This window comes from Agromyces sp. NPDC055520, from assembly GCF_053619715.1.
Genome location: NZ_JBSHJY010000023.1, coordinates 1 through 50,906, shown reverse-complemented (window position 1 = coordinate 50,906; position 50,906 = coordinate 1). Strand labels below are relative to the sequence as shown.

Here is a 50,906-nt window from a genome sequence, read left to right as displayed (position 1 = left end):
GGTCGCCGTCGCACCGCCGGGCGCCGCCGGGCCGGCATGGCTCATGGCAGCGTTCGCGATCGGCTACCTCGGTGCGCGGGCGGTGACGCTCGGGCTCAGGGCGCGTGGCGCGGCATGGATGGTCGTGGGCACGGGGCGCTGAGGGCGCCGGCCACGCCGGCGATCAGGCGCCGGGCCCGCCGAGCCACTCCCGCGCTGCGGCGACGAGCGCGTCGACCCCGACGCCGAGCGTCGGCTCGATGAGCGGCGCGAAGTGCGGCGAGTGGTTCGAGGGGATGTCGTCCGGCATGCGTCCGGTCGCGAGCGCGTCGCCGAAGAGCGAGGGGTCGGAGCCGCCGAGGAACCAGTACACGAGCGGCACGCCGGCCGCGGTCGCGAGCACGCCGACGTCTTCGCTGCCCGAGATCACGCCGGGGTCGATGACGCGCTGCTCGCCGAGCACCCCGCGCAGCGCCGCCGCGGTGCGCTCGGTCGCAGCCGGCTCGTTCACCGTGACCGGGAAGCGCTCCTCGTAGTCGAACTCGGGCTCGCGCGGCGCCCCCGAGGCCGCGGCCTCTGCGCGGGCGATGCGCTCGATCGCCGCGAGCACCTTCGTGCGCACGGTCTCGTCGAAGGTGCGCACGCTGAGTCCGAGGGTCGCCTCCGCCGGGATGATGTTGTTCTTCAGACCCGCGTGGATCTGGCCGACCGTCACCACCGCGGCATCCGTCGCCGCCAGCTCGCGCGCGACGATGCCCTGCAGTCGCACGACCGTCGACGCCGCGAGGTAGGCGGGGTCGACCGTCGTCTCGGGGCGGGAACCGTGCCCGCCGGTGCCGTGCAGCCGAATCGTGAGCGAGTCGGCGCCGGCCATCGCCACACCGCCGCGAACCGCGGCGAACCCGGCGGGGAACGGGGCGACGTGCTGGCCGAGCACGACGTCGGGCTTCGGAATCCGCTCGTAGAGCCCGTCGGCGATCATCTCCTCGGCGCCGCCGCCCCACTCCTCGGCGGGCTGGAAGAGCGAGACGAGGGTGCCCGACCATGCGGCGCGATCGGCGACGAGGCGTTCGGTGGCACCGAGCAGGCACGTGACGTGCACGTCGTGGCCGCACGCGTGCATGACCGGAACATCGTTGCCGTCGGGGTCGGTGCCCCGAGCGGTGCTCGCGTACGGCAGGCCGGTCGACTCGAGCACGGGCAGGCCGTCCATGTCGGCGCGGAGCAGCACGACCGGGCCGTCGCCGTTCTCGAGCACGCCGACGACGCCGGTTCGCCCGATGCCCGTCGTCACCGTCAGCCCGAGCGCTTCGAGCGTCTCGGCGACGATGCCCGCGGTGCGGTGCTCCTGGAACGAGAGCTCGGGATTGGCGTGCAGGTCGCGGTAGACGGCGGCGAGGTCGAGGGTCATGCCGTCAGCCTAGGGGCGGAGAGCGGGCAGGCTCACGCCCCGCGCTCGGCGCGCCACTCGACGAGCAGCTCGGGCATGCGGCGCTGGATGAACGCGAAGAAGTCGCTCATCTCGGCGATGCGCTGCGAGGCGAGCGAGTCGGGGTCGTCGATCGCCTCGACGGCCTTGGACGCGAGCGCCTCGAGGTGGTCGTAGAGCGGGTTCTTGCCCATCGTGACGGTGTACCAGGCGTGCTCGGGCAGCTCGTAGAGCACCCGCCGCGACCCGCGCTGCGAGACCGACCGCACCATGCGCAGCGTCTGCAGGTAGCGCACCGCCCCCGAGATCGCGGCGGCGCTCGCGACGAGCTGGTCGCCGAGCTCGCGCGCCGTGAGACCGGGCGACTCTGCGGCGGTGAGCGCCATGAGCACGCGCGCCGGCATGCGCGGGAAGCCCGCCTCGGCCATCGCCGCGGCGGACTGCTCGACGAACTCGTGCATCGCCTGTTCGTCTCGCGCCATGCTCCCCATCCTCACAGAACGAGCGGGGCGAGAGCGGATGCCCCGCGCCCGCCTTCATCCGCCGAGGGCCAGATCCCGCCGCCGCACGAGGGCCGTCGCCCCCGCCGCCACGACGACCGCGATGCCCGCCATCACCCACGCCGCCGACCAGTCGATCGTCTCGGCGGTGACGATCGGCGTGTGGCTGAACGGCGAGATGTCGCGCATCCACTCGGGCAGCCCGAAGAGCCCGCCGAACTGACCGAGCACGATCGCGATGAGCAGCACCGCCCAGCCGAGGGCGATCGAGGCCCGCGGAACCAGTGCGAACACGAGGGCGGCGACCGCGACGATCACGAGGCAGGCCGGCAGCTGAGCGAGACCGGCTTCGGCGACGGTCGACATGCGCGCAGAGGCATCCGTCGACCCGATGAGCCCGAGGAACGCGCCGAGCACCGCGAAGGCGAGCACGGCGGCGACCGAGACCGCGCCGATCAGCAGGTACGCCGAGAACCAGCGGAACCGCGAGACGGGCGCGGCGAGCACGAGCTCTGCGGTGCCGCCCGCTTCGTCCTGCCTGGCTCGCATGATCGCCTGCACGCCCGCGACGGCGGCGAGCACGCCGACGAGGCCGAACAGCCCCGTCGTGAAGAGGTCGATCAGGCCGCCCTCCGCATCGGGGCCGGCGAGCGAGGCGAGGGTCTCGCTGATCGCCTGACCGGCCTGCTGCCCGTCGGGTGTGTTCACGAGGTCGACGACGGTCTGCCCGACCGCGCCGAGCACGACGCCGAAGAGCGCGCCGCCGATCGTCCAGCCGATGATGGGGTTGCGCAGCGTGCGCCAGACCAGCCCGATCGGGCCCGAGAGGCTCAGCGGCGCATGCAAGCGCCCGGCTCGCTCGGGGATGATGCTCGAGTCGAGGTCGCGGCTCGACTGCAGCCAGGCCGAGACGCCGAAGAGCGCCGCGCCCAGGCCGACGCACAGCGCGAGCGGCCAGACGAGCTGGTGCGTGTAGGGTGCGACGGCCTGCCCCCAGCCGATGGGGCTCAGCCAGCTCCACCATCCGGCCTCCATGCTGAGGCCGTCGGGCTGCACGGTGCCCGTCGCGTCGCCCATCGCGCGCAGGGCGTAGCCGAGGGTGACGATCGCGGCCGCGAGGCCGTTGGCGCCGCGCGAGGTGCGCATGAGCTGCGCGCACACCAGACCGACGCCGAGATAGGCGATGCCCACGGCCGACATGGATGCCGCGTACAACAGTGCGCCCGAGGCATCCGCCCCGTACGCCCAGGCCACGCCGCCCATGACCGCGCCGACCGCGATGCTCAGGATGACGCCCTCGAGCGCCGTCGCGAGGAGCGGCGCGATGCGACCCGCCGGCGTCGAGCCGACGAGCTCGGCGCGACCGGCCTCTTCATCGCCGCGCGTGTGCCGCACGGCGAGGAACGTCATCATCAGGCCGATCATGAGCCCGAGGAACCCGAACAGCAGGAAGAACTGGAACGCGTCGGCCGCGGTGCCCTGCGGGGTGCCGCGCAGCATCAGGATCGCCGGGCTCATGATGACGAGCTTGATGACGCTCGCGCGCTCTGCCGCGGTGCCGTAGGTCTCGGTGACGGCGGCGCGGCCGACGACCTCGAGCAGCGCGAAGAGCGCGATCCACACGATGATCTGCCACCGGTCGCGGCGGAACCGCGCGAGCAGCAGGGTCGGCAGCGTGTTCATCGCACGCCCTCGAGGCTCGGGGCCGCGGACTGCGGCTCGGCGATCTCGTCGTGGTAGTGCCGCATGAAGAGCTCTTCGAGCGACGGCGGGTTCACGGTGACGCCCGTGGCGCGAAGACGGCCGAGAGCGGCGAGCACCTCGGGCATGGCGTCGGAGTCGGCGGTGAAGCGCACCCTGGCGCCGTCGACCACGAGGTCGTGCGCGCCCGGGATGGCCGCGAAGCCGGCGGGGTCGAGCCCTTCGCCCGCGAACGAGATCTCGGTGCGCGTGAGGTGGCGGAGCTCGGCGAGCGTTCCCGTCTCGACGGTGCGCCCGGCGCGGATGATGCTCACCCGGTCGCACAGGTGCTCGACCTCGGAGAGGATGTGGCTCGAGAGCAGCACGGTCGCGCCGTCGCCGAGGAGCGCCGTGATCTCCTGCCGGAAGACCGCCTCCATGAGCGGGTCGAGGCCCGAGGTGGGCTCGTCGAGGATGTAGAGGTCGGCTGGGGTTGCGAGGGCGGCGATGAGGGCGACCTTCTGCCGGTTTCCCTTCGAGTAGGTGCGGCCCTTCTTCGACGGGTCGAACTGGAAGACCTCGGCGAGGTGCTCGCGCCGCGCCGAGTAGGCGCGCTTGTCGGTCGTGCCGCCGCGCAGGCGCGTGAGCAGGTCGATCGACTCGCCGCCCGAGAGGTTCGACCAGAGGTTCACGTCGCCGGGCACGTAGGCGATGCGGCGGTGCAGCTCGACGGCGTCGCGCCAGGGGTCGCGGCCGAAGAGCGTCGCGTGGCCGCCGCTGGCCCGGATCAGGCCGAGCAGCACGCGAATCGTGGTGGACTTCCCCGCGCCGTTCGGGCCCAGGAACCCGTGCACCTCGCCGGCCTCGACGCTGAGGTCGAGCCCGTCGAGTGCACGCACGCGGCCGAAGCGCTTCTCGAGGCCACGTGTTTCGATGACGGTGTTCATGGCGCCGACATTACGCCAGATTCACAAATTTGTGAATCTTCCTAACGGAACCCTAATGCCCTCGCCCAGCCGCCCGTCTCGCCCAGCCGCCCACTCCGACCTCCCTCCCGCGAACGGGCAGTCGATGCCGCCCCAACCGACGGGAGGCGACATCAAGTGCCCGCTCGGCGACCTGTGCCCAGGTCAGCGCGCGGCGGGCCGGGGCGGCGCCGTCGTGTCGCCGACGTGCAGCGTGCTCGTGAAGCAGCGCGACTGGGGCGGTTCGCCCGCGAGCATCTGCACGACGGCCTCGCCCGCCGCCCTCCCCTTGGCGACCGAGGGCTGCGCGAGCGTCGTGAGATCGTGCTGCAGTCCGTCGACGCGGATGCCGTCGAATCCGAGCACGCTCAGGTCGTCGGGCACGCGCAGACCGGCCTCTTCGGCAGCCTGGATGACCCCCGCGGCGAGCAGGTCGCTCTGCGCGATGACGGCGGTCGGTCGGCGAGCAGGGTCGGCGAGCAGCGCCCGGCCGGCCTCGAGGCCCTCTTCGATCGAGCTCGCACCCGCGACGCGACCCGTCGCCTCGGGGAAGACCGCGCGGGCCCCTGCGAGACGCTGGCTCGCGGTCGCCGCGGTGCTCGACCGGAGCACCTCGTCGGTGATCGGGCCACGGGTGCGCCCGGCGTCGAAGGGCAGGGTCACGATCGCGACATCCGCATGGCCCAGTTCTCGCAGGTATTCGGCGCCGCGGCGCGTCGCCTGGTGGTTGTCGATCGAGATCTCGGGGATGTCTTCCCCGGTCTCGCCCTCGATCGCGACCGCCGGGATGCCGCGTCGTCGCAGCGCCTCGATCGACACCGCCAGGCGCGGGCTGCAGCCGATGAGCACGACCGCATCGACCGGCGCGCTCTCGATGCTGACCGCACCCTCGCCCGCCTCACCGGTGTCGGTCAGCAGCAGCAGGCCCGCACCGAGGGGCGCGATGCCCTCGGAGATGCCGTCGAGCATCTGGATCTTCACGGGGTCGAGGAACGCCGCCCGCACGCGCTCTTCGAGCACGACGCCGACGATGCCCGAGCGCCCGCGGCGCAGCGATCGGGCGCGCGGGTCGGGGCCCGCATAGCCGAGGTCGGATGCCGCGGCGAGCACCCGCTCTTTCGTGGCGGCCGACACGGGGCCCGAGCCGCTGAACGCGAGCGAGGCCGTCGACGGCGAGACGCCGGCGCGTGCCGCGACATCGGCGAGCGTCGGGCGTGGAACAGCATCGGACTGCATGCGCCCGAGTCTAGGCCGAATCGAGTCCGAGCCGAATCGATTCGATCGACACCTTCGGCTTCGAGGCCGCGCCCGTGGCGTCGCCATCGCCTAAGCTCGCGGGCATGTCGAGAACCGCCCTCATCACCGGCGCGAGCTCCGGCCTCGGCGCCGAGTTCGCCCGCCAGCTCGCCGCCACCGGCGCCGATCTCGTGCTCGTGGCCCGCGACCGCGCCGCCCTCGACGAGCTCGCCGAGCGGATCCGCAGCAAGCACGGCGTCGAGGTCGAGGTGCTGCGCGCCGACCTGCTGAAGCCGCGTCATCTCAAGCTCGTCGTCGAGCGGCTCTCCGACCCCGAGCGGCCGATCGACCTGCTCGTGAACAACGCGGGCTTCGGCCTTCCGCTCGACTTCGCGGCCAACGACATCGACGACGAGGTGCGCCACCTCGAACTGCACGTCGAGGTGCCGATGCGCCTCAGCCACGCTGCGCTTCGCGCGATGCTCCCTCGCAAGCGCGGCCGCATCATCAACGTCGCGTCGGTCGCCGCGTTCATCCCGCGATCGACGTACGGCGCGTGCAAGGGATGGCTCGTCACGTTCAGCGAGTGGGCGAATGGGAAGTACGGGCCCAAGGGGGTCACGATGACCGCCGTGTGCCCGGGCTACACGCACACGAACTTCCACGAGCGGCTGGGCCTGCCGCCGGGGCAGGAGGGCATTCCGAGTTGGATGTGGCTCGACGCCCGGACGGTCGTCGCCGAGGGCCTTCGCGATGCCGCACGCGGCAAGGCCGTCTCGGTGCCGTCGCTTCGGTATCGACTGCTCGTGGGCCTCGCACGGCTCGCACCGAGCTCGCTCGGCGCCCGGATCGGGGCGCGCGGGCGCTGACGCGGGCGTTCGGGTTCCGAGACGGCGCCCGGCGCCCGGCGCGCGCTCGAGTCTCGAAGGGGCGCCGGCGCGGCTGCTCAACCCACGGTGTCGCTCGCGCCCACCTCGTCGCGGGCCGCCACGAAGGCGGCCACGCAGCGCCGGATCTCCTCCTCGGAGTGCGCCGCCGACAGCTGCACACGGATGCGCGCCGCCCCGCGCGGCACGACCGGGAAGCTGAACGCCGTGACGTACACCCCGTGCCGCAGCAACGCGTCGGCCAGACGCGCGGTGAGCGCGGCGTCGCCGAACATCACGGGCACGATGGGGTGTTCGCCGGGCAGCAGCTCGAACGAGGCATCCGTCATCAATGAACGGAACAGCGCCGAGTTCGCACGCAACCGCGACCGCAACTCGCCCGACCCCGCGACGAGCGACAGCGCCTCGATCGTGCCCGCCACGATCGCCGGGGCGAGCGTGTTCGAGAAGAGGTAGGGGCGCGCGCGCTGGCGCAGCAGGTCGACGACCTCTTGACGAGCCGCGACATAGCCGCCGGATGCCCCGCCGAGCGCCTTGCCGAAGGTGCCGGTCGTGATGTCGACCCGGCCCTCGACGCCGCAGTACTCGGGCGTGCCGCGCCCGTGCTCGCCGACGAACCCGACGGCGTGCGAGTCGTCGACGAAGACGAGCGCGTCGTACTTCTCGGCGAGGTCGCAGATCTCGGCGAGGGGGGCGATGTAGCCGTCCATCGAGAAGACGCCGTCGGTCACGATCACCCGGCGTCGGGCATCGGATGCCGCCACCAGCTGCGCTTCGAGGTCGGCCATGTCGCGATTGCGATACCGGAACCGCCGCGCCTTCGAGAGGCGGATGCCGTCGATGATCGAGGCGTGGTTCAGCTCGTCGCTGATGATCGCGTCGTCGGCCCCGAAGAGCACCTCGAAGACGCCGCCGTTCGCGTCGAAGCACGACGAGAAGAGAATCGTGTCGTCGTATCCCAGGAACGACGACACTCGCTTCTCGAGCTCGAGGTGCAGCTCTTGCGTGCCGCAGATGAACCGCACGCTCGCGAGCCCGTAGCCCCAGTCGTCGAGGCCGGCGTGCGCCGCCGCGACGATGCGCGGGTCGTTCGCGAGCCCGAGGTAGTTGTTGGCGCAGAAGTTCAGCACCTCGCGGCCGGCGACCTCGATCTCGGAGGACTGCGGGCCGTGGATGCCGCGCTCGCGCTTCGTGAGGCCGGCGGCCTCGATCTCGTCGAGCTCGGCCCGCAGCTGGTCTCTCACCGTTCCGTACATGTTCAGAGCTCCGTCCAGTCGAGGATGACCTTGCCGACGCCGCCCGAGGCGGCCGCGTCGAATGCCGCACGCCACTCGCGCGCCGGGTAGCGGTCGCTGATGATGGATGCCACGCGCTCGCGCAGTGTGGCACTCGTCTGCAGCATCGCGCTCATCGAGTTCCAGGTCTCGAACATCTCGCGCCCGTAGATGCCCTTGAGCGTCAGCATGTGCGTGACGACCTTGCCCCAGTCGATCGCGTAGGGCTCGCTCGGCAGACCCAGCATCGCGATGCGCCCGCCGTGGTTCATGTTCTCGATCATCTCGGGCAGCGCCTTCGGCGACCCCGACATCTCGAATCCGACGTCGAAGCCCTCGCGCATGCCGAGGCGCTCCTGCGCCGCGCGCACCCGCTCCTTCGAGACGTCGACGACAGCGTCGGCGCCCATCTCGAGCGCGAGCGACAGACGTGCGGGCGAGACATCCGTCGCGACGATGAATCGTGCGCCGACGTGACGCGCCACGGCGATAGACATGAGCCCGATCGGCCCGCTGCCCGTGACGAGCACGTCTTCGCCGACCACCGAGAAGGCGAGCGCCGTGTGCACGGCGTTGCCGAAGGGGTCGAAGATCGCGCCCACCTCGGGGTCGACGTCGGCGTGGTGCACCCAGACGTTCTGGCCGGGGATGACGATGTACTCGGCGAACGCGCCGTCGCGATGCAGGCCCACGCCCTTCGTGCGGATGCACATCTGGCGGCGCCCGGCGCGGCAGTTGCGGCACATGCCGCACACGATGTGCCCCTCGCCCGAGACGCGGTCGCCGACGGCGACGTCGTGCACGAGCGGCCCCACCTCGACGACCTCGCCGTAGAACTCGTGGCCGGGAATCAGCGGGGCGGCGATCGTCGATGCGGCCCAGTCGTCCCACTGCTCGATGTGCAGGTCGGTGCCGCAGATGCCGGTGCGCAGCACCCGGATCTTCACGTCGGCCGGGCCCGTCACGGGTTCTGGCCGCTCGACGTACTCGAGGCCGGCGCCGGGGGCGGGTTTGTAGAGGGCCTTCATCGAAACTCCGTTGTTCAGAACATGAGCCACTGGGTGCGGCGGCCCATGCGAGTGGTCCGGTTGGTGCGCCGGATGACGCATCAATCGTATCCGCGATGAGTGGATGCCTCGTGGCGCGTATCGGCGATGAGTGGATGCCTCGTGGCCCGCGTCGCCCCGATCCCCCACCCCCGCGCCCCACCTCCGCCCCACGCCCCACGCCCGCCCTCACTCGCCCCCCTCACCTCTCTCTCCAGCGCCGAACGGGCAGTAGATGCCGCCTCCCCGCGGAATCGGCGGCATCTACTGCCCGCTCGGCGGCTTGCTCACCTGCTCGGTGGCTTGCTCGGCGGCTTGTCGCCCGCCTTGCGGGTGCGTGGGCCGGCGGTTAGTGTGATCGAGCCGATCGAATCGATTCGATCCGCGATCGTGGAGGAGAGACAGGCAGCATGACAACCCCCGGCCACACGGCGCAGACGACACGCGCCGGCCGCGAACTCGTCGCATGGCGCAACGCGATCTTCGCGATCTTCTTCCTCTCGGGGCTCAGCCTCGCGAGCTGGGTCGCCCGGCTGCCCGAAGTGCGCGACGCGACCGGACTCAGCACGCAGGGCGTCGGCCTCGTCATCCTCGCCGGATCGATCGCCGCGGTGCTCGGCCTCATCGCCGCGCCGCCGCTCATGGCCCGCTTCGGCGCGCGAGCGGGCATGGCCGGCGCGCTCGTGGCCGTCTCGCTCGGGCTCGTGTTCATCGGTTTCGGCGGCTCGTTGCTGCCGTCGATCCCGCTCATCGTGATCGGCCTCGCGTTCGCCGGCTTCGGCAACGGCGCGGTCGACGTCATGATGAACGTCGAGGGCGCCGAGGCCGAGCGCGAGCTCGGCAAGACCGTGATGCCGCTCATGCATGCCTTCTTCTCGTTCGGCACGGTCGCCGGCGCCGGCATGGCGGCCGCGGCCGCGGCCCTCGGCGTGCCCGTCGCCCTGCACCTCTCGATGATCGCCGCGATCATCGCGGTCGGCGCGATCGTGTCGGTGCGATTCGTGCCCAAGCGCAGCGAGCTCGGCGACCCGGCGGCCGCCGATGAGGGTGCCGGCGCGGCATCCACTCGCCCATGGACCGAGCGATTCCGCGACGGCCTCAAGGTCTGGGGCGACGTGCGACTGCTGCTCATCGGCGTGATCATGCTCGGCATGTCGTTCGCCGAGGGGTCGGCGAACGACTGGCTCACGCTCGCGGCGGTCGACGGCCACGGCTTCGACCCGGCCGTGGGGGCCGCGATCTTCACCGTCTTCGCGGTGTCGATGACGACCGCCCGGGTGCTCGGCGGCCCGCTCATCGACCGCTTCGGCCGCGTGCTGACGCTGCAGGTGCTCGCCGGCACCGGCGTGGTCGGGCTCAGCCTCTTCATCTTCGGCGGCGAGGTGTGGATGATCGTGGTCGGCACGATCCTCTGGGGCATCGGCGCCTCGATGGGCTTCCCGGTCGGCATGTCGGCGGCCGCCGATGTGCCCGACCGCGCCCAGGCCGCCGCGCGGGTGAGCGCCGTGGCGATCATCGGCTATTGCGCCTTCCTCGTCGGCCCGCCGTTCATCGGGTTCCTCGGCGAGCACTTCGGGTTGCTGAACGCCCTGCTCGTCATCCTCGTGCTCATGGTCATGGCGGGCCTCGCCGCCCCCGCCGCCCGCGAGCGCTCCCGCGAGCGCGCCCGCTGACCCGTTCATGGGGAGGGGAGCGTAAGCTCGACGGGTGCGTCTCGTCATCGCCCGCTGCTCCGTCGACTATGCGGGGCGCCTCGCGGCCCACCTCCCGCTCGCCACGCGCCTGCTCATGGTCAAGGGCGACGGCAGCCTGCTCGTGCACTCCGACGGCGGCAGCTACAAGCCGCTCAACTGGATGAGCCCACCCTGCACCCTTACGGTGCTCGAACCCGACGACGATCAGCGCGAGGCCGGCATCGTCGAGCTGTGGAAGGTCGTGCACCAGAAGACCGCCGACCAGCTCATCGTCTCGATCCACGAACTGCTGCACGACTCGAACCACGAGCTCGGCATCGACCCGGGCCTGCAGAAGGACGGCGTCGAGGCGCACTTGCAGAAGCTGCTCGCCGAGCAGATCGAACTGCTCGGCGACGGCCATCGGCTCGTTCGCCGCGAATACATGACGGCCATCGGGCCGGTCGACATCCTGGCGACGGATGCCTCGGGCAGAAGCGTCGCCGTCGAGCTCAAGCGCCGCGGCGACATCGACGGCGTCGAGCAGCTCACCCGCTACCTCGAGCTCATGAACCGCGATCCCCGGCTCGCGCCCGTCACCGGAGTGTTCGCCGCGCAAGAGATCAAGCCGCAGGCCCGCACGCTCGCCGAAGACCGCGGCATCCGCTGCGTCGTGCTCGACTACGACGCGATGCGCGGCGTCGACGACGGGCATTCGCGGCTGTTCTGAGGCGGTTTCGAGACGGCGGCGGCGCGCCACGCCGATCCGCACGAGGTCAAACCTGAGTGTCACTCGGATTTTCGCGGCCTAAGCTGTCACGATGACCACCGAGACCCTGACCACACCGACAGCGCCCGCAGCGACGCGCACCTGGTCGGCCGTGCTGTTCGACCTCGACGGCACGATCGTCGACTCGGCCTCCGACATCACCGCCTCGCTCGCCCACATGTTCACCGAGTTCGGCCTGCCCGTGCCGAGCGACGAGGTGCTGCGCAGCTACGTCGGCCCGCCGCTGCTCGACACCCTGCGCATGACCGCGGGGTTCAACGACGCCGAGGCCTGGGAGGCACTGAACGTCTACCGCGACCACTACGGCCAGCACGTGCTCCGCTCCCCCGTCTTCCCCGGTGTCGCGGGGGTGCTCGAGCGGCTGCACGCGGCGGGCGTGCCGATCGCGCTGGCCACCTCGAAGCCCGAGTCGATGGCCCGCAAGGTGCTCGATCACACCGGTCTGAGCCGCTACTTCACGGTCATCGCCGGCGCGAGCGAAGACGAGGAGCGCAGCACGAAGGCCGACGTCGTCGCCGATGCGCTGCGCCGACTGAAGGCCGCGGGTGTCGACACCGAGCACGCCGTGATGGTCGGCGACCGCGGCTACGACACGCTCGGCGCCCTCGCCAACGGCGTGCCGACGATCCTCGTCGAGTGGGGCTACGGCTCGCCCGCCGAGGCGGCCGACGCCATGGCCGTCGTGCATTCGGCCGACCAGTTGCGCAACCTGCTGCTCGGCTGAGTCGGGCGGCGCACTGACGACAGCGCAGGCGCGCAGCCGCCCGCACAGGCGCCGGCCGACGCGTCAGTAGCCGGATGTCGCGGGCGTGACCTCGACCGTGAACGAGACCGTGTCACCGGTCTCACCGTTGTCGAGCGTGACCCCGGTCGACCCGACGGCGGTCGCCGTGAGCCCGGGGTTGAACTGCGCACTGCCGTCGTCGCGCCCCGCGGTGGACTCGACGATCGCGGGGTCGTCGACCTCCGCCGGTCGCTGCGGCGACGAGCAGCCTGCGAGCCATCGGGCGGCGCGCGCCACGCGGCATCCGCTCGCCTGCCTTCGATCGGTCGACCATCTCGGCACCTCCACGGCCATGCGGTGCCGGGCACCGCCGTCACTGCAGCGTAGGCCGAGCGGATGTCGCGTGGCGCCCCATTCGGGACGCCCTGCGTCACTCGACTCGCGCGAGCGGTTCCTCCTCGTCGGCGGTCTCCTCTGGCAGCGGCGGCGCCCAGAACCTGAAGTACAGGTAGATCGCGACGCAGACGACGGCGAACGCGCCGACGACCGAGATCCAGAGCCAGAGCGAGCCGCCGAGCTCTCGCCAGTGCCCCTCCCACGCGACGACGCCGACGATGAAGACGACCGTGACGACGAGGTAGAGGGCGCCCCACAGCAGCTTCGAGTGGGCGAACAGCACCTCGCCCGACAGCAGTCTGATCGGCAGCAGGTCGATCAGCAGCATCACGATGCCCTCGGTCGTGATCGCGACGCACGTCTCGACGAGGAGCGCCCCGAGGAAGTCGTGCGGTTCGCCGTGCACGGTCATCGCGCTGAACCCGATCCAGGCCGCGATGCCGAAGACGATGATGATCGACGAGCGGATGGCGACCGCACGCCACGCGTGCTTCTTCATCGCGGGCTCGGCCATCGAGAGGCCGAGCACGAGGCCGACGAGGAACCCCGGCGAGAACTCGAGGAAGCGGGAGACGAGCACCCCGACGAGCGTCAGGATGAGCCCGAGCGGGCGGAAGCTGATGCGCGTGATGACCGACCAGCGCACCTTGAGGATGAGCCCGGTGAGCCAACTCGACACGAACGCGACGATGAAGAGCGCGAACGCGCACGCGATGAGCAGCCGCAGCGAATGGTCGTTGAACCCGAAATGCGGGTCGGCGACGCCGAACAGCACCGAGGTGACGGTGATCAGGGCGAGGGCGGCGAGCAGCGGCTCGCGGGCCATCCAGTCGGCGACTGCGACGTACCAACGCGGCAGTCGGAACCGCGCGGCGCGGGCGCTGAACCGCTGGTACTGCTCGGTGATCGTGGCGTTCAGCAGGTGCGCGGGGGCCGCCGCGAGCACGACGAGCACGAGGCCGATCGAGAACGCCGACGCGACCGTCGCGGGGTTCGCGAGCACCTCCCCGATGCGTTGCAGTGCCCCCGTGAGGATGTTCGGCGCGACCTCGCCCTCCTCCTCGGCCGCGGGTTCGCCGTGCTCGCCCTCGGCGACCTCGGCGGGCACCTCGACCTCTGGCACCGTTTCAGCGGTCGCTTCGGGCAGGGGGGTGGATGCCGCCGGCTCCGCCGGAGTCGTCGTGCCCTCAGCCGCGACGACGGCGCTCACCGGCGCGACCGCGACCGGCACGACCGTCAGGCCGGGCACGGCGGCCGGGGGGTTGGCCGGCGGCTGGGCCGGCGGCTGGACGGGCGGTTGGGCCGGCGGGTCGACGGGCGGGCTCGTCGACGGCTCGACGATCGTGATCGCCACTTGCTTCTGGGCCGGCGTGATGCCCGCGCCCGAGAGCGTCACGACGACCGCGTGCTGCCCGAGTGCCGCGTCGAGCGGAATCGTCGCGGCGGCGCCGAAGCGCCCGTCGGCGCCGACCGTCGCCGACGCGAGGGTCACCGGGTCGGAGTGCAGTTCGACCAGCACCGTGAGGCCCGGAGGCAGGTTCGACGCCGCGATCGAGAACGACGCACCCCGGCGGATACCGGCGGGGTCGATGCCGCCGAGCGTGAACATCCAGTTCGGGTCGAGGGTCGGCGGCACGACGACGGGCGGCGCGACCGTGACGGCCGGGCTCCAGACCGAGAGTCCGCCCGCGCGATAGGTGGAGGCCGTCTCTGCGAGCGGGCGGGCGTTCCGCTCGATCGCGGTGAAGCTCGCGGTCGCGTCGGTGGGGCCGGCCACGAGGCATCCCCACTGCCCGTTCTCGTCGACCGTGACCTCGCAGACCGTCGTGCCCTCGGCGTCGGCGACCTCGATGCCGTCGCCCGCGGCGCCCGTGCCGGCGATCGCGACCGAACCGTCGGCGGCGAGCTGGGCGATGCCGATCGTCGGAGCGGCGGGGATGACGATGACGTCGTCGACGGTCGCGCCGTCGGCGGAGTGGTCGGCGTCGCCGTCATCGTCGTCGTCGCCGTCGTGGTGATCGCCCTCGTGCCAGTGGCCGTTGTGCCAGTGGCCCTCGTGGCCCTCGCCGTCCCAGTGGCCGCCGTGCCAGTTGTCGTCGTCACCCTCGTCGTCGGGGTCGGGGTCGGGGTCGGGGTCGCTCACGCTGCCCTGCGCGGTCACGATGCGCCAGGCGCCGGGCTCGAGCGCATCGAAGGTGCACTGCACGGGCTGTTCCTGTGCGGTCTGCGGTGTGCTCTGCGACGCCTCAGGGCATTCGTCGACGAGCGCGCCGTCGGCGACGCGGTACAGGCTCACGACGACGTCGGTTCCGTTGCCGGCGGATGCCCCGACCGTCACCTCGGCCGGAGCGAACGAGTAGTCGACGAGCGGCGGCGTCGGCCCGTCGCCCGTCGCGGCGGCGGGCAACGCCCCGAGCAGGGCGCCTCCGAACACGAGCCAGACGGCGACCACGGCGGCAGCGAGCGGGCGACGCATGCAGCTCCCTTCATGACTCGATGGATCGAGGTGATCGAGGTGATCGAGTGTTCGGGCGGAAGGGCGCTCGGCCGGGCAGCACAACGCTGCGGGGATGGCGTCAGAATATGCTCGTGCAGGGCCATCCGCGACCCCCCGCCAGGGGGGTGGGCAGTGGAAGTGGCCCGCGAGGAACCGGCGGACGCGGCATCCTCATGGCGAATTCATATCATGATGAATCCTCGAGGTATCGGTGGCGCAAGAATCAGCCTCGCGCGGGCGACGCGCGCGCGGTATCGACACGAATCTGCGGCCGCACGCAACAGACGCGCGTCGTCATCGAAGAATCCGTTCACGGCACTTCCATAGGCGCGCCCCCGCACGGCAAGATTCCCAGTACGTTCGCCCACCGACGAGCGTCGTACGCGCCCCGTGGTCACCTCCATGGGGCGCACGAAGGGAGAAGCATGTCTGGATTCACGGGCCGCGCGCGCAAGCGCGCGGTTGCGGTCATCCCGGTGCTCGCGCTCGCTGCCACCGGACTGGTGACATTCAGCGCGACCGGAGCGGCCGCTGCGGATTCGCCGGTCTCACCACCGGTGATCAGCGATTCCGAGTACTACATGAACTACGTCGCTCCGCGCGCCGAGTCCGAGTTGTCCTCCGACGACGAAGCGGTCGTCGACCTCAATGGCAACAAGACCGGATCGCCGAGCGCGGAGACCGCACTCGAGCACGCCAAGGCGGTCGACCAGAAGTTCGCCCAGGGCAACCCGACGGCTGCTCGCCAACTCGCGAAGATCGAGGCGAAGGCGCAGAAGACGGGCAAGAGCCCGAAGAACCTGAAGCAGTCGAAGAGCACGCAGGAGGCGAAGCTCCTCACGATCCTCGTCGAGTTCGGCGGCACCGAGGACTTCAGCGATCTGCAGGTGCCGACCGAGTTCGGCGCCACGACCTGCAAGCCCGGTTCGGTGCAGTCGGGCCCGCTGCACAACAACATCCCCGACCCCGCGTCGTACGACCTCGAAGACAACAACTCGATGTGGGTGCCCGACTTCTCGAGCGAGCACTTCAACAAGATGCTCTTCTCCGACGAGGGGCTCACCGAGCGTGTGCGCACCGACCTGACAGGCCCCGACGGCCTGCCGGGCTTCGACATCTCGGGTTACACGATGAAGAACATGTACGAGGAGATGTCGCGCGGCGCCTACACGGTGCACGGCGCGGCGACCCCGTGGGTCACGGTGCCGCACTCCGAGGCGTACTACGGCGCCACGACCTGCCACCTGAACGACAAGGGCGTCTACGAGGCCGGCCCCATGCAGGACATGCAGGGTTACCCGACCAACAAGCTCGGCCCCGGCCAGCTGCCGATCGACGCGGTCGCCGCACTCGCGACAGCTCAGCCCGACTTCCCGTGGGCAGATTACGACATCGAAGATCAGGGCGACCGTGACGGCGACGGCGACGTCAACGAGCCCGACGGCGTGATCGACCACGTCGTGCTCGTGCACGCCGGTGAAGACAAGTCCGGCGGCGGCGGTGCCGAGGGCACCTACGCCGTGTGGGCACACTCTTCGTCCGTCGTCGGCGGCGCGAAGATCCCCGGCACCGAGCTGATGCTCTCGAACTACATCGTTCAGCCCGAAGACTCGGGCGTCGGCGTGTTCGCGCACGAGTACGGCCACGACCTCGGCCTGCCCGACCTCTACGACACCTCGAACGCCGCGTCGAGCGACGTCGACTTCTGGGATCTCATGAGCTCGGGTTCGCACTCGGGCCCGATCTTCCAGTCGATGCCGACCCACATGGGCCTCTGGGACAAGTGGGTGCTCGGCTGGGCCGACCCGCTCGTCGTGAACCCCGGTGACAACACGCAGACCGTCAAGGTCGGCCAGTCGTCACGCCCCGCGAAGGGCAGCGAAGACGGCGTCAAGGTCAACCTGCCCGACAAGGTAGTGACCCTCGCCGACCCGCACAGCGGCGCCGACATGTGGTACTCCGGCGCCGATTACGCGTGGGCCGACCTGCGACTCAGCCGCACGATCGACGTGCCCGCAGCTGCCGACGCGAAGTTCTGGATGTGGAACAACTTCGTCATCGAGTCGGACTGGGACTTCGGCTTCGTCGAGATCTCGACCGACGGCGGCACCACCTGGAACGAGCAGAAGGTCTACAACGAGGCCGGCGCGCTCGTCACGACCAACGACGGCTACTCCGACCCGAACGGCCGCATGGTCGACTTCGGCGACAAGAAGTACGGCCTCACCGGTTCGACCGACGGCTGGCGCCACGACTACGTCGACCTGGCGTCGTTCGCCGGCACGACCGTGCAGGTGCGCCTGCGCATGGCCACCGATGAAGCCTTCCAGGAGCGCGGCTGGTTCAGCGACGACTTCGCGGTCACGGGTGGCGGCGCCACCACGTGGAGCGACGACGTCGAGGGCGGCGACGCCGGCTGGACGACTGAGGCGACGACCTTCGTCGACGGCTCCGGCCCCGGCTGGCGTCACGACTCCGGCACGTCGGTCAAGGCGCAGTACTACCTGGTCGAGTGGCGCAACTTCGACGGCTTCGACGAGGGGCTGAAGTACGGCTACAACTCGGTCTACAGCGCCGGCGCGTGGAAGGTCGAGAAGCTCGCGTACAACGCACCCGGTGCGCTCGTCTGGTACCGCGACACGACGTACGGCAACACGAACATGCCGCTCGCGAACGAGACGGCGTTGCCGAGCTACGGCGCCAAGGGCGGACTGCTCATCGTCGACAGTCACTTCAACCCGCTGCAGCGCACGGGGGCGGCGGCCGACCTCGACCCGTCGACGATGAACGCGATGGCCTCGCGTGCGCAGTCGTCGAACGCGGCGTTCGGACTCGCGAAGACCCACCCCTTCACCGAGTGCATCACCGACGCGGCGCTCGCGGAGTACTGCACCGACATCCCCGCCCTCGACCCGGTGAGCACCTTCACCGACGACCAGGGATGGGTGCCCGGCTTCGCCGTCAACCCCGCGAACGGCAACCTGTACTACCGCGATGCCGACGCGTCGACCGTCGTACCGTCGGTGGGCAACGCGCAGTACAGCACCCCGCTGTACGACCTCGCCGGCAACCGTTTCACGGAGTTGGACGGCGTCGACATCGGCCTCGGCCCGTTCGGCTCGGGCAACCCGGCCGACGACGGCGTCGGCTTCGGCACCGTCATCCAGGTCAAGAAGGCGATGAAGGGCAACACGGCCGCGCTGATCAGCATCACCCCGCCGCGCGCGGGCTGATCGAGCGGCAACACCGCAACACAGCAACACCGCAACGCGCAACACCGCAACACCGACGAGGCGTCGGCTCCCTTCGGGGGTCGGCGCCTCGCCGCGTGCGTGGGGCGGGAGGCGCACGGCCGCCCCGCACCCGTACACTTGCCGACGACGCACGAGGAGGTGCCGTGAACGACGCCCGAACCACACTCACGCACGAGCGCGAGATCACCGAGCCCGTCTCGCTGACCCTGCCGAACGGGAGGCTGAACCCGGCCGCCGTCGGGTGGACGCGGCATCCACTGCACGACACCTCGGGCATCCGCCCCGGCGGCACCGGCACCGGCCGCAACAAGCGCTGGGAGTATTGGGGCATCACGACCCCCGACCACATCATCGCCGTTACCGTCGCGATGCTCGACTACGCGACGATCAATCAGGTGTGGGTGTTCGACCGGGCCACCTCGACCGACATCGATGCGAGCGCGATCACGCCGCTCTCGCGCGGGGTCGAGCTGCCGGGCTCACTCCGCGAGGTCGGCGGCAGCACCGCAGGCACGGGCGCAGGCAGCGGCGAGCGACCGGCGACCGCCCGCGTGCCGGGCATCGAGACGACGATCACCGAGATCTCGGGCGGCACCCGAATCGCCGCGACCACGAAGCGGGTCGCGATCGACATCGTCGCCGAACGGCCTGCCGGTCACGAGGCGATGGGCGTCGTCGTGCCGTGGAGCGACACGAGGTTCCAATACACGGTGAAGGATGTCGCGCGCCCGGCCCGCGGCACGATCACGATCGACGGGGTCGCCCACGACGTGCCGGCCGGTGAGAGCTGGGCGGTGCTCGACCACGGGCGCGGCCGCTGGCCGTACTCGATGCGCTGGCACTGGGGCGCCGCCTCAGGCATCGAAGGCGGGCGGCGGCTCGGCCTGCAGCTCGGCGGCCTCTGGACCGACGGCACCGGCTCGACCGAGAACGCGCTCTCGGTCGATGGCCGCCTGCACAAGCTCGGCGCCGAGCTGCGCTGGAGCTTCGACGCGAACGACTGGCTTCGGCCGTGGACGATCACGGGCGACCGCGTCGACCTGACCTTCACGCCGTTCCACGACCGGTACACGAAGACGGCGTTCGGCGTCATCCACTCCGAGACGCACCAGTGCTTCGGCAGCTACCGCGGCACCGTGACCGACGACTCGGGCACGCCGGTGCCGATCGATGCACTCGTGGGCTGGGCCGAGTACGTGAGGAACCGCTGGTGAACGCCCGCGCCCGCCGCCGCACCGCGCGAGGGTCGGCCCGCCGAGTGTTAACGTTCAGGCGCGCAGTGCGGCGCGGAACGGTATCACTCGGCGCACGGCGTTAACACTCGGCGGAACGGGTCGGCGGAACAAGTCGTCGGCGGGCAGGCGGGACTCAGCGAGCGAGCACGCCGTCGAGCAGGCGATCGAGACCCCACGCGAACGCGGGAGGCTCACCGCCGACCGTCGAGCGATCGGGCGGACCGTCGCCTGTCACGAGGTGCGCGGTCGCCTCGGTGAGGGGGTGGCTCGCGGCATCCGACCACAGCGCGCCGGCCGTGCTGGGCGCCGCGGACTCTGCGAAGTCGACCCGCTCGGCGGCGTCGAGCGCGGCGATGCCGAGCACGTACGCGCGCACCGCGTGGGCGGCGCGGGCGGCATCGGCCTGCGCCAGGCCATCGGCCATGAAACCGGCGATGAGGGTTTCACTCACTCCGAGTGCGTGATGGCCGTCGAGGGGCCCGCTCGTGACGAGCACCATGGCGCCCGTGTGCTCGGCGAGCCGTGCGCGCAGGGCTGCGGCGAGCGCGTGCACGCGGTCGCGCCAGGCGACGGCGGGGTCGGATGCCGCGGCGAGATCGAGGCTCGACAGCAGCTCTTCGACCATCGCGCGCAACAGCGCGTTCTTCGACGGGAAGTACGTGTAGATCGCCGTCGGCGTGAGGCCGAGCGCCGCGGCGACGCCGCGCACCGAGACCGCGGCGAAACCCTTCCGCTCGAGGATCTCGAACGCGGCGTCGACGATGTCGACCTGGCTGACGCTGCGCCTCGGTCCGGGTTTCATGGTGCTCCTGTGTGGTACGGGCGCGGGATTCGGCGCTCAGACCATTCTCCCGGGTCGCACCGCCCCCTCCGCACCTCCCGCGCTCGACTGTGCGGCGTGGTCAGGCGATCGACCTGAGGAAGGTCAGGACCGATGCCGGCTCCTCGATCAGCGGAGCGAGCGCCGAGTTGAAGGCTGCACCGTGCCGAGCGGCGAGATGCGCGGCGAACGCGGCGCCGTCGCTGTAGACCTCGGTGACGATGAATCGGCTCCCCACCGAGGGCGGCCCGACACCCCCCGACACGCCGACCGGAGGCGCCTCCACCCGATGCGGTGTGAAGTCGAGGCATCCCGGTTCTCGGCGCACTTCGACCGCGAAGGCGAGGAGAAGGCGCTCCACCTCCTCCTCGCACCCCGGCCTGGCCGTGAACTCGGCCATGAGTTCGACGCGCGCCGAGCCATTCGTCACCGTCATTCGCGTGCTGCGCCGGTCATGATCGCGACCGCGTCGGTCATCGAGTGCGACTGCGGCGTGATCGTCGCGGCACGCTTTCCGAGGCGTTGGATGTGGATGCGGTCGGCGACGTCGAACACATGTGGCATGTTGTGCGAGATGAGGATGACGGGGATGCCGCGATCGCGCAGGTTCCTGATGAGCTCGAGCACCTGGTTCGACTCCCGCACGCCGAGCGCGGCGGTCGGCTCATCGAGCACGACGACCTTCGATCCGAACGCGGCGGCTCGAGCCACCGCGACCGCCTGGCGCTGCCCGCCCGACAGGTTCTCGACCGGCACGGTCACGTCCTGCAGCGTCGAGATGCCGAGCGCACGCAGTTCGTTGCGCGCCTTCTCCCTCATGCCCTTCTGGTCGACGACGCGGAACACCGAGCCGAGGATGCCGCGTTTTCGCTCCTCGCGCCCGAGGAACAGGTTCGCGGCCACGTCGAGCGCCGGCGAGACGGCGAGGTTCTGGTAGACGGTCTCGATGCCGGAGGCGCGGGCGTCTTGGGGGCGCCTGAAGTGCACCGGCTTCTGGTCGAGGAAGATCTCGCCCTCGTCGGGGACCTCGGCGCCCGTGAGGCACTTGATGAGCGTCGACTTGCCGGCGCCGTTGTCCCCGATGATCGCGAGCACCTCGCCGGGGTACAGCTCGAGGCTCACCCCGTCGAGGCCGACGACCCGGCCGAACGTCTTCACGAGTCGGCGGGCGCGAAGGATCGGGGTTCGGGTCTCTGCGGGGCCGGCGGCGGGCGCCTGGCCCGCGGCATCCGTTGCGGTGGTCATTTGCGTACCTTTCGAATCCACTGGTCGACCGAGACGGCGACGATGATGAGCACGCCGACGGCGAACGTCTGCCAGAGCACGTCGAGCCCGGCGAGTGACAGGCCGTTGCGGAACACGCCGACGATGAGCGCGCCGAGGAGGGTGCCCCACACGGTGCCGCGACCGCCGAAGAGGCTCGTGCCGCCGATGACGACGGCGGTGATCGAGTCGAGGTTGAGCTCGGCGCCCGCATTGGGCGACGCTGCGTTGGTGCGACCGATCTGGATCCAGGCGCCGAGCGCGAGGATCGCGCCCGCCGCGAGGTAGACGCTCATCAGCACCCGGTTGACGCTGATGCCGGCGAGGCGCGCGGCCTCGGGGTCGTCGCCCACCGCGTAGACGTGGCGGCCCCAGGCCGTCTTCGCGAGGATCAGGGCGACCACCACGTAGAGGAGCAGCATCATCAGCACGCCGATGGTGAAGTTCACGCCGCCGATGTTGAACGTGGCGCCCATCGCGGTGAGCAGCTCGGGCATCTCGGCACCGCGGATGGTGGCGCCGCCCGAGTACAGCAGGGTGAGCGCGACGAAGATGCTGAGCGTGCCGAGGGTCACGATGAACGGCGGCAGCTTCAGGCGCGTGACGAGGAAGCCGTTGAACGCGCCGGCCGCGAGGCCGACGACGAGGCCCAGGAACAGGGCGAGCACCCCGGGGATACCGAGTTGCACGCTCGTCTGCGCCATCACCATCGAGCTGAGCACCATGACCGCACCGACCGAGAGGTCGATGCCCGCGGTGAGGATGATGAGGGTCTGGGCGACGGCGAGGGTACCGACCACGGCGACCTGCTGCGTGATGAGCGAGAGGTTCGCCGGGTTCAGGAAGCGGTCGTTGAGCAGGCCGAAGACGATGACGGCGAGCACGAGCACGATCGCCGGACTGACGGCCGGATAGCGGTGCAGGATGTTGCGGACGCGGCTGAGGGGCGTCGTTCGGTCGAGGAACTCCTCGGCCAGGTCGAGCGCCGAGGTCGGCGGCTCGGTGGTCGGCTGGGTCACGTTGATACTCCGATGTTCAGTGGGTGAGCGGTGCCGGGGGTCAGCCCCAGCAGATCTCGCCGCCCTGTGCGGTGTCGATGGAATCGACGCCGTCTTGGGGGTCGTCGGTGACGAGCGCGACGCCGGTGTCGAAGAAGTCGAGCCCTGCAGTCGTCTCGGGTGCCCTGCCGGTCTTCACGAGGTCGAAGATCGCCTGCACGCCGAGCTCGGCCATCTTGACCGGGTACTGCTGGCTGGTCGCGCCGATGACGCCCTCGCCGACCTGCTCGACGCCGGCGCAACCGCCGTCGACGGACACGACGATCACGTCGTCCTTGCCCGCTGCCTTGAACGCCTCGTAGGCGCCGTGGGCGGCCGGTTCGTTGATCGTGTAGACGACGTTGATGTCGGGGTTCTTCGAGAGCAGGGTCTCGGCGGCGGTGCGGCCGCCGTCTTCGGCGCCACCGGATGCCTCGTTGCCGACGATCGCGTAGTCGCCTCCGCTGTACGTGCCGGTGGCCTCTTCGTCGCCGTTCACCTCGGCGTCGGCGGTGTCGATGCCCATGCCGTCGAGGAAGCCCTGGTCGCGGTTGACGTCGACCGAGACGATCTTGTCGTCGAAGAGGTCGATGAGCGCGATGGTCGCCGTCTCGCCTGCGAGCTTGGCCGCGGTCCACTCGCCGATCTCCCGGCCGGCCGCGAAGTTGTCGGTCGCGAAGGTGATGTCGACCGCCTCGGGATCGGCCGGCGGCGTGTCGAGGGCGATCACGAAGAGCCCGGCGTCGCGGGCCTTCACGAGCGCGTCTTCGACGCCGGGGCCGTTCGGCGTGATCAGGATGCCGGCGTCGCCCTTGGAGACGGCGTTCTCGATCGCCTGGATCTGGGTGTCCTCGTCGCCGTCCTCCTTGCCGGCAGCGAGCGTGAGCTCGACGCCGAGTTCGTCGGCGGCCGTCTCCGCGCCGTCCTGCATGGCGACGAAGAACGGATTGGTCGTGGTCTTGACGATGAGCGAGACGCCGATCGCGGCGGCGTCAGCGCCGCCGCCAGCATTGGTGCCGCTGTCGCCGGCGCAGCCGGTCAGGGCGAGTGCCGCGACTGCGGTGAGCGATCCGGCGGTGATGAGACGGCGGCGGAGCGCACCGGCTGCTGTGTGATTCATCGATGAATCTCCTCTGGTGTGGGAAGACTCGTTGTCCTCCTGACAACGATGTCAACGTTAGGTCTAGCCCATGGACGCATGTATAGTCAAGTCCAACTTGCATATTTGGGAGCTAATCGTGACACCGTTGTCAAATCCGAGTTCGATGCCGGAGGGCGCGCGTTCGCGACCGACGATGCGGCACGTGGCCGCCTTGGCCGGCGTCGGCGTGAAGACGGTCTCCCGCGTCATCAACGGCGAGCCGAACGTGTCTGCGGCCACGATCGCCAAGGTCGAGGCCGCGGCCCGCACGCTCGACTACCAGCCCGACCTGCACGCCGGCAACCTCCGCCGCGCCGACGGCCGCACCCGCACGCTCGGCCTCCTCGTCGGCAGCGTCGACAACCCGTTCTCGGGCGCCGTGCACCGCGCCGTTGAAGACGCGGCTCTCGCCCGTGGCGTCTCGGTGTTCGCCTCCAGCCTCGACGACGATCCGGCGCGCGAGCAGGAGGCGGTCTCGGCCTTTCTCCGGCGCCGCGTCGACGGCCTGATCCTCACCACCATCACCGAGAGCCAGGCCTACCTCGCTCCCGAGCTCCGTCGCGGCACCCCGGTCGTCTTCGTCGACCGCGAGCCCGCGGGCATCACCTCGGACGCCGTGATCAGCGACAACGCCGACGGGGCCGCACTCGCGACCCGGCACCTTCTCGAGCGGGGGCATCTGCGCATCGCCTACCTCGGAGACCGCCCCGGCATCCAGACGGCTCGCGAGCGTCACCGCGGCTACCTCGACGAACTCGGCCGGGCCGGGGTGTCCACGCGCGACCAGCTGGTCGTCGAGGGCCTCCACGACGAGGCGACGTCGCACGCCGCGACCCTCGCGCTCTTCGACGCACCGATCCCGCCGACCGCGATCTTCTCCAGCCAGAACCTCGTGACCATCGGCGCCATCCGTGCACTGCGCGAACTCGGCCGCCAGTACGACACGGCACTCGTGGGCTTCGACGATGTGCCGCTCGGCGACCTGCTCGACCCCGGCGTCACGGTCGTGGCGCAGAACCCCCAGCAGATCGGTCGCACGGCCGCCGAACGGATCTTCGCCCGTCTCGATGGCGACACCACCCCAGCGGCGCGCACGATCGTGCCGACGCGGCTCATCGAGCGCGGGTCGGGCGAGATCGCACCCCGAACGGAGGGCTGAGCGGATGTCACGGCACGACGCCGATCCCGGCACGCGCATCACGGTCATCGGCGACGCGCTCATCGATGAGCTGCGCGACCCGCGCGGCACGCGTGAGTTCGTCGGCGGCGCCGCCCTCAACGTCGCGGTCGGCCTCGCGCTCCTGGGCGAGCAGGTGACCCTCGTCGCCATGCTCGGCGACGACGAGCCCGCCTCGCGCATCCGCGCCTACCTGCGCGATTACGGCGTACGGCTGATCGAGAGCCCCTCGGCGCTCGGCACCTCGCGGGCCATCTCGGATCGCACCGACGGCGAGCCCCGATACGAGTTCAACGAGGCCGCGCGGCGGCGCCGCATCCGCTTCGACGACGCGACCCGCGCCGGGATCGACGCAGCCGACCTCGTCGTGGTCAGCTGCTTCCCGTTCGACGACGCAGACCAGTACGCGTCGCTGGTCGCCGCCATCGACCGGCCCGAGCAGCGCGTCGTCGTCGACGGCAACCCGCGTGCCGGCATGCTCGTCGATCGCACCGTCTTCCTCGCGAACTTCGAGGATTTCGCCTCCCGCGCCCTGCTCACCAAGGTGGGCGACGAAGACGCCGAGCTGCTGCTCGACGACTCGCTCCAGGCGTTCATGGACCGACTTCGAGGCCGCCGGGCCGCGCGGGGCGCGATCCTCGCCACGGCCGGGCGCGACGGGGCAACGGTCAGTCATGGCGACGCCGTCGTGCAGTCGGGCATCGTCGACCTCCCCGGCGAGATCGTCGACACCATGGGCGCCGGTGACGCCACGCTCGCCGCGGTCGTGCACCGGGCCGCCGAGGGCGGTCTGCCGCGGACGCCGGAGGAGTGGGGTTCCGCCCTGCTCGAGGCCATGACGATCGCCTCGGCGACGGTGCGGCACGAGGGTGCGCTGCTCCGGATCCCACGGCGCGAGGCCGTCGCCCCGAGCTGACGCCGGTGCGGGAGAGCCCGCTTGCAATGTGCGCCGGACAATACGCTGCTCGTGCCGGTGGCGGGCTGAGGCGAGCGGGCTCGGGCTCAGAACGGCCAGACGAACGGCACGTAGAACACCGCGACGACGAGGAACAGCAGGAGCAGCGGCAACCCGAGCCTCCAGTAGTCGCCGAAGCGATAACCGCCGGGCTCGAGCACCATGGTGTTCGCGGGCGTCGCGACCGGGGTGAGGAACGACGCCGCGCCGGCGACCGTGAGCGCCATCATGAACGGCAGCACCGAGACCCCGAGGTCGGCCGCGACGACGACCGCGACGGGCGCGACGATGAGCACGGTCGCCGTGTTCGAGATGAGCTGGCCGAGCACCATCGTGAGCGCGCAGATCGCGAACAGGGCGAAGTACGGCGAGCCGTCGCCGATGAGACCGATCAGTCCGTCGGCGATCAGCGCTGCGGTGCCGGTCGTGATGAACGCCGTCGACAGCGGGATCATGCCGGCCACGAGCACGACTGTCGTCCACGAGATGCTGCGGTAGGCCTGCGTCGGGCTGACCACCCTGGTCAGCACAAGAGCGGATGCCGCGGCGAGCCCCGCGATCGCCGGCGGTACGAGTCCCGTGGCGAGCAGCACGACCATCAGGCCGAGGATCGCGATCGCGCGCTTCGCACCGGTGCCGAGCGGCACCGAACGGCGCATCGTCGCCGGATCGTCGACGACGAGCACATCGGGGCCGGCGGTGCTTCGCTCGAGATCGCCCCACGGGCCGGTGACGAGCAGGGTGTCGCCGGCCTGCAGCAGCGCGTCGGCGCCGACGAGGTCTTCACCGCCCCGCTGCACCGCGAGCACGACGAGATCGCCGCTCGGCGTGCACATCCCGGGGAAGAGGTGCATGCCGATGAGCGACGAGCGCGGGGCCACGACCACCTCGGTCACCCCCTCGCGCACGCCGATGAGCTCGGTGCCCTCGGGCAGGTGGTACTGCTCGCGCAGGGTGCGGGCGTGGGCCCTGACATCCTGCGGCAGGCTCGTCGCGGCCCGTTCGGGCAGCAGTCGCCGACCGAACAGGGAGATGATGAGCACGGTGCCGACGACGAGCGGCACGCCGACGAGGCCGAACTCGAAGAAGCCGAACGGGCGCCCTCCGGCGTCGGCGGCCGCCTCGCTCACGATGATGTTCACCGGGGTGCCGGTGAGGGCGAGCAGCGACCCCGCGTGCGCCGAGAACGCGAGCGGCATGAGCATCTGCGACGGCGCGATGCCCGCACGGGTCGCGACGACGACGACCACCGGGATGAGTGCCGCCACGGCCCCGTTGATGCTGATGAGCGCGGTGACCCCGGCCACCAGCAGGCACACCACGAGCAGCAGCGGCCCGCGCTTCGTGCCGGCCCGGCCGATGACCTGCTGCCCCGCCCAGGCCGTGACGCCCGTCGAGTCGAGCGACTCGCTCACGACGAAGAGGGCGGCGATGAAGATCACGGTCGGGTCGCCGAAGCCGGCGAGCGCCTGTCCGAGATCGAGGATGCCGGTGGCCCAGAGTGCGACGGAGACGCCGATCGCCACGATGCCGAGCGGCACGCGGTTCGACATGAACGCGATGATCGCGAGCGCGAGGATGACGAGCGTGGTCGCGACGGGATCCATGGGGCACAGACTAGCGCCGAGGCATCCGCTGCCCTGCCGATCGGAGCGCGCTACAGGAGCGGACCGCTGAACGACCGCAGCCTGGTCGTGATGGCCGACCCGGCGAGGGTGCCGAGCGCGATCGCGACCATCGTCGCCGCCGTCGTCACGAGCGTGTCGGCGCCGGCCTCGTCGCCGCTGAGGATGGTGGCGACCCCGACGAGTCCGAGCGCCCCCGGCACGAGCAGCCAGAAGGCGGGAAGGAAGCTGACGACGGCGGGCGGGCCGGTGCGCTGGCGCGCCACGAGCACCGCGACGGGCGTCATCACGAAGGCTCCGACGAACGCCGAGAGCACGCCGCCGAAGAAGATGTCGCCGATGACCTGCGCGCCATACGCCGAGTAGAGCACGAGCAGGATCCAGACGAGCGAGTCGCGTCGGCCGCACTGGTACACGACGATTCCGACGCCGAACACGGCGACGGCGATCCAGGGGGCGATGGGCCCGATCGTCCCGGACGCCGCGGGGGCCGCGATCGCCGGGATCCCGACGAGAGCAGCGGCACCGACGATGCCGACGGCGAGCAGCACGAGCTGCATGGTGCCGGCGGCGAGTCGCCCGCCGCCCGACACCATCTGGCCGGTCGCGAGCTCGATCACGCCCGTCGTGAGGAGCGACCCGGGCAGCAGCATCACGAGCGGAGCGATGAGGGCCGGCAGCACGCCCGGGTCGAGCCCCGCGTGGAGCAGCAGGTACACCGTCAGTGAGACGACGAACGCGACGCCCACCGTCACGAGCGCCTGGTACTCGCGCGGGGCGCGGGCCGAGACGATCAGGGCGGCCCCTGCGAACAGGCCCAGCACGGCGGCGACCCCCGTGCCCGCCCACGATGCGCCGAGCAGCACCGACAACCCCGCCGAGAGCAGCCCGTAGGCGACGACCCGCTGGGTCGACGAGTACGGCAGCGGCTGTCGGCGGAGCTTCCGGATGGCCCGCACGGTCGCCGCCGGATCGAGGTCGCCCGTGCGAGCGGCGTCGACCGTGCGGTGCAGCGCATCGATCTGCGAGAGCGTCAGCTTGTTGTGTCCGCTCGTGACGGCTCCGGTGCTGAGCTCGCCGACGCCCCGGGCCGAGACGATCAGCGCGGTCGGGAACACGATGATCTCGGTCGCCGGCAGAGCGTTCACGGTCGCGATGTCGTGAAGCGCGGTCTGCACCGTCGTCACCGAGTACCCGGCGTCGATCATCGCCTCGCCGATCGCCTCCATCGCGGTGAGCGTGACCGCAGGCAGCGGGGAGGCGCCCGGCCCGGGCCCGCCCGGCACGAGGAGGCCGGTGGTGTGCGAGCCGGTCTCGGCCGCCGCATCGGTTCCCGGCCTGCGGACGGCGAAGAGCACGGCGGCGCTGGCGAGCAGCACGAGCGCCGCGATGACCCACGACCACGGCGACTGATGGTCGTCGAGCACGGCCGGCTCGACCGGCTCGAGCACCGGTGCCTCGCTCGGCTCGGGTTCGGGCGTCGGAGTCGGCACCTCGGTCGCGGGGGCTTCCGTCGCCGGAGGCGGCGTGGTCGGTGCCGGCTCCTCGGTCGGGGTCGGCTCGATCGTCGGGGTGGGCGTCGGCTCGGGTTCGGGCTCCGGTGCCGCCGACTCCACGGGATCCACCGGCTGATCCGTCGACAGCGGTTCCGCGGCCGAGGTGATCGACCACGCCGCGGGCGCTGCGGCCACGAGGCATCCGGCCCCGAACCAACCGGCGACGACGACCGCGCCGATCGTGATCACGACCCGCGCACGCCCCCCGGCTGACATGTCGCTCACTGTAGTCGTGACGAGTCGCGTCGTTCAATGCGCGGGCTCCACCGCCCCGAGCCCCCGACCGACTACCGTGAGCACCACAGCAGCTGCTGGAACTCGAGGGGACGTTCATGAGCATGCACGCCGAAGCATCCGTCGCCGCTCCGATCGCGAAGACCTCGTGGCTCGCGCTCATCGTCGTCGTGATGACGCAGATCCAGGCGTCGTTCGCGGTGAACGCGCTCACCGTCTCGATGGCCGGCATCACGACCGACCTCGACACCCCCGCGAGTTCGGTCGGCACGGCGATCACCGCCGGCACCTTCGCGATGGCCGCGTTCATCCTGCTCGGAGCCAAGGTCGGTTCCCGGTTCGGCAGTCGCGGCGTGTTCCAGATCGCCGTCGCGATCCACGGCGTGGCCATGCTCGGCGTCGCCCTCAGCGTCTCGCCTGCCATGCTCTTCATCGCGCAGGCGTCGTCGGGTGCGGTCATCGCGCTCATCGCGCCCGCGCTCACCGTGTTCATCGCCACCAACTACCACGGCCCGCAGCAGGGCAAGGCGATCGGCCTGCTCGCCGCGGCGATCCCCGCGGCCGGCGTGCTGGCGCTCCTGCTCGCAGGCTCGTTCGCGAACACGATCGGCTGGCGCTGGTCGTTCGTGCTCATGGTCGCCCTCGCCGTCGTCAACCTGCTGCTGAGCTTCAAGCTCAAGCGCGTGCCGGCCCAGCCCGGTCTCTCGATCGACTGGACCGGCGCGATCCTCGCGGCCGTCGGCGTCATCCTCCTGAGCTTCGGCTTCTCGGGCCTCTCGACGTGGGGCGTCTGGCTCGCGACCGATCAGGCACCGTTCGACGTGCTCGGCATCTCGCCCGCACCGCTTCTCGTGATCGCCGGACTCGTCGTCGGACAGATCTTCTTCTCGTGGCTGCGGCGCCGCGGGCGCGAGGGCAAGCCGAGGATCTTCGACCTGCGGGTGCTCGCGACCGGCTCCGAGCGGGCGATCACGGCGTGCATGTCGATCATGCTCTTCGTCGGCACCGCGGCGAACTTCCTGATCCCGCTGTACATCCAGGTCGTGCAGGGCCGGTCGAGCATCGAGACCTCGTTCTCGATCATCCCCTACACGCTCTCGATCTTCCTCGCCTCGACGTTCGTCGCCTCGCTCTACGGCCGGTTCGCGCCGCGGGCGATCGCGAGCGCCGGGTTCGTCGTCGTCGCGTCGGCGCTCACGCTCCTCGCCTTCACCGTGCGCGGCGAGTGGAGCCAGGGCTTCGTCATCGCCGGCCTCATCCTGCTCGGCCTCGGGCAGGGCGCCATCGTCGCGCTCGTCTTCAACACGCTGCTCTCGTCGGCGCCGAAGCAGCTCGCGGGCGATGTCGGCGCCTGGCGCGGGCTCGTGCACAACCTCTCGGGCAGCGTCGGCATCGCCGTGGGCACCGCCTTCGCGGTCGGAATGCTCTCGGCCATGCTGCTGAACGGCGCACAGGAGCACCCCGAGATCTCCGACGAGCTCATCTCTCAGGTGAACTTCAACGAGGCCGACTTCCTCACGAACGAACAGCTCGCAGCGGTGCTCGAGTCCCGCGCGAGCGGCCCCGAACTCGACGCAGCGATCATCGTCAACGCCGAGGCGCGACTGCAGGCGCTGAAGGTGTCGCTGCTCGGACTCGCTGCGCTGTCGCTGCTCGCGATCGTGCCGGCCACCCGCATGCCCGGCCGACTCCGCGACGAACTGCCCGAGAAGCTCGAGCCCGACGACGACGACCCGATCGACCCCGTCGACCCCGACGAACTCACCGACCTCGACGATGAAACGGAGGCGTTCGCATGACTCGCGCCGCGAACAAGCTCATCCCCGGCGACTTCGACGCGGTGTCGTCGCTCGCCTACACCGCGGCCGTCGTGCTCGACGACGCGCTGGCCGACGCCGAGGTGACCGGCGTGCTCGTCACCACCCCGGTCGCCGACGGCGAGTCGATCGCCGGGCTGGACCCGGCGGCCTGGGAGCGCGCCGGATTCGAAGCGAAAGCCGGGCAGTCGCTGTACGTTCCGGGCGACCGGCCGATCGTGCTCGTGGGCGCCGGTGCGACCGCCGAGCTCACGACCAACGGGCTGCGCGATGCCGTCGCGACCTTCGTGCGTGCGGCGTCGAAGAAGGCGTCGCGTCTCGGCCTCGAGCTCCCTGCGCTCGGCGGGCTCGACCGCGGCATGGCGGGTCAGGCGATCGCCGAGGGTGCCGCCCTCGCCGGGTACCGCTACACCGGGCGCGCGACGAAGCAGCCCGACAGCAGGCTCGAGCGACTCGCACTGCGCATCGGCGACGTCACCGCCGCGACCGCCGACGCCGCAGAACTTGCCGCCGGCATCGAGGGCGGACTCGTCACCGCCCGCGCGGCGAACGTCGCGCGCGACCTCGCGAACACTCCCCCTGGCCACCTCACTGCGACCGACCTGGCCGAGGTCGCCGTCACCCTCGGCGAGCGGTTCGGCTTCGACGTCGAGGTGTTCGACAAGCAGCAGCTCATCGAGCTCGGCTGCGGGGGCCTGCTCGGCGTCAACCGCGGCTCGACCGAGGAGCCGCGCATGGTGAAGCTGCGCTACACGCCCGCCGGCGCCTCGACCGGGCACCTCGGGCTCGTCGGCAAGGGCATCATGTACGACTCGGGCGGCATCAGCCTGAAGCCGTCGGACCCGATGCACCTGCTCATGAAGATGGACATGGGCGGCGCGGCATCCGTGCTCGGCGCCTTCACCGCGCTGCGGGCGCTCGATGCCACCGCGACCGCGACCGGCTGGCTCATGTGCACCGACAACATGCCGTCGGGTTCGGCGTATCAGCTCGGCGACGTGCTGACCGCGCGGAACGGCATGACCGTCGAGGTGAAGAACACCGACGCCGAGGGCCGGCTCGTGATGATGGACGCCATCGCCCTCGCCAACGAGGAGGGCGTCGACACGATCATCGACATCGCGACCCTCACCGGCGCTGCGCTCATGGCGCTCGGCACCTCGACCGCGGCACTCTTCGGCAACGCCGAGGCGACGCTCGCCGCCGTCGAGCGCGCGTCGGCGGCGACCGATGAGCAGGTCTGGCGCATGCCGCTCGAGCGAAAGTACCGCAAACAGCTCGATTCGGATGTCGCGGACCTCTCGAACCTCGGCGGCACCTTCGCCGGCGCGACGACGGCGGCGCTCTTCCTCGACCACTTCGTCGGCACGACGCCGTGGGCGCACCTCGACATCGCGGGCACGATGCAGTCGGACGCCGACGACTCGTGGCGGTCGAAGGGCGCGACCGGCTTCGGCACGCGCATCCTCATCGACGTGGCGCGGGGCTTTCAGCCGGCGAGTTGAGGCGCGGACGAGCCGAGACGCTGACGCGCTGACGCGCTGACGTCAGCGAAGCGCGCCCGCGCGGTACGCCGCCTCGGTGCGGGTCGCGGCGCCGAGCTTGCGCAGGATCGCCGAGACGTGCACGCTCGCCGTCTTGCCGCTGATGAAGAGCCGCTCGCCGATCTGGCGGTTGCTGAGGCCCTCGGCGATGAGTTCGAGCACCTGCCGCTCTCGGGCGGTCAGTTCGGCGATCGCCTCGGCGTCGGATGTCGCGGCGCCCGCGATTCCCGGACCGCCGCCGTCTGCCCCGCTGCCGCGGCCCGACCCCATGCCGCCGTCGAGCGGGAGCGCTGCGGCCGCGGCGACCTGTTCGATGCGAGTGCGCACCGCGACGACGCCGCCGCTGAGCGCCAGGTCGAATGCGCTCTGCAGGGTGGTCTTGGCCGCGACCCGTTCACCGGCGGCGAGCTCGGCCTCACCCTGACGAAGCAACGCGTACGGCGCGAGATAACCGGGCGCCGTCGGTGCCGCGGCGGCTCGTGCGGCCGCGCGCCAGGCCTCGGTGGACGAGCCGGCACCGCCACCGCCACCGCCTGCGCCGCCACCGGCACCCGGCGCCTCCGCGAGTTCGGCGTCGAAGAACGCGGCCCAGAGCGAATGCGTCGGCCACATACTCATGTGATCGAGCACCTCGCGAAGCGCGGGCTCCGCCGCACTGATCTCTGCCGCACCGACCCCTGCCGCGCGGCCGTCGGAAACCCCGCCGACCCGTGCCGCGCCGACCACCCGACCCGCGACCCAGACGAGCGGCAGGCTGTAGCCGGGCAACGGCACCGGTTCGTCGAGCACCCGCTTCGCCTCGTGCCACGCCCCCGCGATGTCGCCGCCGGCGAGCGCGACCTCGGCGGCCACCCGGCTCACACTGAGTCGCGTCTGCACCTCGACCGCCATGATCTCGGTCATCAGCGGCCGCGACGCACGCAAGAGTTCTGCGGCGCGCACGGGGTCGCCGAGCCACAGCGTCGACCAGATGCGGGCCCGCTGCAGGTACACGCCGAACGGCCCCGGCGGGTCGAGGGCGAGGGCGCGTTCGATGAGCGCTGCTGCGCGCTGCCACTCGCCGAGCGCGAACAGCGGATCGACGGCGTTCGACGCGAGGATGACGCCCGAGCTGCGCTCGACGCCCTGCGCCCGTGCCTGTTCGAGCCCCTCTTCGGCGAGCCGTACCGCTTCGGCGTGGTTGCCGACGAGGAAGTGCAGGTCTGAGGCGTTCACCCAGTACCGCAACATGGCCGCGCCGTCGCCGTGGGCGAGCTGCCGCGCCCGTTCGAGCCCGGTGAACCCCGCTTCGACCTCGCCGCGGCTCGCCCGGCTGACGGCGGCGACGTTCGCGGCGGTCGAGGCGTAGCGCGGCGCCTCGACCTCGAGCGCGATCTCGAGCGCGCGCTCGGCCGTGTCGACGGCCTCGTCGATGCGGCCCTCGATCATGAGCCGGCCGGCGAGCACGATGAGCACCGTCATGCGCATCTCGCTCGGCCCCTCGCCGAGCACCTCGAGTGCCTCTTCGAGCACGGGGATCGACCCCGGCCGCCCCACGTTGGCCAGGTACATCGCCTTGTCGCGCAGGAACCGCGGGTACTGCGGGTCGTCGTGCGGGCACTCGGCGAGCGCGGCCTTCACGAGCGTGAGACTGCGCTCGCCCTCGCCGGCGTTGCGCAAGTGCGAGGCCGTGCGCCCCATGAGCTCGAGCTTCGTCATACCCGACGACTGCTCGGGGTCGGGCACGACGTCCCACAGGCCGAGCGCCCGCTCGCCGAGCTGGGCGGCGGTGGCATAGGCGGCGGCGGCGCGCGCCTCGCGCATGGCCTGGATCGTCGCGGGGAACGCGCGCGTCGCGTCGTGCGCCCCGAGCCAGTGGAACGAGATCTCGGCCGCGAGCCGTCGGGTGCCCGCCGCGGCGGCCGCCTCGTAGGCCTCGGCGTACCTGGCGTGGAATCGCGCCCGCTCGCCGGGCAGCAGGTCGGCGAGGATCGCCTCGCGCACGAGCGCGTGCCGGAACGCGTAGTCGTCGCCGTCGATCGTGAGCACGCCGAACTGCACGCTCTGACGTGCAGCGGCGTCGAGGTCGTCTTCGCTGCCGCGGTACACCTGGGCGAGCATGGCGTGCGAGACGCGCACCCCACCCGTCGAGATGAGCCGCAGCAGCTCTTGCGCCGACTCGGGGAGGCGCTCGTAGCGGGCCAGCAGCAGATCGCGCAGCGTGTCGGGCACGAAGCCCTCGTCACGACAGCCGTCGATGCCCACGAGCTCTTCGACGAAGAACGGCACGCCGTCGCTGCGGCGGAACACCGTGTCGAGCGCGCGATCGCTCGGCGCCTCGTCGGCGATGAGCGCCTTCACGAACCGCTTGACCTGGGCCCTGGTGAGGCGCGAGAGGTCGCGTCGCTCGACCCAGCGGTCGCGCTCGGCCTCGGTCAGGAACGCGCGGAGCGGGTGCCCCCTCGTGACGTCTTCGCTGCGGTAGGTGAGCACCGTGAGCACGCGACTCGACCCGAGCGCGCGCATGAGGAACCGCAGCAGCGCGAGCGTCGCCGCGTCGACCCAGTGCAGGTCTTCGATGACGAACACGATCGGGCGATCGCGCGAGAACGTCTCGAGCAGCACGGCGATGCCCTCGTGCAGTTGGCCGGTCGCCGCGCCCACTCCGGCCGGCGGCCCGGTTGCGGCGGCGGCGGGGTCGGATGCCGCGAGCTCGGGAAGCAGCGCGGCGAGCGCGGGTCGCCCGGGGCCGGCGGCGTCGAGCACCGCTTCCGGCCCGACCTCGGCGATGAGCGTGCGAAGCGCCGTCTTGACCGGCGCGTAGGGTGCGGCGACGCTGCCGAGATCGACGCACTGGCCCGCGAGCAGGCGGATGTCGGCGGGCAGCCCCCGCTCGAACTCCTGCACGAGCCGGGTCTTGCCGATGCCCGCCTCACCGCCGATCACGATCGTGAACGGCGCGCCGGCGCGCACCTCGCCGAGGCGCTCGTTGAGCCTCGCGAGGTCGGCGTCACGGCCGACCATGGCCGCCGTTGACGTGGTCACGATCTCATCGTGCCACGTGCCACTGACAATGCGGGATGCCGCGGTATCCCGCATCGCGTTCGACCCGGCCGTGCTCGAAGCCGACGCGCCCTGCCGATCCGCTGTCGGCGAAGGCGGCGCAGTCGGCGCCGTCGTGCTCACCGAACCGCGAGCCGCGGCGCGCGGTGCAGGCGGAGGTGCCGGCGCACCGGCTCGGCCGACGCCGCAGCGTCGTCCGAACCGGCCTCGTCGGCGTCGCGCCGCAGGCCGAGCTCACGCTCGGCGAGGCGCACGTCGTGCTGGTGCGCGTGCAGTGTGGTGAAGTCTGCAGAGAACTGCATGTTGCCCCTCCCGGCTGTCTCCGGTCGTTCGACCGGATGCCTCCAGCGTGCTCGCTAAGGCACCTGAGGCTCATCGGGCGATCGCCGTATTTCGCGTGGAGCCCGCCTCAGATCGACCTGAGGCGGCGACAGGGGGCGGTCGGCGGCGGCGCTCAGCGACGTCGGTCAGCGGCCGAGCGTCGGCGTGCGGCGGTAGCCGTCGCGGGCGAACTGCACGACCGCGGCGCTGACCGCCGCGAGCGCGATCAGGGCGATCGCGGCGATGAAGAAGACTCCGAACATGGTGCACCTCCTTCCCTGTCTGCGCCGCCGCCTGCATGAGCCGCGACTGAATCCGATGAAACCTCACATCACATTGCCGTGGTCGCCGGTCGACGTCGTCAGGGCGACCACCGAATCGGGCATCGGGGTACCCGCCCGGGTCAGCACCGAGGGCTCGGCCGGCCCCCACCGCCGCGTGAGCGGCACGACGCCGGCCCACACCGCGTGGTCTTCGCCGTCGTCGACGGCTTCGGACGCCCCGGCCGCACGCTGCTTCATGACGACGTCGTCGAGGCGCAGCCGAAGCACCCGCGTCGCGGCGATCTCCTTGCGGGTCATGGCGCGCACCTCGGCCGGGCGGCCGGGCATGAGCCGTTCCGAGAGCGCGAGCAACGCGGCATCCGCTCGCTCGCCCTCCACCGGCTCGAGCACACCGTACGCGACCGCGCTGCGATAGTTCATCGAGCTGTCGAAGAGCGACCGGGCGAAGACGAGGCCGTCGAGTGCGGTCACGGCGAACGCCACGGTCTGCCCCTCGGCTGCTGCGCGCAGGGCGAATCCGCCGCCGGTCGATCCATGCACGAGCACGTACTCGCCGTCGCGGGCGTAGCCCATCGGCACGACGATCGGCACGCCGTCGGCGACGACCGCGAGGTGGCCGACGAGTTCGGAGTCGAGCAGTTCGAAGAGCGCGTCGCGGTCGGTCGTCTGGCGCTCCGACAGGCGGCGGATGCGGCGGGGCGCGGGTGCGGGCGCTGAGGTCGAGGGTGCTGGGGCTGCGGGCGCAAGGGCTGCGGGCGCTGGGGCTATGGGGTCGATCGTGGTCACGCTTCGAGTCTCGTCGTACACTGGTCGCGTTCACAGTCCAGTTTTCGCAGAAACAACCAGTCCAGTCAGGAGCCGAATGGACGGCCCGATCATCGGCCTCGACCGCGGCTCGACCACGCCGCTCGGCGCCCAGGTCGTCGACGCGCTGCGGCGCCGCGTGCTCGGCGGCGGTCTGCGCCCCGGCGACTCCGTGCCGTCGACCCGGGCGCTCGCGAGCGCACTCGGCATCTCGCGCAGCGTCGTCGTCGCGGCCTATGAACAGCTCGCCGGCGAGGGCTACCTCGACACGAGACAGGGCGCCGCGACGCGCGTCGCCGAGCTGCAGCCGCGAATCGAATCGTCGACGGATGCCGCGTGGCCCGCGTCCGCCGTCGGCGTCACCGGGCCCGCGGCACCGGAGGGGCCCCCGGCCTCGTCGACTGCAGCACCCCGCATCGACCTGCTGCCCGGGCGACCCTCGACCTCGCGCATCGACTCGCGGTCGTGGCGCACGGCCTGGCGCCGCGCGGCGGCGGCGGCGATCCCGGCGGACTCGCCGCCGCCGTTCGGCGAACCACGCCTGCGCACCGAGATCGCCGACCACTTGCGGCACGCGCGCGGGCTCGACTGCTCGCCCGACGACGTCGTCGTCACGGCCGGCACGAGCGAGGCGCTCGGGTTGCTGGCCTCGGTGCTCACGGCCGGCGGGCTCACGGCCGGCGGGCTCGCGGCCGGCGGGTTCGCGGTCGGCAGGCTCGGGGCCGGCGAGCGCGCGCCGGGACGGCGCCCGCCCGTGCTCGCGATCGAAGACCCGGGCTACCCCTCTGCCCGGCGACTGTTCGAGCGACGCGGCGTCGCCACCCGCCCGCTCGGCGTCGACGGCGACGGTTTCGACGTCGGCGCGTTGCGGCGCCTGCCGCGCGCGCCCGATGCCGTCATGGTCACGCCGAGTCACCAGTACCCGCTCGGCGGGCGCCTGCCCGTCGCGACCCGGCTCGAGCTGCTCGACTGGGCGCGCGTGCACGACGCCCTCGTGATCGAAGACGACTACGACAGCGAGTTCCGCCACCTCGGGCCGCCCCTGCCGGCCCTCGCCTCGCTCGACGACGCCGGCCGTGTGGTGCTCGTCGGCAGCTTCTCGAAGGTGCTGACGCCGTGGATCCGTCTCGGCTACCTCGTGCTGCCGCGAGCGAACCCGGGGCTTCGCACCGCGGTCGCCGCCGCTCGCGACGACGAGACCTGCCCCGTGCCCGGCGTCGCCCAGCTCGCGATCGCCGAACTGCTCGCGAGCGGCGCCGTGCGCCGGCACATCGCGGCCTCCCGGCGCGAGTACGCCCACCGCCGCCGCCTTGTGCTCGCCGCACTCGACGGGCTGGCGGGCGCGCCGCTGTCGGGCCTCGACGGCGGGCTGCACGCGGTCGTCGAGCTGCGGGATGCCGCGGCATCCGCTGCCCTCGTGACCCGGCTCGCCGGGGCCGGGGTCGCCGTCGCGCCGCTCTCCGACTACTCCGCGGCGCCCGGCGGCAGGCGACACGGCATCGTCTTCGGCTACGCGGCGCCGAGCGACACCCGGCTCGCCGAGGGGCTCGCGCTGATCCGCGCGGCGATCCTCGACACCGCGGTCGCGCCTGCCGCGACCGACCGCCGCGACGGCGGGAGCCGTCGGAATCCCGCTGCGAATACGACCAAGGTCGACCTGTCGCAACCGGGCGGTCGGCGAGTAGTGTGAACCGACCGGCGCGTTCGTCGCGCCACCCTACGGTTGGAGGCCCGGTGAGGCGAGCAGTCGGCGGCCATGTCGCATCCCTTGCGCCGGCTGTGCTCGCGGTGTCGGGTGCGCTGCTGCTGAGCGCGTGCGCGGGGCCCCCCGCCCCGCCGCCGGTGACGATCGTCGCGACCGTCACGGCCACCCCGAAGCCCACGCCGACCCCGACGCCGACCGCGCCGCCGCCGCCCGCGGAGCCCGCTCCCGCACCGGCACCCGACCCCGTGCCGAACGCGCCGGCGCCCGTCTACGAACCGGGCCCCGCCGTCGACCTCGGCGCTCGCGACGGCGCCAACGGCACGCCGGCACTCGACGGCACGGGCATGCCCATCAGCTACGTCGTCGTCTCGGGCGACAGCTTCTTCGACATCGCCCAGCGTTTCGACCTGCCGCAGCAGCAACTGCTGCGCATGAACCCGCAGGTGCACGACTTCGGCGAAAACGTCTACATCGGCGACGTCATCAACCTCGACTGGACCAAGACCGGATGACCGCGGCCGGACCGCTCGCCGCCGACGTGATCGCGACCGTGACGATCGAGCCGTGGAACCCGTGGCCGGTCGCGATCCCGCTCGCGGTGCTCGTCGCGGGAGTCGTGGTCTCGGTCATCGGCAGGCGGCGCCGCTCGAAGCCCGTGCGCGAGCTCGGCTACGTGCTGTTCCTCGTCTCGGCGCTCACGGCGGGCGCCATGGCCTGGGTGCTCTCGGGCATCTGGGACACGCAGGCGCGCGAACGCGCGCTCGAAGATCTCGGGTTCGTCTCGCCGACGTTCGAAGCCGCGATGACCGTCACCGAGGGCGGGCTGCCGCCGATCGGTTTCTCGGCCGAGCGCAACGACGGCCTGCGCGTGAGCGGCGTGCTCGTCGACCAGGGCGGCGGTCGCTGGCAGGTGAGGGTCGGCGACTGAGGGCTGAGCTGACGGTTGAGACGAGGATCGAAGCCCGGCGGGGTTAGGATAGCCTTTCCTCCCCCTTTCTTCGATTCCCCCTCGGAAAGAGCCCGATGAACTCCCGTCATGCCCTCTCGTCGCTCGCCCTCGTCGCGGTCGCGGCACTTGCATTGAGCGGATGCTCCGCGCCCGCGTCGCCCGACGAGACTCCGTCCGACGCGCTCGTCGTCTACAACGCGCAGCACGAGCAGCTCACCGAGGAGTGGGTCGCGGCGTTCACCGAGCAGACCGGCATCGAGGTGGTGCTGCGCAACGGCTCCGACAGCGAGCTCGGCAACCAGATCGTGCAAGAGGGCGCGGCGTCGCCTGCCGACGTCTTCCTCACCGAGAACTCGCCGGCCATGTCGCTCGTCGAGAACGCCGGGCTGCTCGCGCCGGTCGACGAGGCGACGCTCGCGCTCACGCCCGAGCAGTACCGGCCGTCGAGCGGGCTCTGGGCGGGCATCGCCGCACGCTCGACCGTGCTCGTCTACAACCCCGAGCTCATCGACGAAGCCGAGCTGCCGGCCTCCCTCATGGACCTGCAGCAGCCCGAGTGGAAGGATCGCTGGGGTGCCGCCCCCGGCGGTGCCGACTTCCAGGCGATCGTCTCGGCGATGCTCGAGCTCGAGGGCGAGGCGTCGACGGCGGCCTGGCTCGACGGCATGGCCGAGAACGCGACCGTCTACCAGAACAACATCGCGACGATGAAGGCCGTGAACGCCGGCGAGATCCCGGCCGGCGTCATCTACCACTACTACTGGTACCGCGATCAAGACGAGACGGCAGAGAACAGTGGCAACACGAAGCTGCACTACTTCGGCGAGCAGGACCCGGGTGCGTTCGTGAGCGTCTCGGGCGGCGGCGTGCTCGCATCGAGCTCGCGCCAGAAGGAGGCGCAGCAGTTCCTCGCCTTCCTCGCAGGCGAAGAGGGCCAGACCATCCTCGGCGAGGGCTACAGCTTCGAGTACCCGGTGTCGAGCGGCGTTCCGGCCAAGGCGCCGCTGCCCGCGCTCGACACGCTCGACGCGCCGCTCGTCGACCCGTCGACCCTCAACGGCCCCGAGGTCATCGACCTCATGACGAACGCGGGACTCCTCTGACCACAGCAACCCTGAGCACCCCGTCCCGCGTCGCGGGACGGGGCCGTTCGGGTGCCGCCGGGCGACCGGGCGCCGGCGGTCGCCGCCCGTCGCTCGCGCTCGTCGCTCTCGTCGCGGTGCTCGCCGCGCTGATGCTCGTGCCGGTCGGCTACGTCGTGGCGACGGTGTTCGAGATCGGCTGGAGCGAACTCGCCGACCTCGTGCTCAGGCCCCGCGTCGGCGAACTGCTGCTGAACACCGTGCTGCTGCTCGTGCTCGGCGTGCCGACGACGATCGTGCTCGGCGTCGGCGGCGCCTGGCTCGTCGAACGCACCGACCTGCCGGGCCGGCGCGTGTTCGCCGTGCTGCTCGCCGCCCCCCTCGCGATTCCGGCCTTCGTCAGCAGCTACGGCTGGGCGAGCGCGATCCCGTCGATCCACGGGCTCGGCGGCGGGCTGCTCGTCGCGGTGCTCGCCTACTTCCCGCTCGTCTACCTGCCGGCGCTCGCGACGCTTCGCGGCCTCGACCCGGCGCTCGAGGAGTCGGCCCGCTCGCTCGGCGACGGCTCGTGGGCGGTGTTCGCCCGCGTCGTGCTGCCGCAGCTGCGCCTCGCGATCCTCGGCGGCGGCCTGATCGTCGCCCTGCATCTGCTGGCCGAGTACGGCGCGTTCGCATTCGTGCGCTTCGACACCTTCACGACGGCGATCGTCGTCGCGTATCAGTCGACGTTCGCCGGACCGTCGGCCGCCTCGCTCGGCGTCGTGCTCACGACGCTCTGCCTGCTCCTGCTCATCGCCGAGTCGTCGGCGCGCGGTCGCGGTCGCTACGCGCGCGTCGGCTCGGGCACCCCCCACCCCGCCGTGCCGCTGCGGCTCGGCCGCGCGGCGGCCCCGACCGTCGCCGCGCTCACCGCGCTCGTGCTCGCCTCGACCGCCGTGCCGCTCGCGAGCGTGCTGCGCTGGCTCGGCGCGGCCGACCCCGACGCGTTCGCCGAGCTGCCGACGGCCGCGGTGCAGACCGCACTCCTCGGCGCGGGCGGCGCGATCGGCGCGATCCTCGTCGCCTTCCCGGTGGCCTGGCTCGTCGGCCGGTTCCCGGGCCGGCTGAGCCGTGCCCTCGAGGCGCCATACTACGTGGCGAGCAGCCTGCCGGCCATCATCGTGGCGCTCGCGCTCGTCACCGTGACGCTGCGCCTCGCGCCCGGCTTGTACCAGACGGCGTTCACCGTCATGGTGGCCTATGTGATCGTGTTCCTCCCCCGCGCACTCGTGTCGCTGCGCGCGGGCATCGCGCAAGTGCCCGAGTCGCTCGAAGAGGCGGCGCGCTCGCTCGGCGTCTCGCCGTTCGCAGCACGACTGCGGGTCACGGTGCCGCTCTTGATCCCGTCGATCGCCGCGGGCGCCGCGCTCGTCGCGCTCGGCGCCGCGAACGAGCTCACGGCCACGCTGCTGCTCGCTCCGACCGGCACGCGCACGCTCGCCACCCAGTTCTGGTCGGCCGCGTCCGCCGTCGATTACCCGGGCGCCGCGCCGTACGCGCTCGTGCTCATCCTGCTGTCGATTCCGGCGGTCGGCCTGATGTTCGCGCAGGCGAGGGGGTGGCGCGCACGATGAGGCTCTCCATCGAGTCCGTCTCGAAGTCGTTCGCCGGCACCCGGGTGCTCGAGGGCATCTCGATCGAGGTGCCCGACGGGTCCCGAACGGCGATCGTCGGTGCCTCCGGCAGCGGCAAGAGCACGCTGCTGCGCCTCATCGCCGGCTTCGAAGAGCCCGACAGCGGGCGCATCACGCTCGGCGATCGCGTGATCGCCGAGGCCGGCGGCCGCGGCGCGAACGCACGGGGCACGATCGGCCGTGCCGCCGGCGGCCGCTCGGTGCCGGCGCACCGGCGCGGCATCGGCTACGTGGCGCAAGACGGCGCCCTGTTCCCGCACTTGACCGTGGCCGGCAACATCGCCTTCGGGCTCCGCGGTCGACACGGCCGCGACGGCCGGGCCCGCGATGCCCGCGTCCGCGAGGCGATGGAGCTCGCCGCACTCGACCCCGTGCTCGCCGACCGGTATCCTCACCAACTCTCGGGCGGACAGCAGCAACGCGTTGCCCTCGCCCGCGCTCTCGCGCCGCGCCCCGCCGTCATCCTGCTCGACGAGCCGTTCAGCGCCCTCGACACCGGCCTGCGCGAACAGACCCGCCGAGCCGTCATCGACGCGCTCGAACGCAGCGCGACGACCGCGGTGCTCGTCACCCACGACCAAGACGAGGCCCTCACCTTCGGCCAGGGCATCGGCATCATGGTCGACGGCCGTCTCGCGCAATCGGGTGTGCCGTCAGAGGTCTACGACAGCCCGGCGACGCCCGAGATCGCCGCCTTCCTCGGCGGCACCGTGCTGCTGCCCGCCACGCTCGGCGGCGGCTGCGCCGATTGCGTGCTGGGGCGCATCCCGATTCGACACGATCGCAGCAGCGGTGCCGTGGGCGCCTCCGTCGCGATGGTGCGCCCCGCCCAGTTCGAGGTGCGCACGGGCGCGGCGGCGTCGAACGCGGTCGTCACCGACATCCGCCGGGTCGGACCGACCGCCGAGGTCGTGCTGCAGATCGGCGACGGCGCGCCGTCGACGGTCGCCCTGCGCCTGCCGCAGCACGAGGTCGTCGGACTCGCCCGCGGTGCACGGGTCGACGTGCGCATCGACGGCGGGGTCGTGCTCTACCCGGGCATCGCGGAGTCGGGAGTCGCCGCGACGGCGGCGCCCGTCGTCAGCGCCGACGGGCCCTGACGACCGCGGCGAGGCGCGCCGAGGCGACCGCGTAGAGCTTCCACGCCGCGATGCCGACGACGAGCGAGAGCAGCGTCGCGAGCCACGGCACGTGGTCTTCGAGCGGCGGGTACACCTGCCAGTGCGTCAGATAGATGAACATGGATGCCCCGGCGAGCACTCCGACGAGGGGCACGAGCATGCGCGGCACCGGCACCGCGGGCAGCCAGATCACGAGCAGCAGTCCGCCGACGATGATCGCCTCGCGGGGCGCCGTGCCGAAGAACCCCGCGACGCTCACGACCATGATCGCCGACGCCGTCCAGCGCTGCAGCACGGTGCGCGAGCGCGCGATCAGCCAGCCGAGGGCGAGGCACCAGATGACCGTCGCGGTCGCGTAGCGCTCGGTGGCGTGCGCCTCGACGCCGCCGAGCAGCAGGGTGCGGGCGACGAGCGTCGCCGCGAGCACGCCCAGCGCGAAGGCATACGGGCGACGACGCTCGAGACGGTCGAGCCCCGGCAGCGCGAACAGCGCCGCGAGCCCGATCAGCGACCACGCCACCGCCTCGATGAACCAGAACTGCCAGTGCACGCTCCAAGATGGTTCGCCGCCGAAGTTGTTCACGAGCAGCACCGTCTCGGGGCGGTAGTAGCCGGTGACGAGCGCGACCGAGCCGATCCAGAGCACCGCGGGCACGACGAGCTGCGCCGTGCTGCGCAGCAGGGCGATCGGGCGCGAGCGACCCGCGACATCCGCCAGCTGGAACCGCGCGAGGTTGTACCCCGCGACCGCCAGCAGCAGGTGCGCGCCGCCCTTGAGGTCGAAGAGGTTCGCGTGCGTGCCGACGATGAGCACGATCGCGACGGCACGCAGCAGGGCGGGCGTCTCGATGCGGGGCAGGCGGCGGCGCGGGGCGCGGCGGGCGGTTGCGGTGGTCGGGTCGGTGGAGTCGGTCGGGCCGGTGGAGTCGGCCGCGCCGTTGCGCTCGCCCGGGCGGGCAGGCGCGGCGCCCGCGGGATGCTCGGGCGCCGCGGCATCCGTTCGCCTGAATGCCGGCGCGGCGACCGCGCCGAGCTCGCGCACCGTCATGGTCGGCCACTCGCGCGGCAGCGTGCCGAGCAGCGCCTCGAGACGCAGCGAGACCTCGATGTAGCTGAGCGAGTCGCCGCCGAGCCCAGAGAACGAGTCGTCGAGCGTGACGCCGGGTCGGTCGAGCAGTTCGGCGTACAGCTCGCGAACCGCGTCGGGCGCGACACGGTCGGTGGATGCCTCGGCGACGCCGCCGTCTGCTTTTCGGGTGTCGACCGCGGCGGCGTGGCGCACGAGTGCGGCGGTGTCGGGTTTGCCGCTCGCCGTGCGCGGAAACTCGTCGACGGCGTAGTGGGCGATCACGTGCACGGGCAGTCCGGTGACGTCGGCGGCGCGCTGCTTCGCCGTGTCGCTGCCGAGCGCGGCGGTGCGCGGCTCGCGCGTGAAGAGCAGCAGTCGCTCGTCGGTGCTCGCCGCCCGCGCCTCGAGGCCCCCGTCGGCGAGCAGGCGCTCGACCCGGTCGAGGTCGATGCGCAGACCGAACACCTTGGCGAAGCGGCTGCTGCGGCCGACGATCTCGTAGAGTCCGTCGTCGCGGCGGCGGGCGAGATCGCCCGTGCGAAGCTCGTCGACGACCCGGCCCGACGCGAAGTCGGCCGGACGCTCGGCGTAGCCCAGCATGACGTTCGGTCCGTCGTAGACGAGCTCGCCGACGCCGAGGTCGTCGGGCGCGTCGATGCGGAATCGCCCGCCGGGAATCGGGGCGCCGATCGAACCCGCGGCCGACTCGGCGAGCCGTGCGGGCAGGTAGGCCATGCGCGCGGTCGCCTCGGTCTGGCCGTACATGACGACGAACGCGAAACCGCGGTCGCGGCCGAGCCGGGCGTATCGGCGCACCCGCTCGGGGGCGAGGCGCCCGCCCGCCTGCGTGATGCTGCGCAGGGTCGGCGTGGCCCGCTCGGCGAAGCCGCTCGCGTCGAGCAGGTCGAAGGTGTACGGCACGCCCGCGAACGAGGTGGCCTCTGCGCGGTCGAAGGTCTGCCAGAACTCGTCGTCGACGACCGAGTGCGACTGCAGCACGATGCTGCCGCCCGAGACGAGGTGACTGTTGACGACCGAGAGTCCGTAGCAGTACTGCAGCGGCAGCGTCGTCGCAGCGCGGTCGCCCTCGCCGAGGTTCAGGTAGTCGGCGATCGCGACCGCGTTGCTCTCGAGGTTCGAGCGGCTGAGGCGCACGAGCTTCGGCGAACCGGTCGAGCCCGAGGTGCTCGCGAGCAGGGCGAGGTCGGAGTGCAGTTCGTGTCGGGTTCCCTCGCGGCGCTCGGTGAGGTGCTTCCCGTCGGCGATCACGTCGGGATCGAAGCGCTCGATGAGCGCCTCGACGTGCTGCCGGTTGCCGGCCGGGTCGCCGTCGACGAAGAGCACGGGGTGGCCGCCCTCGAGCGCGGCGAGGTAGGTGACGACCGGCTCGACCTCGTTCGCGGCGGCGATCATGACGAGGCGCCGTTGCGGCCCGAGCTCGTCACGGCGTGCCGCGACGCGGTCGCGCAGCTCGCCGTGGTCGATCATCGTCGGCCCGATCAGGGCCGGCGCCGACGACCGGCCTCGGGTCAGGCGCAGCGCCGTGGTCGTCTCGAGCGAGCGGATTGGCACGCGTCGCCTCCGTGAATGGTGGGAAAGGGAAGTGAGCCAAGGCTAACCTAACCAACTCGCCCCAACGAATCCGCCCCTCGCAGGAACCCCTCCCCGCAACACGCGCTCCTGAAAAGCGAAACGGCGTAGCGTGGGAGCGTGCTGACTCCGCCGAAGACCGACAAGCGACCCATCGAACGCGTGCACCACGGCGACGTCGTCGTCGACGACTACGAGTGGTTGCGCGAGAAGGACGACCCCGAGGTGCTCGCCCACCTGCACGAGGAGAACGCCTACACGAAGGCGAAGACCGAGCACCTCGCGCTGCTGCAGGAGCAGATCTTCGAGGAGATCACGACCCGCACGAAGGAGACCGACCTCAGCGTGCCGACGCGCGAGGGCGACTGGTGGTACTACACCCGCACGGTCGAGGGCCGCGAATACGGCATCCACTGCCGGGTGCCGGCTACCGGCCCCGACGACTGGGAACCCCCGGTGACGGATGACTCGGGCTCGCCGCTGCCCGGCGAGCAGGTGCTGCTCGACGACAACGCCGAGGCCGAGGGCCACGACTTCTACTCGCTCGGCAGCTTCGATGTCACCGCCGACGGGTCGACGCTGCTCTACGCCACCGACCTCGAGGGCGACGAGCGCTACACGCTGCGCCTGCGCTCGCTCGACGGCTCGGGTCGCGAGTACGACGACGTCATCGAGGGCACCTCGAGCGGCGCGACGTTCGACCCCAGCGGACGCTACGTGTTCTACGCGACGGTCGACGAGTCCTGGCGGCCCGACACGATCTGGCGGCACGAGATCGGCACCGCGGCATCCGACGACGTATCGGTCTTCACCGAACCCGACGAGCGGTTCTGGCTCGGCGTCGGCGTGACGCGCAGCCGCAAGTACCTCGTGATCGAGGCGGGCTCGAACGTCACGAGCGAGACGTGGCTGCTCGACGCCGCCGAGCCGACGGGCGAGTTCTCGGTGGTCTGGCCCCGGAAGGACGGGGTGGAGTACGACGTCGAGCACGTCATCGCGGGCGGCAAGGACCGCCTGCTCATCGTGCACAACGACGAGGCGGTGAACTTCGAGCTCGTGAGCGTCGCGGCATCCGACCCGCAGGGCGACCGGCGCGTGCTGCTGCCGCACGACCCCGCTGTGCGGCTCGAGGGCGTCGACGCGTTCCGCGATTTCGTCGCCGTCGAGTACCGCCGCGAGGGGCTGCCGCGAGTCGCCGTCGCGAAGGTGCCGGCCGCGGGCATCCCCACCGGCGCCACCCCCGACGACACCCTGCACGAGCTCGCCTTCGACGAGGCGCTCTTCGCGGTTGGTCTCTCGGGCAACCCGGACTGGGCCCAGCCGACCCTGCGCATCGGGTACACGAGCTTCGTGACCCCCTCGACGGTCTACGACGTCGTCGTCGCGACCGGCGAGCGACGCCTCCGCAAGCGCCAGCCCGTGCTCGGCGACTACGACGCGACCCGCTACTCGCAGCGGCGCGAGTGGGCGACGGCCGACGACGGCACGCGCATCCCGGTCTCGCTCGTCTACCGGCACGACCTCGTCGACCTCGGCACGCCCGCCCCGACCCTGCTCTACGGCTACGGCTCGTACGAGCACTCGATCGACCCGGGCTTCGGCATCCCCCGCCTGTCACTGCTCGACCGCGGCATGATCTTCGCCGTGGCGCACGTGCGCGGCGGCGGCGAGATGGGCCGCCTCTGGTACGAGCACGGCAAGAAGCTCGAGAAGCGCAACACCTTCACCGACTTCGCTGCGGTCGCCCGCCACCTCATCGACGAGGACATCACGGCCCCCGACCGGCTCGTCGCCCAGGGCGGCAGCGCGGGCGGCCTGCTCATCGGCGCCGTCGCGAACCTCGCGCCCCAGTACTTCTCGGGCTTCCTCGCCGAGGTGCCGTTCGTCGACCCGCTGACGTCGATCCTCGACCCGTCGCTGCCGCTCACGGTCATCGAGTGGGACGAGTGGGGCAACCCGCTCGACGACGAAGAGGTCTACTCGTACATGAAGTCGTACTCCCCCATCGAGAACGTGCACGCCAGCGACGACGGTGGCAGGCACTACCCGCCGATCCTCGCGGTGACCTCGCTCAACGACACGCGCGTGCTCTACGTCGAGCCGGCCAAGTGGGTCGCCCGCTTGCGTGACGTCGGCGCCGACCCGCTACTGAAGATCGAGATGGCGGCCGGCCACGGCGGCGTCTCGGGCCGGTACTCGGCGTGGCGCGAGCGCGCCTTCGCCTACGCGTGGGTCGTCGATGCGGCAGGCGCTCACCCGAGCGGAGAATAGGGAACCGCGAACGGGCGGTAGATGCCGCCCCCGCACCGATGAAGCGGCATCTCCTGCCCGCTCGCGGTTCTGCGAGCAAGCGCCGCGGTGTCTGCCGGTTCCTCAGCGCCGCCGCTCGTAGGTGATGTGCGTCGCGAGCGGGGTGTTCAACACCTCGACCGGTGTGAGACCGGGGTCGTCGATGCCCTCGAAGAGCCGCTCGCCGCTGCCGAGCATCATCGGCGAGATCGTGACGATGATGCGGTCGATGAGGCCGGCGGCGAGGTACTGCCGCACGGTACTCGCACCACCCGCGACCGAGATGCGGCCGTCGCCGACGGCGGCCCTCGCCTGCGCGAGCGCGTCGTCGATGCCCGTTGTGACGAAGTGGAACGTCGTGCCGCCCTGCATCGCGATCGGGTCGTGCGGGTGATGCGTGAGCACGTAGACCGGCCCGTGGTACGGCGGCTCGTCGCCCCACCAGCCCTTCCACTCCTCATCGGACGGGCCGCCCGGCCAGTCTCCGCGGATCGGTCCGAACATGTTGCGGCCCATGATGTACGCGTTCGGCGCGAGGATCTGCTCGACGATCGAGGCGTTCTCGTCGGGCTGCTCGAACATCCACCGATGCAGGTCTTCACCGCCCTCGCCGAGCGGGTCGGTGCGCGTCTGGTTCGGCCCCGCGACGAAACCGTCGAGCGACATCGTGATGTTGGCCGTGACGAGGCCGTCGTTCAGCGTCATGCGCGACACCGTACGCCTCACCGCCGACACCCGCACCGGTGCATGCGAACGCACGGATTCAGCGCTGAGCGAGCAGCATTCCGGATGTCGCGGGCCGCTGCAAGACTGCAGGAATGTCTCTTCTCTCCGATCTGAAAGAGCGAGTTCCAGGCCGGGCCCATGGTCCCGGCGCATCCGAATACGACGCCGGCCGCACGGTCTTCGCAGGCATCGGCGAACCCGAAGCGGTCGTGCGTCCGCGCACCGCCGCCGAGGTCGCGGCCGCGGTCGCCGTCGCCGCAGCCGCGGGTCTCTCGATCGCCGTGCGCAGCGGCGGCCACGGCCTCCTCCCCGTCGACGACGGCCTCGTCGTCGACCTCGCCGGGTTCACCGCGATCGAGGTCGCGGCAGACGGCGTCGTCGCCGTCGGCGGCGGCGCCCGCTGGGGCGACGTCGCGGCGGCCCTCGCACCCCACGGCCTGGGCATCAGCTCGGGCGACACGCGAGATGTCGGAGTCGGCGGCCTCGCCCTCGGCGGCGGCATCGGCTGGCTCGTGCGCGGGCAGGGTCTCGCCATCGACGCACTGCGCGAGGTCGAACTCGTCACGGCGGCCGGCGACGTGCTGACCGTGAACGCGACGTCGCACCCCGAGCTCTTCTGGGCACTGCGCGGCGGCGGCGGCAACTTCGGCGTCGCGACGCGATTCACCTTCCAGGCGATCCCCGCAGACGGGCTCGTGGGCGGGCACGTGCGGTTCGACCGCTCCGACGTGCCGGCGGTGCTCCGCGCCTGGCGCGACGTCATGCGGGCCGGTCCCGACGAGCTGAACTCCTCGCTCATGCTGATGCCGCCGTTCGGCCCCGAGATGCCCGGCGGCCCGCAACTCGGCGTGGCCCTGCAGGGCAGCGAGGCGCAGCTGCGCGAGCTCCTCGCCCCGCTGCTCGACCTCCCGTCGGTGGTCGAGGTGTCGCTCGCCCCGACCGCCTATGGCGAACTGCTCGAAGACGCTCCGCCCGGTCGCCCGCCGTTCCTCTTCGTGGGCGGCAACGGCTTCGTGCCCGACGTCTCCGATGCCCTGCTCGACGCGGTGTCCGCGGCATACGCCCGCGACGTGCCGACCATGGTGCTGCTCCGTGCCCTCGGCGGCGCGTTCTCGCGCGTCGCACCCGACGCGACGGCGATCGCCCAGCGCGATGCCGAGGCGCTGCTGATCGTCAACGGCGTCCTCCCCGCCGACGCATCGCCCGAATTGGTCGCCGCCGCGAAGGTCGGCAGCGATGCCGCCCTCGCCTTCACGAGCGGCGTCTACGGCAACTTCGCGGCGGAGTTCGACGACGAGGTGACTGCGGCGATGTACCCGCCCGCGACGCTCGAACGCCTCCGCCGCGTCAAGGCCGAGGTCGACCCCGGCAACGCGTTCCGGCACAACCACAACATCGTGCCGGCGGACTGAGCGGGGCCGCCGAAACGCCGGCGGGCTGAGCGCGCCGGGCGACAGAAACGCGGGTGGCTGCGTCGAACACAGGCGAGCGGATGCCGCGGCTCACGCCACGCGGCC

39 protein-coding genes are annotated in these 50,906 nt (G+C 71.6%); 18 read left to right on the top strand and 21 right to left on the bottom strand.

Going from position 1 to position 50,906, the window contains the following annotated elements; all coding sequences use genetic code 11:
* Window positions 1-163: 163 nt before the first annotated feature.
* The 5 genes from ACWGST_RS10955 to ACWGST_RS10935 all read right to left on the bottom strand — a co-directional run bounded on the left by ACWGST_RS10955 (window position 164) and on the right by ACWGST_RS10935 (window position 5,789).
* Window positions 164-1,390, bottom strand: a complete 1,227-nt coding sequence (locus ACWGST_RS10955) for an amidohydrolase (RefSeq protein ID WP_452046697.1) — start codon at window positions 1,388-1,390, stop codon at window positions 164-166.
* 32 nt (window positions 1,391-1,422) lie between these two features.
* Window positions 1,423-1,890, bottom strand: a complete 468-nt coding sequence (locus tag ACWGST_RS10950) for a GbsR/MarR family transcriptional regulator (RefSeq protein WP_452046696.1) — start codon at window positions 1,888-1,890, stop codon at window positions 1,423-1,425.
* 54 nt (window positions 1,891-1,944) lie between these two features.
* The gene (locus tag ACWGST_RS10945; protein WP_452046695.1) at window positions 1,945-3,591 is read right to left on the bottom strand and encodes an ABC transporter permease; all 1,647 of its coding nucleotides are present in this window, start codon (window positions 3,589-3,591) and stop codon (window positions 1,945-1,947) included.
* Window positions 3,588-4,535, bottom strand: coding sequence for an ABC transporter ATP-binding protein (locus ACWGST_RS10940; protein WP_452046694.1), 948 nt, complete (start codon window positions 4,533-4,535; stop codon window positions 3,588-3,590). The genes ACWGST_RS10945 and ACWGST_RS10940 overlap by 4 nt, the downstream gene beginning before the upstream one ends.
* 183 nt (window positions 4,536-4,718) lie before the next feature.
* Complete coding sequence (locus tag ACWGST_RS10935) at window positions 4,719-5,789, bottom strand: LacI family DNA-binding transcriptional regulator (RefSeq protein ID WP_452046693.1); 1,071 nt, start codon at window positions 5,787-5,789, stop codon at window positions 4,719-4,721.
* 104 nt (window positions 5,790-5,893) lie between these two features.
* Between ACWGST_RS10935 and ACWGST_RS10930 the strand changes: the two genes are divergently transcribed.
* On the top strand, window positions 5,894-6,658 hold the full coding sequence (locus ACWGST_RS10930; protein WP_452046692.1) for an SDR family NAD(P)-dependent oxidoreductase: 765 nt from the start codon (window positions 5,894-5,896) through the stop codon (window positions 6,656-6,658).
* 77 nt (window positions 6,659-6,735) lie between these two features.
* On the opposite strand, the gene ACWGST_RS10925 is transcribed toward ACWGST_RS10930, so the two are convergent.
* Together ACWGST_RS10925 and tdh are read right to left on the bottom strand one after the other, a co-directional pair.
* Window positions 6,736-7,932 carry a glycine C-acetyltransferase gene (locus tag ACWGST_RS10925; RefSeq protein WP_452046691.1) on the bottom strand — a complete coding sequence of 399 codons (1,197 nt, stop codon included), beginning with the start codon at window positions 7,930-7,932 and terminating at the stop codon, window positions 6,736-6,738.
* A 2-nt stretch (window positions 7,933-7,934) separates the two neighbouring features.
* Window positions 7,935-8,978, bottom strand: coding sequence for an L-threonine 3-dehydrogenase (gene tdh / locus ACWGST_RS10920; protein ID WP_452046690.1), 1,044 nt, complete (start codon window positions 8,976-8,978; stop codon window positions 7,935-7,937).
* A 428-nt stretch (window positions 8,979-9,406) separates the two neighbouring features.
* On the opposite strand from tdh, the gene ACWGST_RS10915 reads away from it, so the two are divergent.
* The 3 genes from ACWGST_RS10915 (at window position 9,407) to ACWGST_RS10905 (ending at window position 12,183) form a co-directional block, all read left to right on the top strand.
* Window positions 9,407-10,669, top strand: coding sequence for an MFS transporter (locus tag ACWGST_RS10915; protein WP_452046689.1), 1,263 nt, complete (start codon window positions 9,407-9,409; stop codon window positions 10,667-10,669).
* A gap of 34 nt (window positions 10,670-10,703) precedes the next feature.
* Complete coding sequence (gene nucS / locus ACWGST_RS10910; RefSeq protein ID WP_452046688.1) at window positions 10,704-11,399, top strand: endonuclease NucS; 696 nt, start codon at window positions 10,704-10,706, stop codon at window positions 11,397-11,399.
* 91 nt (window positions 11,400-11,490) lie between these two features.
* Window positions 11,491-12,183: an HAD hydrolase-like protein gene (locus ACWGST_RS10905; protein WP_452046687.1), complete on the top strand. Its 693-nt coding sequence runs from the start codon at window positions 11,491-11,493 to the stop codon at window positions 12,181-12,183.
* A gap of 63 nt (window positions 12,184-12,246) precedes the next feature.
* Here ACWGST_RS10905 and ACWGST_RS10900 read toward each other — a convergent pair whose 3' ends face one another.
* Entirely contained in the window at window positions 12,247-12,480 is a 234-nt protein-coding gene (locus ACWGST_RS10900; RefSeq protein WP_452046686.1) for a hypothetical protein, read from the bottom strand.
* 133 nt (window positions 12,481-12,613) lie between these two features.
* Window positions 12,614-15,055, bottom strand: coding sequence for a hypothetical protein (locus ACWGST_RS10895; protein ID WP_452046685.1), 2,442 nt, complete (start codon window positions 15,053-15,055; stop codon window positions 12,614-12,616).
* Window positions 15,056-15,501: 446 nt separating this feature from the next.
* Between ACWGST_RS10895 and ACWGST_RS10890 the strand changes: the two genes are divergently transcribed.
* Both ACWGST_RS10890 and ACWGST_RS10885 read left to right on the top strand, forming a co-directional pair.
* Window positions 15,502-18,309 carry an immune inhibitor A domain-containing protein gene (locus ACWGST_RS10890; RefSeq protein WP_452046684.1) on the top strand — a complete coding sequence of 936 codons (2,808 nt, stop codon included), beginning with the start codon at window positions 15,502-15,504 and terminating at the stop codon, window positions 18,307-18,309.
* A gap of 164 nt (window positions 18,310-18,473) precedes the next feature.
* Entirely contained in the window at window positions 18,474-19,544 is a 1,071-nt protein-coding gene (locus tag ACWGST_RS10885; protein WP_452046683.1) for a DUF2804 domain-containing protein, read from the top strand.
* A gap of 154 nt (window positions 19,545-19,698) precedes the next feature.
* Here the strand turns inward: ACWGST_RS10885 and ACWGST_RS10880 are convergent, their stop codons facing one another.
* From ACWGST_RS10880 to ACWGST_RS10860, 5 genes are all read right to left on the bottom strand, one after another.
* Window positions 19,699-20,367, bottom strand: a complete 669-nt coding sequence (locus ACWGST_RS10880) for a TetR/AcrR family transcriptional regulator (RefSeq protein ID WP_452046682.1) — start codon at window positions 20,365-20,367, stop codon at window positions 19,699-19,701.
* 100 nt (window positions 20,368-20,467) lie between these two features.
* Window positions 20,468-20,821: a putative quinol monooxygenase gene (locus tag ACWGST_RS10875; RefSeq protein WP_452046681.1), complete on the bottom strand. Its 354-nt coding sequence runs from the start codon at window positions 20,819-20,821 to the stop codon at window positions 20,468-20,470.
* Window positions 20,818-21,630, bottom strand: coding sequence for an ATP-binding cassette domain-containing protein (locus ACWGST_RS10870; protein WP_452046680.1), 813 nt, complete (start codon window positions 21,628-21,630; stop codon window positions 20,818-20,820). The genes ACWGST_RS10875 and ACWGST_RS10870 overlap by 4 nt, the downstream gene beginning before the upstream one ends.
* Entirely contained in the window at window positions 21,627-22,667 is a 1,041-nt protein-coding gene (locus tag ACWGST_RS10865) for an ABC transporter permease (protein WP_452046679.1), read from the bottom strand. Before ACWGST_RS10865 ends, ACWGST_RS10870 begins: the two co-directional genes overlap by 4 nt.
* A 40-nt stretch (window positions 22,668-22,707) precedes the next feature.
* A complete protein-coding gene (locus ACWGST_RS10860; RefSeq protein WP_452046678.1) occupies window positions 22,708-23,805 on the bottom strand; it encodes a substrate-binding domain-containing protein in 1,098 nt (365 codons plus the stop codon).
* 175 nt (window positions 23,806-23,980) lie between these two features.
* On the opposite strand from ACWGST_RS10860, the gene ACWGST_RS10855 reads away from it, so the two are divergent.
* Window positions 23,981-24,985, top strand: coding sequence for a LacI family DNA-binding transcriptional regulator (locus ACWGST_RS10855; protein WP_452046677.1), 1,005 nt, complete (start codon window positions 23,981-23,983; stop codon window positions 24,983-24,985).
* 4 nt (window positions 24,986-24,989) lie between these two features.
* On the top strand, window positions 24,990-25,919 hold the full coding sequence (locus tag ACWGST_RS10850; RefSeq protein ID WP_452046676.1) for a carbohydrate kinase family protein: 930 nt from the start codon (window positions 24,990-24,992) through the stop codon (window positions 25,917-25,919).
* Between the two features lie 86 nt (window positions 25,920-26,005).
* On the opposite strand, the gene ACWGST_RS10845 is transcribed toward ACWGST_RS10850, so the two are convergent.
* Both ACWGST_RS10845 and ACWGST_RS10840 read right to left on the bottom strand, forming a co-directional pair.
* The gene (locus ACWGST_RS10845; protein WP_452046675.1) at window positions 26,006-27,565 is read right to left on the bottom strand and encodes an SLC13 family permease; all 1,560 of its coding nucleotides are present in this window, start codon (window positions 27,563-27,565) and stop codon (window positions 26,006-26,008) included.
* Window positions 27,566-27,615: 50 nt separating this feature from the next.
* On the bottom strand, window positions 27,616-29,355 hold the full coding sequence (locus ACWGST_RS10840; RefSeq protein WP_452046674.1) for a threonine/serine ThrE exporter family protein: 1,740 nt from the start codon (window positions 29,353-29,355) through the stop codon (window positions 27,616-27,618).
* Between the two features lie 116 nt (window positions 29,356-29,471).
* Here ACWGST_RS10840 and ACWGST_RS10835 point away from each other — a divergent pair, with 116 nt between their 5' ends.
* Window positions 29,472-31,172, top strand: a complete 1,701-nt coding sequence (locus tag ACWGST_RS10835; RefSeq protein WP_452046673.1) for an MFS transporter — start codon at window positions 29,472-29,474, stop codon at window positions 31,170-31,172.
* The gene (locus ACWGST_RS10830) at window positions 31,169-32,695 is read left to right on the top strand and encodes a leucyl aminopeptidase (RefSeq protein WP_452046672.1); all 1,527 of its coding nucleotides are present in this window, start codon (window positions 31,169-31,171) and stop codon (window positions 32,693-32,695) included. The genes ACWGST_RS10835 and ACWGST_RS10830 overlap by 4 nt, the downstream gene beginning before the upstream one ends.
* 42 nt (window positions 32,696-32,737) lie before the next feature.
* Here ACWGST_RS10830 and ACWGST_RS10825 read toward each other — a convergent pair whose 3' ends face one another.
* The 3 genes from ACWGST_RS10825 to ACWGST_RS10815 all read right to left on the bottom strand — a co-directional run bounded on the left by ACWGST_RS10825 (window position 32,738) and on the right by ACWGST_RS10815 (window position 37,167).
* Window positions 32,738-35,758, bottom strand: coding sequence for a helix-turn-helix transcriptional regulator (locus ACWGST_RS10825; protein ID WP_452046671.1), 3,021 nt, complete (start codon window positions 35,756-35,758; stop codon window positions 32,738-32,740).
* A gap of 137 nt (window positions 35,759-35,895) precedes the next feature.
* The gene (locus tag ACWGST_RS10820; RefSeq protein WP_452046670.1) at window positions 35,896-36,078 is read right to left on the bottom strand and encodes a hypothetical protein; all 183 of its coding nucleotides are present in this window, start codon (window positions 36,076-36,078) and stop codon (window positions 35,896-35,898) included.
* Between the two features lie 345 nt (window positions 36,079-36,423).
* Window positions 36,424-37,167 carry a pyridoxamine 5'-phosphate oxidase family protein gene (locus tag ACWGST_RS10815; protein ID WP_452046669.1) on the bottom strand — a complete coding sequence of 248 codons (744 nt, stop codon included), beginning with the start codon at window positions 37,165-37,167 and terminating at the stop codon, window positions 36,424-36,426.
* A 76-nt stretch (window positions 37,168-37,243) separates the two neighbouring features.
* Between ACWGST_RS10815 and ACWGST_RS10810 the strand changes: the two genes are divergently transcribed.
* From ACWGST_RS10810 to ACWGST_RS10785, 6 genes are all read left to right on the top strand, one after another.
* Window positions 37,244-38,875 carry an aminotransferase-like domain-containing protein gene (locus ACWGST_RS10810; RefSeq protein WP_452046668.1) on the top strand — a complete coding sequence of 544 codons (1,632 nt, stop codon included), beginning with the start codon at window positions 37,244-37,246 and terminating at the stop codon, window positions 38,873-38,875.
* A 44-nt stretch (window positions 38,876-38,919) separates the two neighbouring features.
* Window positions 38,920-39,402, top strand: a complete 483-nt coding sequence (locus tag ACWGST_RS10805) for a LysM peptidoglycan-binding domain-containing protein (protein ID WP_452046667.1) — start codon at window positions 38,920-38,922, stop codon at window positions 39,400-39,402.
* Window positions 39,399-39,818, top strand: coding sequence for a hypothetical protein (locus ACWGST_RS10800; RefSeq protein ID WP_452046666.1), 420 nt, complete (start codon window positions 39,399-39,401; stop codon window positions 39,816-39,818). Before ACWGST_RS10805 ends, ACWGST_RS10800 begins: the two co-directional genes overlap by 4 nt.
* A gap of 95 nt (window positions 39,819-39,913) precedes the next feature.
* Window positions 39,914-40,942: an iron ABC transporter substrate-binding protein gene (locus ACWGST_RS10795; RefSeq protein WP_452046665.1), complete on the top strand. Its 1,029-nt coding sequence runs from the start codon at window positions 39,914-39,916 to the stop codon at window positions 40,940-40,942.
* Between the two features lie 131 nt (window positions 40,943-41,073).
* Window positions 41,074-42,534 carry an ABC transporter permease gene (locus ACWGST_RS10790; RefSeq protein ID WP_452046698.1) on the top strand — a complete coding sequence of 487 codons (1,461 nt, stop codon included), beginning with the start codon at window positions 41,074-41,076 and terminating at the stop codon, window positions 42,532-42,534.
* Complete coding sequence (locus tag ACWGST_RS10785) at window positions 42,531-43,694, top strand: ABC transporter ATP-binding protein (protein ID WP_452046664.1); 1,164 nt, start codon at window positions 42,531-42,533, stop codon at window positions 43,692-43,694. The genes ACWGST_RS10790 and ACWGST_RS10785 overlap by 4 nt, the downstream gene beginning before the upstream one ends.
* On the opposite strand, the gene ACWGST_RS10780 is transcribed toward ACWGST_RS10785, so the two are convergent.
* A complete protein-coding gene (locus tag ACWGST_RS10780) occupies window positions 43,675-46,356 on the bottom strand; it encodes an AMP-binding protein (protein WP_452046663.1) in 2,682 nt (893 codons plus the stop codon). The two genes, ACWGST_RS10785 and ACWGST_RS10780, sit on opposite strands and share 20 nt — an antisense overlap.
* Window positions 46,357-46,494: 138 nt before the next feature.
* Here ACWGST_RS10780 and ACWGST_RS10775 point away from each other — a divergent pair, with 138 nt between their 5' ends.
* Window positions 46,495-48,645: a S9 family peptidase gene (locus ACWGST_RS10775; RefSeq protein WP_452046662.1), complete on the top strand. Its 2,151-nt coding sequence runs from the start codon at window positions 46,495-46,497 to the stop codon at window positions 48,643-48,645.
* 102 nt (window positions 48,646-48,747) lie between these two features.
* Here ACWGST_RS10775 and ACWGST_RS10770 read toward each other — a convergent pair whose 3' ends face one another.
* Window positions 48,748-49,368 (bottom strand): dihydrofolate reductase family protein, encoded by a 621-nt coding sequence (locus tag ACWGST_RS10770; RefSeq protein ID WP_452046661.1) that lies wholly within the window; start codon window positions 49,366-49,368, stop codon window positions 48,748-48,750.
* A 113-nt stretch (window positions 49,369-49,481) separates the two neighbouring features.
* On the opposite strand from ACWGST_RS10770, the gene ACWGST_RS10765 reads away from it, so the two are divergent.
* Entirely contained in the window at window positions 49,482-50,801 is a 1,320-nt protein-coding gene (locus ACWGST_RS10765; RefSeq protein ID WP_452046660.1) for an FAD-binding oxidoreductase, read from the top strand.
* Window positions 50,802-50,906 lie beyond the last annotated feature (105 nt).

Bases quoted from the DNA above. Each gene is read 5' to 3' on its own strand.
- ACWGST_RS10955 (WP_452046697.1), bottom strand. From the start codon at position 1,390: ATGACCCTCGACCTCGCCGCCGTCTACCGCGACCTGCACGCCAATCCC.
- ACWGST_RS10950 (WP_452046696.1), bottom strand. From the start codon at position 1,890: ATGGCGCGAGACGAACAGGCGATGCACGAGTTCGTCGAGCAGTCCGCC.
- ACWGST_RS10945 (WP_452046695.1), bottom strand. From the start codon at position 3,591: ATGAACACGCTGCCGACCCTGCTGCTCGCGCGGTTCCGCCGCGACCGG.
- ACWGST_RS10940 (WP_452046694.1), bottom strand. From the start codon at position 4,535: ATGAACACCGTCATCGAAACACGTGGCCTCGAGAAGCGCTTCGGCCGC.
- ACWGST_RS10935 (WP_452046693.1), bottom strand. From the start codon at position 5,789: ATGCAGTCCGATGCTGTTCCACGCCCGACGCTCGCCGATGTCGCGGCA.
- ACWGST_RS10930 (WP_452046692.1), top strand. From the start codon at position 5,894: ATGTCGAGAACCGCCCTCATCACCGGCGCGAGCTCCGGCCTCGGCGCC.
- ACWGST_RS10925 (WP_452046691.1), bottom strand. From the start codon at position 7,932: ATGTACGGAACGGTGAGAGACCAGCTGCGGGCCGAGCTCGACGAGATC.
- tdh (WP_452046690.1), bottom strand. From the start codon at position 8,978: ATGAAGGCCCTCTACAAACCCGCCCCCGGCGCCGGCCTCGAGTACGTC.
- ACWGST_RS10915 (WP_452046689.1), top strand. From the start codon at position 9,407: ATGACAACCCCCGGCCACACGGCGCAGACGACACGCGCCGGCCGCGAA.
- ACWGST_RS10905 (WP_452046687.1), top strand. From the start codon at position 11,491: ATGACCACCGAGACCCTGACCACACCGACAGCGCCCGCAGCGACGCGC.
- ACWGST_RS10895 (WP_452046685.1), bottom strand. From the start codon at position 15,055: ATGCGTCGCCCGCTCGCTGCCGCCGTGGTCGCCGTCTGGCTCGTGTTC.
- ACWGST_RS10890 (WP_452046684.1), top strand. From the start codon at position 15,502: ATGTCTGGATTCACGGGCCGCGCGCGCAAGCGCGCGGTTGCGGTCATC.
- ACWGST_RS10880 (WP_452046682.1), bottom strand. From the start codon at position 20,367: ATGAAACCCGGACCGAGGCGCAGCGTCAGCCAGGTCGACATCGTCGAC.
- ACWGST_RS10875 (WP_452046681.1), bottom strand. From the start codon at position 20,821: ATGACGGTGACGAATGGCTCGGCGCGCGTCGAACTCATGGCCGAGTTC.
- ACWGST_RS10870 (WP_452046680.1), bottom strand. From the start codon at position 21,630: ATGACCACCGCAACGGATGCCGCGGGCCAGGCGCCCGCCGCCGGCCCC.
- ACWGST_RS10860 (WP_452046678.1), bottom strand. From the start codon at position 23,805: ATGAATCACACAGCAGCCGGTGCGCTCCGCCGCCGTCTCATCACCGCC.
- ACWGST_RS10855 (WP_452046677.1), top strand. From the start codon at position 23,981: ATGCGGCACGTGGCCGCCTTGGCCGGCGTCGGCGTGAAGACGGTCTCC.
- ACWGST_RS10850 (WP_452046676.1), top strand. From the start codon at position 24,990: ATGTCACGGCACGACGCCGATCCCGGCACGCGCATCACGGTCATCGGC.
- ACWGST_RS10845 (WP_452046675.1), bottom strand. From the start codon at position 27,565: ATGGATCCCGTCGCGACCACGCTCGTCATCCTCGCGCTCGCGATCATC.
- ACWGST_RS10840 (WP_452046674.1), bottom strand. From the start codon at position 29,355: ATGTCAGCCGGGGGGCGTGCGCGGGTCGTGATCACGATCGGCGCGGTC.
- ACWGST_RS10835 (WP_452046673.1), top strand. From the start codon at position 29,472: ATGAGCATGCACGCCGAAGCATCCGTCGCCGCTCCGATCGCGAAGACC.
- ACWGST_RS10830 (WP_452046672.1), top strand. From the start codon at position 31,169: ATGACTCGCGCCGCGAACAAGCTCATCCCCGGCGACTTCGACGCGGTG.
- ACWGST_RS10820 (WP_452046670.1), bottom strand. From the start codon at position 36,078: ATGCAGTTCTCTGCAGACTTCACCACACTGCACGCGCACCAGCACGAC.
- ACWGST_RS10810 (WP_452046668.1), top strand. From the start codon at position 37,244: ATGGACGGCCCGATCATCGGCCTCGACCGCGGCTCGACCACGCCGCTC.
- ACWGST_RS10800 (WP_452046666.1), top strand. From the start codon at position 39,399: ATGACCGCGGCCGGACCGCTCGCCGCCGACGTGATCGCGACCGTGACG.
- ACWGST_RS10795 (WP_452046665.1), top strand. From the start codon at position 39,914: ATGAACTCCCGTCATGCCCTCTCGTCGCTCGCCCTCGTCGCGGTCGCG.
- ACWGST_RS10790 (WP_452046698.1), top strand. From the start codon at position 41,074: ATGCTCGTGCCGGTCGGCTACGTCGTGGCGACGGTGTTCGAGATCGGC.
- ACWGST_RS10785 (WP_452046664.1), top strand. From the start codon at position 42,531: ATGAGGCTCTCCATCGAGTCCGTCTCGAAGTCGTTCGCCGGCACCCGG.
- ACWGST_RS10770 (WP_452046661.1), bottom strand. From the start codon at position 49,368: ATGACGCTGAACGACGGCCTCGTCACGGCCAACATCACGATGTCGCTC.
- ACWGST_RS10765 (WP_452046660.1), top strand. From the start codon at position 49,482: ATGTCTCTTCTCTCCGATCTGAAAGAGCGAGTTCCAGGCCGGGCCCAT.